At 67.6% G+C, this 55,201-nt stretch carries 55 protein-coding genes and 1 riboswitch (2 of these 56 running past the window's edge); of the genes, 32 read left to right on the top strand and 23 right to left on the bottom strand.

Translation table 11 applies throughout. From position 1 onward, the window contains the following. The 4 genes from ACP7AU_RS03515 to ACP7AU_RS03500 form a co-directional block, all read right to left on the bottom strand. A protein-coding gene (locus ACP7AU_RS03515) for a glutamate--cysteine ligase (protein WP_426037012.1) crosses the window boundary here: on the bottom strand, positions 1 to 319 show its beginning. The gene continues 1,037 nt to the left of window position 1, outside the view; the window shows 319 of its 1,356 coding nt (coding positions 1–319); the start codon lies at positions 317 to 319; its stop codon lies beyond the left edge, outside the window. A gap of 80 nt (positions 320 to 399) precedes the next feature. Next, the gene (locus ACP7AU_RS03510) at positions 400 to 840 is read right to left on the bottom strand and encodes an ion channel (RefSeq protein ID WP_426037014.1); all 441 of its coding nucleotides are present in this window, start codon (positions 838 to 840) and stop codon (positions 400 to 402) included. A 4-nt stretch (positions 841 to 844) separates the two neighbouring features. Beyond that, complete coding sequence (locus ACP7AU_RS03505) at positions 845 to 1,558, bottom strand: 16S rRNA (uracil(1498)-N(3))-methyltransferase (RefSeq protein ID WP_426050534.1); 714 nt, start codon at positions 1,556 to 1,558, stop codon at positions 845 to 847. Continuing rightward, complete coding sequence (locus ACP7AU_RS03500; RefSeq protein ID WP_426050533.1) at positions 1,555 to 1,953, bottom strand: hypothetical protein; 399 nt, start codon at positions 1,951 to 1,953, stop codon at positions 1,555 to 1,557. Before ACP7AU_RS03500 ends, ACP7AU_RS03505 begins: the two co-directional genes overlap by 4 nt. A 156-nt stretch (positions 1,954 to 2,109) precedes the next feature. Here ACP7AU_RS03500 and ACP7AU_RS03495 point away from each other — a divergent pair, with 156 nt between their 5' ends. After that, positions 2,110 to 2,445, top strand: coding sequence for a GIY-YIG nuclease family protein (locus ACP7AU_RS03495; RefSeq protein WP_426050532.1), 336 nt, complete (start codon positions 2,110 to 2,112; stop codon positions 2,443 to 2,445). Positions 2,446 to 2,508: 63 nt separating this feature from the next. On the opposite strand, the gene ACP7AU_RS03490 is transcribed toward ACP7AU_RS03495, so the two are convergent. The 3 genes from ACP7AU_RS03490 to ACP7AU_RS03480 all read right to left on the bottom strand — a co-directional run bounded on the left by ACP7AU_RS03490 (position 2,509) and on the right by ACP7AU_RS03480 (position 6,117). After that, positions 2,509 to 3,672 (bottom strand): acyl-CoA dehydrogenase family protein, encoded by a 1,164-nt coding sequence (locus ACP7AU_RS03490; RefSeq protein ID WP_426050531.1) that lies wholly within the window; start codon positions 3,670 to 3,672, stop codon positions 2,509 to 2,511. 173 nt (positions 3,673 to 3,845) lie between these two features. Next, positions 3,846 to 5,630, bottom strand: a complete 1,785-nt coding sequence (locus ACP7AU_RS03485; RefSeq protein ID WP_426037024.1) for an acyl-CoA dehydrogenase C-terminal domain-containing protein — start codon at positions 5,628 to 5,630, stop codon at positions 3,846 to 3,848. A gap of 4 nt (positions 5,631 to 5,634) precedes the next feature. Beyond that, positions 5,635 to 6,117: a MerR family transcriptional regulator gene (locus ACP7AU_RS03480; RefSeq protein WP_303696758.1), complete on the bottom strand. Its 483-nt coding sequence runs from the start codon at positions 6,115 to 6,117 to the stop codon at positions 5,635 to 5,637. Positions 6,118 to 6,170: 53 nt separating this feature from the next. Here ACP7AU_RS03480 and ACP7AU_RS03475 point away from each other — a divergent pair, with 53 nt between their 5' ends. Further along, positions 6,171 to 6,362: a DUF2256 domain-containing protein gene (locus ACP7AU_RS03475; RefSeq protein WP_426037026.1), complete on the top strand. Its 192-nt coding sequence runs from the start codon at positions 6,171 to 6,173 to the stop codon at positions 6,360 to 6,362. Here the strand turns inward: ACP7AU_RS03475 and ACP7AU_RS03470 are convergent. From ACP7AU_RS03470 to ACP7AU_RS03455, 4 genes are all read right to left on the bottom strand, one after another. After that, positions 6,331 to 6,771, bottom strand: coding sequence for a DoxX family protein (locus ACP7AU_RS03470; RefSeq protein WP_426037028.1), 441 nt, complete (start codon positions 6,769 to 6,771; stop codon positions 6,331 to 6,333). The genes ACP7AU_RS03475 and ACP7AU_RS03470 overlap by 32 nt on opposite strands. A 353-nt stretch (positions 6,772 to 7,124) precedes the next feature. Then, complete coding sequence (locus ACP7AU_RS03465; RefSeq protein WP_426037030.1) at positions 7,125 to 7,361, bottom strand: helix-turn-helix domain-containing protein; 237 nt, start codon at positions 7,359 to 7,361, stop codon at positions 7,125 to 7,127. Between the two features lie 7 nt (positions 7,362 to 7,368). Next, positions 7,369 to 7,890: a DUF2975 domain-containing protein gene (locus ACP7AU_RS03460; protein ID WP_426037032.1), complete on the bottom strand. Its 522-nt coding sequence runs from the start codon at positions 7,888 to 7,890 to the stop codon at positions 7,369 to 7,371. Between the two features lie 110 nt (positions 7,891 to 8,000). Further along, complete coding sequence (locus ACP7AU_RS03455; RefSeq protein ID WP_426050530.1) at positions 8,001 to 9,464, bottom strand: protein adenylyltransferase SelO family protein; 1,464 nt, start codon at positions 9,462 to 9,464, stop codon at positions 8,001 to 8,003. Between the two features lie 351 nt (positions 9,465 to 9,815). Between ACP7AU_RS03455 and nhaA the strand changes: the two genes are divergently transcribed. Further along, positions 9,816 to 11,027, top strand: coding sequence for a Na+/H+ antiporter NhaA (gene nhaA / locus ACP7AU_RS03450; protein WP_426050529.1), 1,212 nt, complete (start codon positions 9,816 to 9,818; stop codon positions 11,025 to 11,027). A 234-nt stretch (positions 11,028 to 11,261) separates the two neighbouring features. Next, positions 11,262 to 13,877, top strand: coding sequence for a TonB-dependent receptor (locus ACP7AU_RS03445; RefSeq protein WP_426050528.1), 2,616 nt, complete (start codon positions 11,262 to 11,264; stop codon positions 13,875 to 13,877). A 448-nt stretch (positions 13,878 to 14,325) separates the two neighbouring features. On the opposite strand, the gene ACP7AU_RS03440 is transcribed toward ACP7AU_RS03445, so the two are convergent. Then, positions 14,326 to 17,412, bottom strand: coding sequence for an efflux RND transporter permease subunit (locus tag ACP7AU_RS03440; protein ID WP_426050527.1), 3,087 nt, complete (start codon positions 17,410 to 17,412; stop codon positions 14,326 to 14,328). A gap of 9 nt (positions 17,413 to 17,421) precedes the next feature. Then, positions 17,422 to 18,573, bottom strand: a complete 1,152-nt coding sequence (locus ACP7AU_RS03435; RefSeq protein WP_426037042.1) for an efflux RND transporter periplasmic adaptor subunit — start codon at positions 18,571 to 18,573, stop codon at positions 17,422 to 17,424. A 224-nt stretch (positions 18,574 to 18,797) separates the two neighbouring features. Here ACP7AU_RS03435 and lepA point away from each other — a divergent pair, with 224 nt between their 5' ends. Continuing rightward, on the top strand, positions 18,798 to 20,606 hold the full coding sequence (gene lepA, locus ACP7AU_RS03430; protein ID WP_426037044.1) for a translation elongation factor 4: 1,809 nt from the start codon (positions 18,798 to 18,800) through the stop codon (positions 20,604 to 20,606). 72 nt (positions 20,607 to 20,678) lie between these two features. On the opposite strand, the gene ACP7AU_RS03425 is transcribed toward lepA, so the two are convergent. Beyond that, on the bottom strand, positions 20,679 to 20,957 hold the full coding sequence (locus tag ACP7AU_RS03425; RefSeq protein WP_426050555.1) for a DUF86 domain-containing protein: 279 nt from the start codon (positions 20,955 to 20,957) through the stop codon (positions 20,679 to 20,681). Between the two features lie 43 nt (positions 20,958 to 21,000). Then, positions 21,001 to 21,297: a nucleotidyltransferase family protein gene (locus ACP7AU_RS03420; RefSeq protein ID WP_303694241.1), complete on the bottom strand. Its 297-nt coding sequence runs from the start codon at positions 21,295 to 21,297 to the stop codon at positions 21,001 to 21,003. A 147-nt stretch (positions 21,298 to 21,444) separates the two neighbouring features. Here ACP7AU_RS03420 and ACP7AU_RS03415 point away from each other — a divergent pair, with 147 nt between their 5' ends. From ACP7AU_RS03415 to ACP7AU_RS03400, 4 genes are all read left to right on the top strand, one after another. After that, positions 21,445 to 21,678 carry a DUF2283 domain-containing protein gene (locus ACP7AU_RS03415; RefSeq protein WP_426050526.1) on the top strand — a complete coding sequence of 78 codons (234 nt, stop codon included), beginning with the start codon at positions 21,445 to 21,447 and terminating at the stop codon, positions 21,676 to 21,678. 42 nt (positions 21,679 to 21,720) lie between these two features. Next, a complete protein-coding gene (locus tag ACP7AU_RS03410) occupies positions 21,721 to 21,870 on the top strand; it encodes a hypothetical protein (protein WP_426050525.1) in 150 nt (49 codons plus the stop codon). Between the two features lie 120 nt (positions 21,871 to 21,990). Further along, positions 21,991 to 22,923 carry a hypothetical protein gene (locus tag ACP7AU_RS03405; RefSeq protein WP_426050524.1) on the top strand — a complete coding sequence of 311 codons (933 nt, stop codon included), beginning with the start codon at positions 21,991 to 21,993 and terminating at the stop codon, positions 22,921 to 22,923. Positions 22,924 to 22,930: 7 nt separating this feature from the next. Further along, positions 22,931 to 23,479: a fasciclin domain-containing protein gene (locus tag ACP7AU_RS03400; protein WP_426050523.1), complete on the top strand. Its 549-nt coding sequence runs from the start codon at positions 22,931 to 22,933 to the stop codon at positions 23,477 to 23,479. Between the two features lie 336 nt (positions 23,480 to 23,815). Here the strand turns inward: ACP7AU_RS03400 and ACP7AU_RS03395 are convergent, their stop codons facing one another. Beyond that, a complete protein-coding gene (locus ACP7AU_RS03395; RefSeq protein ID WP_426050522.1) occupies positions 23,816 to 24,775 on the bottom strand; it encodes an HNH endonuclease in 960 nt (319 codons plus the stop codon). A 236-nt stretch (positions 24,776 to 25,011) separates the two neighbouring features. Between ACP7AU_RS03395 and ACP7AU_RS03390 the strand changes: the two genes are divergently transcribed. The 7 genes from ACP7AU_RS03390 (at position 25,012) to ACP7AU_RS03360 (ending at position 33,753) form a co-directional block, all read left to right on the top strand. Continuing rightward, a complete protein-coding gene (locus ACP7AU_RS03390; RefSeq protein WP_426050521.1) occupies positions 25,012 to 25,719 on the top strand; it encodes a hypothetical protein in 708 nt (235 codons plus the stop codon). 1 nt (position 25,720) lies between these two features. Beyond that, entirely contained in the window at positions 25,721 to 26,446 is a 726-nt protein-coding gene (locus tag ACP7AU_RS03385) for a DUF305 domain-containing protein (RefSeq protein ID WP_426037055.1), read from the top strand. Between the two features lie 29 nt (positions 26,447 to 26,475). Then, positions 26,476 to 28,320, top strand: coding sequence for an LVIVD repeat-containing protein (locus ACP7AU_RS03380; RefSeq protein ID WP_426050520.1), 1,845 nt, complete (start codon positions 26,476 to 26,478; stop codon positions 28,318 to 28,320). Between the two features lie 166 nt (positions 28,321 to 28,486). Continuing rightward, positions 28,487 to 30,691 (top strand): catalase/peroxidase HPI, encoded by a 2,205-nt coding sequence (katG, locus tag ACP7AU_RS03375; RefSeq protein WP_426050554.1) that lies wholly within the window; start codon positions 28,487 to 28,489, stop codon positions 30,689 to 30,691. Between the two features lie 102 nt (positions 30,692 to 30,793). Further along, a complete protein-coding gene (locus tag ACP7AU_RS03370; RefSeq protein WP_426050519.1) occupies positions 30,794 to 32,500 on the top strand; it encodes an MFS transporter in 1,707 nt (568 codons plus the stop codon). Further along, complete coding sequence (locus ACP7AU_RS03365) at positions 32,470 to 32,976, top strand: hypothetical protein (RefSeq protein WP_426050518.1); 507 nt, start codon at positions 32,470 to 32,472, stop codon at positions 32,974 to 32,976. The genes ACP7AU_RS03370 and ACP7AU_RS03365 overlap by 31 nt, the downstream gene beginning before the upstream one ends. A 231-nt stretch (positions 32,977 to 33,207) precedes the next feature. Continuing rightward, positions 33,208 to 33,753: an OmpA family protein gene (locus ACP7AU_RS03360; RefSeq protein WP_426037722.1), complete on the top strand. Its 546-nt coding sequence runs from the start codon at positions 33,208 to 33,210 to the stop codon at positions 33,751 to 33,753. Positions 33,754 to 33,914: 161 nt separating this feature from the next. Here the strand turns inward: ACP7AU_RS03360 and ACP7AU_RS03355 are convergent, their stop codons facing one another. Next, complete coding sequence (locus ACP7AU_RS03355; RefSeq protein ID WP_426037063.1) at positions 33,915 to 34,589, bottom strand: bifunctional 4-hydroxy-2-oxoglutarate aldolase/2-dehydro-3-deoxy-phosphogluconate aldolase; 675 nt, start codon at positions 34,587 to 34,589, stop codon at positions 33,915 to 33,917. 67 nt (positions 34,590 to 34,656) lie between these two features. Beyond that, complete coding sequence (locus ACP7AU_RS03350; protein ID WP_426037065.1) at positions 34,657 to 35,223, bottom strand: hypothetical protein; 567 nt, start codon at positions 35,221 to 35,223, stop codon at positions 34,657 to 34,659. 372 nt (positions 35,224 to 35,595) lie between these two features. Between ACP7AU_RS03350 and ACP7AU_RS03345 the strand changes: the two genes are divergently transcribed. Next, entirely contained in the window at positions 35,596 to 35,937 is a 342-nt protein-coding gene (locus ACP7AU_RS03345) for an endonuclease domain-containing protein (protein WP_426050517.1), read from the top strand. Between the two features lie 715 nt (positions 35,938 to 36,652). On the opposite strand, the gene thiC is transcribed toward ACP7AU_RS03345, so the two are convergent. Beyond that, positions 36,653 to 38,482, bottom strand: coding sequence for a phosphomethylpyrimidine synthase ThiC (gene thiC, locus ACP7AU_RS03340; RefSeq protein ID WP_426050553.1), 1,830 nt, complete (start codon positions 38,480 to 38,482; stop codon positions 36,653 to 36,655). A gap of 142 nt (positions 38,483 to 38,624) precedes the next feature. Continuing rightward, positions 38,625 to 38,731: riboswitch (TPP riboswitch) on the bottom strand. 89 nt (positions 38,732 to 38,820) lie between these two features. On the opposite strand from thiC, the gene ACP7AU_RS03335 reads away from it, so the two are divergent. From ACP7AU_RS03335 to ACP7AU_RS03305, 7 genes are all read left to right on the top strand, one after another. Next, entirely contained in the window at positions 38,821 to 40,083 is a 1,263-nt protein-coding gene (locus ACP7AU_RS03335; protein ID WP_426050516.1) for an OsmC family protein, read from the top strand. 102 nt (positions 40,084 to 40,185) lie between these two features. Continuing rightward, positions 40,186 to 40,602 carry a BLUF domain-containing protein gene (locus tag ACP7AU_RS03330; RefSeq protein WP_426050515.1) on the top strand — a complete coding sequence of 139 codons (417 nt, stop codon included), beginning with the start codon at positions 40,186 to 40,188 and terminating at the stop codon, positions 40,600 to 40,602. A 57-nt stretch (positions 40,603 to 40,659) separates the two neighbouring features. Beyond that, positions 40,660 to 41,661, top strand: a complete 1,002-nt coding sequence (locus tag ACP7AU_RS03325) for a D-cysteine desulfhydrase (protein WP_426037073.1) — start codon at positions 40,660 to 40,662, stop codon at positions 41,659 to 41,661. After that, entirely contained in the window at positions 41,658 to 42,323 is a 666-nt protein-coding gene (locus tag ACP7AU_RS03320; protein WP_426037075.1) for an aspartate/glutamate racemase family protein, read from the top strand. The genes ACP7AU_RS03325 and ACP7AU_RS03320 overlap by 4 nt, the downstream gene beginning before the upstream one ends. Positions 42,324 to 42,466: 143 nt before the next feature. After that, on the top strand, positions 42,467 to 44,914 hold the full coding sequence (locus tag ACP7AU_RS03315; RefSeq protein WP_426050514.1) for an alkaline phosphatase PhoX: 2,448 nt from the start codon (positions 42,467 to 42,469) through the stop codon (positions 44,912 to 44,914). A gap of 107 nt (positions 44,915 to 45,021) precedes the next feature. Further along, positions 45,022 to 45,957: a nucleoside hydrolase gene (locus ACP7AU_RS03310; protein WP_426037079.1), complete on the top strand. Its 936-nt coding sequence runs from the start codon at positions 45,022 to 45,024 to the stop codon at positions 45,955 to 45,957. Further along, a complete protein-coding gene (locus ACP7AU_RS03305) occupies positions 45,954 to 46,802 on the top strand; it encodes a ribokinase (RefSeq protein ID WP_426050513.1) in 849 nt (282 codons plus the stop codon). Before ACP7AU_RS03310 ends, ACP7AU_RS03305 begins: the two co-directional genes overlap by 4 nt. Before the next feature lie 205 nt (positions 46,803 to 47,007). Here ACP7AU_RS03305 and ACP7AU_RS03300 read toward each other — a convergent pair whose 3' ends face one another. Next, positions 47,008 to 47,517, bottom strand: coding sequence for a DUF1993 domain-containing protein (locus ACP7AU_RS03300; RefSeq protein WP_426050512.1), 510 nt, complete (start codon positions 47,515 to 47,517; stop codon positions 47,008 to 47,010). A 131-nt stretch (positions 47,518 to 47,648) separates the two neighbouring features. Between ACP7AU_RS03300 and ACP7AU_RS03295 the strand changes: the two genes are divergently transcribed. Next, the gene (locus ACP7AU_RS03295; RefSeq protein ID WP_426037087.1) at positions 47,649 to 48,248 is read left to right on the top strand and encodes a hypothetical protein; all 600 of its coding nucleotides are present in this window, start codon (positions 47,649 to 47,651) and stop codon (positions 48,246 to 48,248) included. Here the strand turns inward: ACP7AU_RS03295 and ACP7AU_RS03290 are convergent. Further along, on the bottom strand, positions 48,245 to 49,378 hold the full coding sequence (locus ACP7AU_RS03290; RefSeq protein ID WP_426037089.1) for a zinc-dependent alcohol dehydrogenase family protein: 1,134 nt from the start codon (positions 49,376 to 49,378) through the stop codon (positions 48,245 to 48,247). The two genes, ACP7AU_RS03295 and ACP7AU_RS03290, sit on opposite strands and share 4 nt — an antisense overlap. Positions 49,379 to 49,498: 120 nt before the next feature. Between ACP7AU_RS03290 and ACP7AU_RS03285 the strand changes: the two genes are divergently transcribed. Continuing rightward, positions 49,499 to 49,933 (top strand): acyl-CoA thioesterase, encoded by a 435-nt coding sequence (locus ACP7AU_RS03285; protein WP_426037091.1) that lies wholly within the window; start codon positions 49,499 to 49,501, stop codon positions 49,931 to 49,933. Between the two features lie 125 nt (positions 49,934 to 50,058). Continuing rightward, positions 50,059 to 51,306: a chromate efflux transporter gene (chrA, locus tag ACP7AU_RS03280; protein ID WP_426050511.1), complete on the top strand. Its 1,248-nt coding sequence runs from the start codon at positions 50,059 to 50,061 to the stop codon at positions 51,304 to 51,306. On the opposite strand, the gene ACP7AU_RS03275 is transcribed toward chrA, so the two are convergent. Continuing rightward, positions 51,303 to 51,503, bottom strand: coding sequence for a hypothetical protein (locus tag ACP7AU_RS03275; protein WP_426037097.1), 201 nt, complete (start codon positions 51,501 to 51,503; stop codon positions 51,303 to 51,305). The genes chrA and ACP7AU_RS03275 overlap by 4 nt on opposite strands. A 224-nt stretch (positions 51,504 to 51,727) precedes the next feature. Between ACP7AU_RS03275 and ACP7AU_RS03270 the strand changes: the two genes are divergently transcribed. The 5 genes from ACP7AU_RS03270 (at position 51,728) to ACP7AU_RS03250 (ending at position 55,139) form a co-directional block, all read left to right on the top strand. Then, entirely contained in the window at positions 51,728 to 52,501 is a 774-nt protein-coding gene (locus tag ACP7AU_RS03270) for a YebC/PmpR family DNA-binding transcriptional regulator (protein WP_303694213.1), read from the top strand. A gap of 131 nt (positions 52,502 to 52,632) precedes the next feature. Next, on the top strand, positions 52,633 to 53,979 hold the full coding sequence (locus tag ACP7AU_RS03265) for a hypothetical protein (protein WP_426037099.1): 1,347 nt from the start codon (positions 52,633 to 52,635) through the stop codon (positions 53,977 to 53,979). A gap of 38 nt (positions 53,980 to 54,017) precedes the next feature. Then, positions 54,018 to 54,269 carry a CopG family ribbon-helix-helix protein gene (locus ACP7AU_RS03260; RefSeq protein WP_426037101.1) on the top strand — a complete coding sequence of 84 codons (252 nt, stop codon included), beginning with the start codon at positions 54,018 to 54,020 and terminating at the stop codon, positions 54,267 to 54,269. Next, positions 54,251 to 54,541, top strand: coding sequence for a type II toxin-antitoxin system RelE/ParE family toxin (locus ACP7AU_RS03255; protein ID WP_426037103.1), 291 nt, complete (start codon positions 54,251 to 54,253; stop codon positions 54,539 to 54,541). The genes ACP7AU_RS03260 and ACP7AU_RS03255 overlap by 19 nt, the downstream gene beginning before the upstream one ends. 79 nt (positions 54,542 to 54,620) lie before the next feature. Next, entirely contained in the window at positions 54,621 to 55,139 is a 519-nt protein-coding gene (locus ACP7AU_RS03250; protein WP_426037105.1) for a hemerythrin domain-containing protein, read from the top strand. A 6-nt stretch (positions 55,140 to 55,145) separates the two neighbouring features. On the opposite strand, the gene ACP7AU_RS03245 is transcribed toward ACP7AU_RS03250, so the two are convergent. After that, positions 55,146 to 55,201, bottom strand: the 3' end of a protein-coding gene (locus ACP7AU_RS03245; RefSeq protein WP_426050510.1) for a M20/M25/M40 family metallo-hydrolase. Its footprint extends 1,621 nt past the window's final position; the window shows 56 of its 1,677 coding nt (coding positions 1,622–1,677); the start codon falls outside the window, past its right edge — the gene reads right to left on this strand; its stop codon occupies positions 55,146 to 55,148.

The raw sequence follows: 55,201 nt of genomic DNA, 5'->3' as shown, positions 1-55,201 counted from the left end.
CGTGGATGGTCTGGAGCGGGGCGCCCGACAGTTCGAACTGGCCGCCGGGCTCCAGGCTGATCGAGGCGGCGTAGCCTTCGGCGTTCCTGCGTTCCAGGGCGATGACATGGCCAGCTTCCTCGACCGGGGACCAGCCGAACCGCTGCAGGCCCGTCAGCATGGCCAGGATGCCGTTCGGGCCGTCATAGGCCGGGCGGCGCAGCGTTGACTTGTCGAAGCCGAACTTCTCGTGCTCGGCGCCGACGCGCCATTCGGACTTGGGCTTGGCGCCCCTGGCCATGACGCCGACCAGGTCGTCGAAGGTGAGCGGATCGGTCATGCAGTCCCCGGATCGGGCAACAGCCCGTTGCGGCTAGATGGGCGAGATTGCGGTCGGTCTCAAGGGGTTGGGCCGGACGATCAGCCGTCGTGCCTGCGCGCGGGCAGGAAGCGGGTCATCAGGGTGACGAAGAAGGCCACCGACCAGCCGAGCAGAAGCGCGCCGTTGATGCCTTCCAGCGCACCCAGCAGTTTCCATTCCGGAGCCATGGCGGCGTCCGAGAAGCCGATCGAGGCATAGGCGATGGTCGAGAAATAGACCGCCTCGCGCACGGTCTCCACCGCGCCGATGACCCGATACAGAAGGGCGTAGAGCCAGATCTCCACCCCATGCAGGACGAGCAGGCCGAGCGCGGCAAGGACCGCGACGATGGCGCCCTCGATCGACATGGGGCTGACGCGGGTCTTGCCGATCGAGTGTTCACGCATCTCCATCAGGTGCCCGACCGCGAGCAGGCCGCCCCCGTGCAGGATGACGGTGACCAGCACCATCACCGTCGCGATGGCCAGTTCCGCCAGCATGTCCCTAGCGCTCCCAGTCGCCGACGGCGGCCTGCCACAGGGTCATGGCGGCGATGGCGGCGGTGTCGGCGCGCAGGATGCGCGGACCCAGAGACACGGCCGTGGTGAAGGGCAGGGCGCGCAGACGCTCGCGCTCCTCGGGCGAGAAGCCGCCTTCAGGACCGATCAGGATGGCCCAGGGATCGGGCTCGGTAACGGCGGCGGCGACCGGCGCGCCCCCTGTCTCGTCGCAGAACATCAGCCGGCGCGCGCCGTCCCAGCCGTCGAGGATGGCGGCGAGTTTTTCGGGATCGTCGACGGTCGGCACGTCGAGCCGACCGGTCTGTTCGGCGGCTTCGATGGCGATCGCGTCGAGGCGGTCGAGGCGGACGTGCTCGACATTGGTGCGCTGGGTGACCGTCAGGCGGACGCGGCGGGCGCCGAGTTCGGCGGCCTTCTCGACGATGGTCTCGACGCGCGATTTCTTGACCACGGCGACGATCAGTTCGAGGTCGGGGCCGAGAGTCTGGGGGCGGACCTGTTCCCCGGCGCGCAGGACGACACCCTTCTTGAGTATTTCAGCGATGGTGGCGCGCCACTCGCCGTCACGACCGTTGAAGACCAGCAGATCGTCGCCGAGCTTCAGCCGCATGACCTGGGTCAGATAGCGCGACTGGTCGAGCGTCGGGGCGACCGCGGCGCCGGCGGACAGGTCCGGAATGACGCGAAGGCGGATCATGATGCGGTCTTCGGCGGCGTGTCGGGCAGTCTGGCGCCGAACGTCCGTGCAACGACGGGGAAGATGGCGTCGGCCTCGGCTTCGGTGGCGCCGAACGGGGCGCGCAGATCGAGCCAGTAGGCGCGAAACTCCTGGCCGTCCGATAAGGCGAGGACGGTCAGGGCGGCCCGGATGCGCCCCTGGGTCTCACGCGTCAGTTCGCCGAAGGGACCGGCGATGTCGGACTTGAGCGCGCGCGAAACGTCGGCGGCGTTCAGAGGGTCGACCGGGCCGAGGCGGTCGAGGGTCGCGGCATTGCTCGCCTGACCGATCCACGCGTCGAACAGGCTGTCGAGCAGTTCCGAGCGGGCCCGGGCCTCGCGTTCGGCCAGTCGTTGAGGGGCGGTCTTGCGCATGTCGCCTCATAGCCGCTGCGCCGGCATGGGGCCATCCTTGGCGACAGGCGAGGCGAGCTTGTCATCCCCGACGAAGCGAAGCGGAGATCGGGGACCGAAGCGCACAACCTTGACCGCTCCCGGACAACCCACAAGGGTTGAGCCGGGTGGCCGGCTATGCAGAAGCAATTCTATGTTTATCTACTCGCGAACGGACCCTGTGGCTGGCTTTACGTCGGCGTGACCAACGACCTGGTGCGGCGGGTGGCCGAGCATAAGGAAGGTCTGATCCCGGCACACACCGCCGAGCACGGGATCGATCAACTCGTCTGGTACGAGGCCCATCAGTACATCGACAAGGCGATCATTCGCGAGAAGCGGATCAAGCGCTGGCTGCGTGAATGGAAGTTCGCGCTGGTGGAGAAGGACAATCCGAGGTGGCTGGATTTGTATGGCGAGGTGAGGCTCAGGCACGGGCCCGGTTCGGCGGAGCCGACCGGGCCTGCGGGTTAGGCACGTCCCCGTCCCCGATCTTCGCTGCGCTTCGTCGGGGATGACAAGGCGGCGGTGTTGGAGTCAAAGACTCCGCGCGATCAGAACCTTCATGATCTCGTTGGTGCCGCCGTAGATGCGCTGGACGCGGGCGTCCTTGTAGAGCTGGGCGATGGGATATTCGTTCATATAGCCGTAGCCGCCGTGCAGCTGGAGCATCTCGTCGAGGGTCTCGCCCTGGATGTCGGTGACCCAGTATTTGGCCATGGAGGCGGTCACGGCGTCGAGCTGGCCCTTCAGGTGCAGGCCGATGCAGTGGTCGACGAAGACCTTGGCGACGGTCAGCTTGGTCTTGACCTCGGCCAGTTTGAACTGGGTGTTCTGGAATTCCAGGATCGCCTTGCCGAAGGCCTTGCGGCCCTTCACATACTCCAGCGTCTCGTGCAGGCCGCGCTCGCAGGCGGCCAGACCCTGAACAGCGATGTTCAGCCGCTCCTGGGGGAGCTGCTGCATCAGCTGGATGAAGCCCCGGCCTTCCTCGCCGCCGATGATGTTGTCGCCGGGGACCTGGACGTCGTTGAAGAAGAGCTCGGAGGTGTCGTTGCCCTCCATGCCGATCTTGTGGAGGTTGCGGCCGCGCTCGAAGCCGCCCGCGCCGTCGGTCTCGACCACGATCAGAGAGGTGCCCTTGGAGCCCTGGGTCGGGTCGGTCTTGGCGACGACGATGATGAAGTTGGCCAGCTGGCCGTTGGTGATGAAGGTCTTCGAGCCGTTCACCACATAGCCGTTGCCGGACTTGATGGCGGTGGTCTTGACGCGCTGCAGGTCGGAGCCGGCGCCCGGCTCGGTCATGGCGATGGCACCGACCAGTTCGCCGGTGGCCAGACGCGGCAGCCAGCGCGTCTTCTGCTCCTCGGTGCCGTAGTGCCAGATGTAGGGCATGACGATCGCGTTGTGCAGCGAGATGCCGAAGTGGTCGGAGCCCTTCCAGCCGAGCTGACGCATCAGCACGACCTCGTGGCGATAGTCTCCGCCCATGCCGCCATCTTCCTCGGGCATCGACAGGCCCAGCAGTCCCGCCTCGCCGGCGTCGTTCCACAGCTGCCGCGGGACGCTGGAGTTGGCGATCCACGACTGGACCGCCTCGGGCGCGGCGTGCTCGTCGATCCATTTGCCGACGCTGTCGGAGAAGAGGGTGATCTCCTCGTCCTGCATGAAATCGGGTTCGGGGACGTTGAGGACGTTCATGGTCTCACTCGATCATCTCCCTCCCCCTGTGGGGGAGGGTGGCCGCGCAGCGGCCGGGTGGGGGCGTCATGGCGAAGTGGACACCGGCGTGTGGATCGCCCGGCCCTCCCCACCCGGTCGTCGCTACGCGCCGACCTCCCTCCCCTTCGGGGGAGGAAGAGGCTGGTGCGTCCTCAGAACGCCTCGGCGGGCATGGCCATCAGGACGTCGGAACCCGTCTTCAGCTTGGCCAGGTGGGCGTGGGCGTCCGGCAGTATCCGCTCGACGAAGTAACGGCCCGTCTGAAGCTTGGTGACATAGAAGGGGTCGGTCGATCCGGCGTCCACCTGTTTCTGGGCGGCGACCGCCATCTGGGCCCACAGATAGGCGAGCGCCGTCAGGCCGAAGATGTGCAGATAGTCTGTCGAGGCGGCGGCGGCGTTGTCCGGGTTCTGCATACCGTTCTGCATCAGCCACATGGTGCCGTCCTGCAGCTTCTTCTTGGCGTCGGCGAGGCCGTCGACGAAGGGCTTGATCGGGCCCTCGCCGCCATTCTCGGCCACGAAGGCGTCGATGTCGGCGAACCAGCTCATGATCGCGCGACCGCCGTTGGCGGGAAGCTTGCGGCCCACCAGATCCAGGGCCTGGATGCCATTGGCGCCCTCGTAGATCATGGTGATGCGGGCATCGCGCAGATACTGCGACGCCGCGAAATGCTCCGTGTACCCCGAACCACCGTGCACCTGCATCGCCAGCGAGGCGACGTGGAAGCCCTTGTCGGTCAGATAGGCTTTCAGAACCGGGGTGATCAGACCCATATAGTCATGGGCCTTCTGCGCCTCGGCGGCATCGTCCGAATGCTGAAGATCAGCCTGGAGCGCGGTCCACAGGGTGAAGGCCTGGCCGCCCTCGACGAAGGCCTTGGCCTCCAGCAGCATGCGGCGCACGTCGGGGTGGACCATGATGGAGTCGGCCGGCAGTTCGGGGCTCTTCGGTCCGGTCAGGGACCGGCCCTGCAGGCGATCATGGGCGAATTCCACGGCGGCCTGATAGGCGGCGGTGCCGATCGACAGGCCCTGCAGGCCGGTGCCGAGGCGGGCCTCGTTCATCATCACGAACATGGCGGCCATGCCCTTGTTCTCGGTCCCGACCAGCCAGCCCCTGGCGTTCTCATAGGCCATGACGCAGGTGGCGTTTCCGTGGATGCCCATCTTGTGCTCGAGGCCGGCGCAGGCGGCGCCGACGTTGCGCTCGCCCAGCGAGCCGTCATCATTGACGAAGACCTTGGGCACGACGAACAGGCTGATGCCCTTGATCCCCTCCGGCGCGCCCTCGATGCGGGCCAGCACCAGATGGATGATGTTGTCGGTGAAGTCGTGCTCGCCCGAGCTGATCCAGATCTTCTGGCCGGTGATGTTGAAACTGCCGTCACCGTTCGGGACCGCCTTGGTGCGGATCAGGCCCAGGTCCGTGCCGCACTGGGGCTCGGTCAGGTTCATGGTGCCGCCCCATTCGCCGGACGCCATTTTCGGCAGATACATGGCCTTCTGCTCAGGCGATCCGTTGGCGTTCAGCCCCCAGTAGGCGCCCGCCGTCAGGCCCGGATACATCGAGAAGGCGGCGGAGGCTGCGGCCGTGAACTGGCCGAACGCCATGGCCACGACCGAGGGCATGCCCTGGCCGCCATGCTCGGGCAGGGCCGAGAGGGCGGGCCAGCCGGCCTCGACCATCGCGTGATAAGCTTCCTTCCAGCCGGCCGGGCCGGTGACCTTGCCGTCGACCCATTTGCAGCCTTGCTGATCGCCGATCCGGTTGATGGGGGCGATGACCTCCTCGGCGAATTTCGCCCCCTCCTCGAGAATCTGCTGGACCAGATCGGAGGAGACATCCTTGAAGCCGGGCGAGTTCGAGTAACGGTCGATCTCCAGAACCTCGTTCAGGACGAAGGTCAGGTCGCGGACAGGCGCCTTGTAGGCCATGGGGTCAGGCTCTCAGCTTGAACGGATGATGGGCGTGTTGGTCGAGGTGCTGGCGCAGCACCGAGGCGTATTCCTCGGCGCCGGGCAGAAGGTCGGGGCGCTGTTCGGACAGGCGGGATTCCATCGCCGCGCAGGCTGCCTCGGCCATCTCAATGGCGGCGTCGAGGTCATCGCGTTGCTGCTTCAATGCCTCGATCTGCGCGCGGTGGCGGGCGAGGGCGATGGCCATCTGATGGGTGTTGCCGTCGTTGCGGTCGTACAGATCCAGCATTTCCTGGATCTCGGTCAGGGTGAAGCCGATACGGCGGCCGCGCAGGATCAACTTCAAGCGAGCGCGGTCGCGGGCATCATAGACCCGGGTCTGGCCCTTGCGGGCCGGGGTCAGCAGGCCCTTGTCCTCATAGAAGCGCAGGGCGCGCGCGGTCGCCCCGAACTCCCGGCAGAGCTGGCGGATCGAATATGTGCGATGATCGTCGGCAGTCGCCATACGCCGACATAACCCAAACTTGACGCGCACGTAAAGGGAAGCTTTTAAGGCGCATGGCGCGCAAACACGTCAACAGGGGCGTTGCGCCCGACAAGCGCGATTTGCCGCAGAAGACGTGCGTCTCCTGCGGCAAACCTTTTGCGTGGAGAGCCAAGTGGGCCCGCGACTGGGAGCATGTGAAATTCTGTTCCGAACGCTGCCGGCGTGTGAGGGTCAGCGGCGCCCCAGCAGCACCGGGATCGTGATCGCAAGCAGCGCCACGTTGGTCAGGGCCAGGCCGATATCCAGACCGGCGGCGTGAACTGACAGCATGACGACTTCCAGTGCGGTCAGGCCGGCGGCCGAGATCAGCAAGGGCCAGCGGCCGAGCTTCCAGGACACCAGTGGAGCCAGCATGCCGAGCGCCAGGACGATCTCGACGATGCCGACACCGCGCACCAGGTTTTCGCTGACCAGCGCCGGCCAGTTCATCAAGGCGACCAGATTGTCGAGCGGTTCGGTCAGCTTGGCGTAGCCGGCCGCGAAGAAGAACATCGCCGCCCATCCCTGGAGGGTCCAGAGCGCGAGATTGCGGTACCCGGCGACCGCGCGAGCGCGGGCGGCGGAAACGGGGGCGCGGCCGGTGGTGGGGGAGGGGGTGAAGGTCGTGGACATGGCGTTTTCGATTTCGTCGGGGAGGACGGGTGAATTGGTAACAGTGTCTAGATCAGATCGGGCATCGGCTTCCGCAAGAGGTCCCAAGCCACACCGTAACCGAAGGTAATGAAGAAGCTGTGCCGCAGCTACGGGGCCGTAGGGTGGCGGTATGCATACAAGTCGGTAATCCCGGAGGGCCGCCGCCTTGAGGACAGATATGGCAGAGCTGACCAAAAAGTCATCAGCCGTAGACATCAATTGATGACATCAACTGATGACTTAATGTTTCGCGTGGCCAAAATGCCGCTATGACGGGGTTCTGAGCCCGCTAAATCGCGTCGCCCCGGCGCGAAGAGCCAGAGCGATCCTGGTCACTCTTCGCCAGCCTCTGCGGTCGGTTGCGGGCCCGGCGTGTTGGCCAGCAACTGGCCCGGCTGACAGCCCAGTTCGCGGCACAGGGCGTCCAGGGTGGAGAAGCGGATGGCGCGCGCCTTGCCCGTCTTCAGGATGGACAGGTTGGCGATGGTGACCCCGACCCGGTCGCTGAGCTCCGTCAGCGACATGCGGCGTTCGACGAGCATCTGGTCGAGCAGAACAATGATGGCCATGGCGCCCTCAGACCGTCATCTGCTGATCGTCGCGCATGGCCGCGCCCTGGCGGAAGACCTCCGCGAGCATGAAGACGATCAGGATGCCCAGCCAGGCGCCGAGATCGACCGAATAGTCGAGGTTGTCGATGACCCCCTCCGGCACAGTCCAGGCCAGGATGAAGGCGCTGATCTGCACGCCGATCAGACCGAAGCCGACCCCCTGCAGGCGTCCGACATTGGCGCGTTCGAAGGCGTCGCCCTGGTTCACGGCCAGGAACATCCGGCGCAGGCGGTTGAGGACCCACCAGGTGCTCAGGGTGGCGACAAAGGCGGCGAGGAAGGTGGCGCGCTCGTTGAGCATCAAGGGGCGCCAGCCGGCCTCGTTGTCCGCGAGGCTATCGATGAAGCCGGCGCCGAAGTCCGGCACGACCAGGGACGCCGCAAGCATCAGGCCCGTAGCGATCACGGCAAAGGCCACGGCTATGTTCACGAGCCCCAGGACCCAGCGCAGGACGCCGGCGACGGAACGACGACCGATGAGCTTCACTTGACGACCTCCACGCCGCGACAGGTGCGGCCATGTTGATAGTCGATATGAGTTTATTGATTATCGATCAAGAATATTCTCGATAAACGATATGAAGCTTTCGTAAGATTTCAGGCGCGGGCGGCGCGGGTCGCTTCCAGCCGGGCCAGCTTGTCGTGCAGGGGCGACCAGTCGTCGGCGGTGTCGATCGCGGACCAGAGCGTTTCGACCTCGTCGATCAGCATCTCTTCAGGATCGGGGTTGGCGAAGATGGAGTGCTCCAGACGTTCGGGCCGGTCGGGCTCGTGCTCGAACAGGGCGAAGCGGAAGGCGTCGAAGGCCTCGCCCTGCCATTCGCTCGCGCGCGGACCGGCGAGGGCGCGGGCCGAGGAGGAGAAGCCGGCGAACCAGTCGTGGAACAGGGGCTCCCAACGGATCGCCTCCCCCTTTTCGCGCAGCAGGGCCAGGGTCGTATCGAGCAGGCGCTGATCCGCAGCCTCGCCGAGGCTCTTCACGCCGAGCCGGTCGAGGAAGGCGACGCGCAGCTCGCGGATATAGGCCGGACCGAAGCCGTTCAGGGCCTCGGTCAATGCCAGAACCTGGGGCTCGGCGTCGGCGACCAGCTTCAGACAGCCGGCCAGCTGGGTCAGGTTCCAGAACACCGCCTCCGGCTGGCGCGCGAAGGCGTAGAGGCCGGTGGAGTCGAAATAGGCGGCGGTGAAGCCGGGCTCGTAGGACGGCAGCAACCGCCACGGGCCGTAGTCGAAGCTCTCGCCCGTGACGTTAAGATTATCGGTGTTGAGCACGCCGTGGACGAAGCCGGCGGCGATCAAGCGGGCCGTCAACCGGGCCGAGGCGGCGACGATGGCGGCGAGCAGGCCGGGCGCGTCTCCGGGGGCGACGGCGGGGTGATAGAGGGCGCGGACATGCTCGACCAGGGTCTCGATCTGGTCGGCGCGGCCGAAGAAGGCGGCGCGCTGGAAGGTTCCGAAGCGGACGTGGCTATGTTGAAGACGGACGAGCACGGCCGAGCGGGTGGGGGAGGGTTCGTCGCCGCGTTCCAGATGTTCACCGGTCTCGATCAGCGACAGGGCGCGACTGGTCGGAACGCCTTGCGCTTCCAGCATGGCCGCGGCCAGAACCTCGCGGACGCCGCCCTTCAGCGTCAGCCGGCCGTCGCCGGAGCGGGACCAGGGGGTCGTGCCGGAGCCTTTTGTTCCCAGATCGAGAAGACGACCTGGAAGCGCGCTACCGCTCGCGACGCGGTCGTTCGCTGCTTGAGCGCGGATTGTTTCTCGCATCTGCGCCGCCAAGAAGCCGCGCCCGTCGCCAAGGTCGGGGTTGTAGGTGCGGAACTGGTGCCCGTGATAACGCATGGCGACCGGGCCGGGCTGGCCGGGCAGGGGCTGGAACCGTCCGAAATGGGCGATCCATTCGGCGTCAGTGAGACTATCGAGCCCCACGGTCGCTGCAGCCCGGTCGTTGCGGACGCGCAGGATCGTCTCGGGAAAGTCGGCGGGCCCAACGGCGTCGCCATACTCCTCGCCCAGATCGAAGAAACGGGGTTCGGGACGATAGGCGGGACCAGCGGGCATGGGCTGCAAATGGACGTCCGTCGTCTCGGCTGCAATGGCGGACGGCGTTGGCGGGGTTCGCGGTTCCGGCCTCGAAAGGTTTGCGGTTCGAGAACGTCGTGACGGCGCCGGGGCCCCGACCAGCCGAAGGTGGTCAATGCGGCCCGGAGCGATCGCTGGAAAGACAGCCCAGGACGACAATCGCCCTCTGGCGGCGAGATCGGATTGAACTCACGAGGCTTGACTGTATTCTAACATCAGAGATCAGGCCTGCACGGCCAGGCTGGCGTCGTCTCCGGATGACGAACCCGGTCCGGCGTCCGTCGATAACCGGACGCCACGGAACACACCCTTCCAGATCCGGAGGCCGCCGTGGCGCACAAACTGACACTCGATTTCCTCAAGACCGAGGCCGCCTCGGGCGCTGTGCTGGGGCTGGCGGCCATCGCCGCCCTCGTCGTCGCCAACTCGCCTCTGTCCGAGGCCTATTTCTACTGGCTCAAGAGCGAGCATCTGTTCCAGGCGGGGCCGCTGCAGCTTGAACTGTCCGTCTCGGAGTGGATCAAGGAGGGCCTGATGGCCGTCTTCTTCCTCGTGGTCGGGCTGGAGATCAAGTACGAGATCCTTAAAGGCGAGCTGAGCGACCCGAAGAAGCTGGTGACCCCCATCGTCGCAGCGCTGGGGGGGATGCTGGCACCCGCAGGCCTGTATCTGCTGGTTTCCGGCGTCCTCGGGGGGCCGCACGACGGCTGGCCCATTCCACTGGCCACCGACATCGCCTTCGCACTCGCCGTCTTCGCTCTGGTGGGCAAGGGACTGCCGTCGTCGTTGAGGGTTTTCCTGTTGACCCTGGCCATCGTCGACGACCTCGGCGCGATCGCCCTGATTGCCGTTCTGTTCAGCACCGGCGTGGACTGGATGCTTGTGGGCGCGGCTAGCTTGCTGCTGCTCGTCGGTTCGGTGATGTCGTTGCGCCGGATCATTGCGCCGGTCTGGGTGCTCGGTTTCGCCCTGGTCTGGTGGCTGAGTGTCAAGGCGGGGCTGAGCACCTCACTGGCCGCCGTCGCCTTCGCCGCCATCGTGCCGGTGTCCCCGCGAGCCGACGACAAGCAGAGTCCCCTGAAGGAAGCGATGCACGACCTGCATCCCTATGTCGCCTATCTGGTTCTGCCGCTGTTCGCCTTCGCCAAGGCCGGGGTGTCGTTCGCGGGCCTGTCGATCGACCAGATGTTCGCGCCGCTGGTTCTCGGCGTCGCCGCCGGCCTGTTCATAGGCAAGCAGATCGGCGTCATGGGCGCCGCCTGGCTGGTTTCGGCCCTGAAACTCGGAGCTCGCCCCAGTGGCGCCAGTTGGCTTCAAATCTACGGCGTTTCTCTTCTTTGCGGCGTCGGCTTCACCATGAGCCTGTTCATCGGCGCCCTGGCCTTTCCCGGAGCGGTGGACTCGCCGGAACAGGTCGAAGTCAAGCTGGGCGTGATCCTGGGATCGGTGCTTTCGGCGACTCTGGGCGGGATCGTTCTGTCGGTCGCGTCAAACCGGAAGCGAGCCTCGAGGGCTTCCTCGAAGCCGATTACTGAATCTTGAGGCGCGAATATTGACCTAAGGTCATCACGTTCTGTCGCTTTCGCGTCACACAGGGCGCTATCCCAAGGCTGAAACATGGCGTGAGCACAGCGTTGTCCTTGTCGCACTGTGCGGCTTGCACTACGAAAAACTCACGAGAATCCGACGCTCCGTAAGAAGAGCGCGGGTTGGGAATCAGGAAACGCCGCGATGCGCTCCGAGAGGAGGCGTCGGGCCATGAGCCGGGAGCCATCCATGCGTCTTACTCAAATTCTTCGTTGCACGGCATCCGCCGCCGTCGTCGGCGCGGTGGCCTTCGGCTTCGCCGGGGTCGCCTCGGCCCAGGACGGCCAGGCCTCATCGGTCGACGACATTATCGTCACCGCCCAGAAGCGCGAGCAGAGCCTGCAGGACGTGCCGATCGTGGTCACCTCCCTGTCGGCCGAGGCGCTCGAAGACGCCGGCGTCAAGGACATCAAGGATCTGCAGATCCTGACCCCCGGTCTGACCGTCACTTCGACGACGTCGGAAGCCTCGACCACAGCCCGCATCCGCGGCGTCGGCACCGTGGGTGACAACCCCGGTCTGGAAAGCTCGGTCGGCGTGGTGATCGACGGCGTCTATCGCTCGCGCAATGGCGTCGGCTTCGGCGACATCGGCGAACTGAGCCGCATCGAAGTGCTGAAGGGACCGCAAGGCACCCTGTTCGGCAAGAACACCTCGGCCGGCGTCATCAACATCATCACCGAAGCCCCGTCCTTCACGCCGGGCTACAGCGCCGAATTCACCGCCGGCAACTACGGCGACCTGGGCGCCTCCGGCTCGATCACCGGCCCGATCAGCGACCAGGTCGCGATGCGCCTGTACGCCGCCCGCCGTGTGCGCGACGGCTTCTACAACGTCGACACGGGCGATGGCCCGCGCACCGAGACCGACGACGCGAACCGCGATTTCTACACGGTGCGCGGCCAGCTGCTGATCCTGCCAAATGACTCGTCGTCGATCCGCCTCATCGGTGACTACACCAGCCGCGACGAATATTGCTGCACCGGCGTTCAGGTCCGCACCGGCCCGACCTATCCGTTCATCGACGGCGCATCGAACGGCACCGGCCAGCGTCCCCCGGCCGCCGGCTTCGGCTTCCTGCCCTTCTCGCGCGACGCCTTCACCAACCGGTCCACGGCGCAGCAGATCGAAGACAAGGGACTGTCGGCGGAAGCCAACATCGACATCGATCAGTGGAACGCCACCTTCACCTCGATCTCCTCGTTCCGCGACTGGAAGGTCCAGAACGGTCAAGACGCCGACTTCACCGGCGCCGACATCGCCTACCGCGTCAACGACGGCCAGTTCGGCGCCAGCGTCCGCAACATCACACAGGAATTCCGCCTGGCGGGCGCCACGGACAGCCTCGACTGGCTGGTCGGATTGTTCGCCACCCGTGAGCAGGTCAACCGTCACGACAGCTTCTACCTCGGCGCCGACTACGCTCCGGTCTTGTCGCTGCAGCTGACGGCGCCGTTCGCCGGCCTGGGCATTCCGACCAGCGGCAACTCGATCGGTTGCTTCACCCGCGCCGGTCAGACGGTGACCCAGATGACGCAGTGCCTCGGCACCGGCGGCGCCGTGTTCGGTACGGGCCCGACGCCCGTCGCCGGTCAGGCCCTGCGCGACGAATACCAGCAGCAGTCGGACTCGCTGGCCATCTTCACCAACAACAGCTGGCACGTCACCGACCAGTTCGATGTGACCCTGGGCCTGCGCTACACCTACGACAAGAAGACGCTGGAAGGCCTGCAGACCAACGTCGGCACGTCCTCGGCCACCTGCGCCGGCGCCCTGGGCAACTTCACCACCCTCGCCACCCTGGTCGGCGGCGGCAACCCGGCCGCTGGTCAGGCCAGCGCCGGCGCCATCACCGCACGCCTGTGCCTGCCCTGGACCAACCCGTTCTTCGCCAACCGCGGCATCCGTGAGAGCGCCAACGACGGCACCCTCAGCGGCACGGTCAAGGCGGCCTATCGCCTGAACGACTCGGTGCTGGTCTATGGTTCGTATGCCCGGGGTTACAAGAGCTTCGGCTACAACCAAGATCGCGTGCAGGGAACGGTTCCGCCGACCCCGCAGGCGTCGCTGTTCTTCCCTTCGGAAGACGTCAACAGCTACGAACTGGGCATCAAGACCACCCTGTTCGATCGCTCCATGCTGCTGAACGCCACCTACTTCGACCAGACGTTCGAGAACTTCCAGCTCAACACCTTCCTCGGCACCGCCTTCGTGGTTGAGTCGATCCCGGAGCTGACCTCGCGCGGCGTCGACGCCGACTTCCTGTGGTTCACCCCGGTGGAAGGCCTGAGCTTCAGCGGCGGCGTCACCTACACCAAGGCCGAGTACGCCAGCTTCACCGCTGCTGACCTGGCCAACCCGGCCAACTTCCCGGGCTTGTCGCTTCTGCCAGGCGCCACACCGTCGTTCGCGCCGGAATGGTCCTATGTCGCCGCCGTCAACTTCAACCGGTCGATCGGCAATGGCCTGACTGCAGGCTTCAGCCTGCAGGGCAAGTACATGACCGAGTACAACACCGGATCCGACCTGCTGCCCTTCAAGATGCAGGACGGCTTTGGGACCGTGAATGGCCGCATCACCATCGGTTCGGAAGACGAGCGCTGGACGCTGGAAGCCTGGGCCCAGAACCTGACGGACGAAGAGTATGTCCAGGTCGCCTATAACGGCTTCCTGCAAGGCAGCGGCTTCCAGACCACGGTCCAGCCGAACGGCACCTTCTACAACCCGGCCGGCGACACCCAGACCATCGACGCCTTCCTGGGAGCCCCGCGCACCTTCGGCGCGACCCTCCGCCTCAAGTACTGAGCCCGGCGAAAGCCGGAAAGACCGAGCCGGCCGGGGGCGACCCCGGCCGGCTTTTTCTTGTGCTCGATCCTACACACGCCATGAGGTGTTGAACGCGCTCCGCGACTGTGATCGCGGGGGGCGAGCGATCATCCACGCCGGCGGCCCTCTGGCCGAGCACTCGCCTCATCGATCGACGACCGGCTGAAGGTCGTGAAACGCAGGCCGGATGCGACCGATCAGTGGCGGGCCCGACAGATGCAGATCGCGGTCTAGGCCTCAGGGACCCGGGCCTTTGTACGGCCCCAGCCGTCGCGGGGCCTCCGCCTCGCTCCCGAACAGACGACCCGCCGGCTGTTCACCCTGTCGCAGGCGACGACGGAGATCGACATCCCCGAACACCGATGAGGCTTCGGAATCTCGATTCCACGCCCTGTTCGAACCGGGCTGACTCCGACCGCGCGCCCGTTCACTCGGCGGGCGCGGTCTCGCCTGCCTGGGTGTGGTGCTGGCCGGCGAACATCCCGCCCAGTCGACGCCGGATCCAGCCCGAGATGTCGTCCACGATGGTGAAGATCGGCGGGATGAACAGCAGCGACAGGAAGGTCGAGGAGATCAGTCCGCCCACGACCGCGATGGCCATCGGTTGACGGAACTCGACGTCGGCGCCCCAGCCCACGGCGACCGGGATCATGCCTGCTCCCATGGCGAAGGTGGTCATCAGGATCGGCCGCGCCCGCTTGTGCGCCGCGTCCATGATTGCGTCGATCCGCTTCATGCCCCCCTGCTCGGCGATGACGATGTAGTCGACCAGCAGGATGGAGTTCTTGGCCGCGATCCCCATCAGCATCAGCACCCCGATCAGGGACGAGATCGAGAAGCTGGACCCGCCGATCATCAGGGCCACGAAAGCCCCGCCGATGGCCAGCGGCAACGAAGCCATGATGGTGATCGGATAGGCGAAGCTGCGGAACAGCAGCACCAGGACGGCGTACATCAGCAGGATCCCGGTCAGGAAGGCGACCGCAAAACCGCTGATCATCTCCTGGATGAACTCCTGGTCGCCGGCCGGGACCTGACGGACGCCGTCCGGAAGGTTCTGGACCGAGGGCAGTTTCTGGACCAGCACGCCGGCTTCACCCGAACGGATGCCATCGAGTTCGGCCGTGATCGAGGCGATGCGCGACCGATCCTGACGCAGCACCTGTGAGGGACCGGCGCCGAACTGGATGTCCGCTACGGCGCTCAGCGGCACCGCGCCGCCATTTGCGGTCGGGACGCGCAGGTTCTCGATCACCGACAGGTCCTCGCGGGCGTCGCGGGTCAGGCGCAGACGGATCGGCACCTGACGGTCGCCGAGGTTGTATTTAGGCAGGTTCTGGTCGACGTCGCCGATGGTGGCGACGCGGACGGCCTGGGAGATGGCGCTTGTCGAGACGCCCATCAGGGCGGCCTGATCCGGACGCGGCGTGACCAGAATCTCGGGCCGCGCGATCGAGGCGGTGTTGACGACGTTGGCCAGGCCGGGGACCGTGCGCATCTCGGCCTCGACGGCACGAGCTGCGGCCACCAGGGCCTCGCCGCTATCCGACAGGATCGAGAAGGTATAGCTGGTGCCGTCCGAAGGGCCGCCGCCCTGGTTGGCGATGCCGGCGCCGATGCGGGCGCCCGGAATGTCCTTCCAGCTGTCGACCATGGTGCGGGCGAACTCTTGCTGGCTCAGGTCGCGATCACCTTTGGGCAGCAGGTCGGCATAGACGTTGGCCTGGTTGACCTCTTGTCCGCCGATGGCGGCGAAGACAGATGTGACCTCGTTTTGCGCGCGCAGGTCGCCGGTCAGGCGCTGAACGACCGCGTCGGTCTGGGCCAGGGTCGCGCCTGGCGGCAGTTCAACCGAGAAGCCGGCCCGAGCCACGTCACCCGAGGGCTGGAACTCGAACGGCACGCGAGGCGCGACCAGCAAGGACGTGGCGAGGAACAGCGCAGTGCCTATGGCGAAGACCTTCCAGCGGTTCCTGAGGCTCCAGCTCAGCGACTTCAGATAGCCCGCCATCCAGAACGGGTCCCTGTCCTCATGCTTCTGGTGCTTCAGCAGATAGGCCGCCATCAGCGGCGTCAGGGTTCGCGCCACGACCAGCGAGAACGCCACGGAGACGCAGGCCGCCAGGGCGAAGGCTTTGAAGAACTGGCCGATGATGCCCGGCATGAAGCCGACCGGCGCGAAGACGGCGATGATGGTTGCGGTGGTGGCGACGACGGCCAGGCCGATCTCGTCGGCGGCCTCCATCGAGGCGTTGTAGGGCGATTTTCCGTCCCGCATGTGCCGGACGATGTTCTCGATCTCAACGATGGCGTCATCGACGAGAATGCCGATGGTCAGGGACAGGGCCAGCAGGCTGACCACGTTCAAGGACTGACCCATCGGTCCCAGCACGGCGAAGGCGGGGATCAGCGACAACGGCATGGCCATGGCTGTGATGAAGGTGGCCCGCCAGTCGCGCAGGAAGATGAACACGACGATGACCGCCAGGACCGCGCCCAGAAGCAGGGCCTCCAGCGAGGCGATGTAACTTTCCTCGATCTGTTCGACGCTGGCCGTGACCTGCTGGATCTCCAGCTGGGGGTTGTCTTCGTCAATCTTCGCGACGGCCTCGCGGACCTTTTCGGCGATCTTGACTTCGGAGGCGGTGCGCGAGCGCAGGAAGTTGAAGGTAATGGCTTCCTGGCCGTTGTAGCGGGCCAGACGCCGCGGTTCGGACCAGTGGTCCTCCACCGTTCCGAGATCGCCCAGACGCACGGTGCGGCCGCCGCTCAGCGGGACCAGGGTTTCGCGCAGGCCTTCGATCGAGGTCGCGGCGCCCAAGGTGCGGATGGACCGTTCCGACCCCGAGATGGTGACCCGGCCGCCCGGCTGGTCGGAGTTGACCCCGGTCAGGGCCTGGCTGACCGCCGCCGCCGTCAAGCCATATGAGGCCAGGCGATCGGGATCCAGTTCGACGGCGATCTCGCGATCCACGCCGCCTGAGCGGTTGACCTCTCCCACGCCCTTGATGGCCAGAAGGGTACGGCTGATGTTGTTATCGACGAACCAGCTGATTTCTTCCGGCGTCATGGTCGAGGAGCGGACGACCCACGTGATCAGGGCGTCGCCGGTGATGTCGATGCGCTGAACACCGGGTTCCTGCATGTCCTGGGGCAGGTCGGCGCGCAGGCCGCTCATGGCGTTGCGCACGTCATTGGTGGCGCGTTCGGTGTCGGTGCCCAGTTCGAACTCGATCGTCGTCGAGGAGACACCGTCCATGACCTGGGAGTTGATGTGGCGCACGCCCGACAGGCCGGAGAGGGAGTCTTCGATCAGCCGGGTGACCTGGACCTCCATCTCACTGGGGGCCGCGCCCGGCCGCACGGCCGTGACCGCCACCAGCGGGAAGTCGATGTCCGGATTGTTGTTGATCCGCATGTTATTGAAGCTGAGCAGACCAGCGATGGTCAGCAGCGTGAACAGCAGGATGATCGGGATCGGGTTCTTGATTGACCAGGAGGAGATGTTCTTCATGGTCAGGCCCTAGCGCGCGGCCGGAGCGGCGGCAGGCACGGTCGCGGGAGCAGTAGAAGCACTCGCCGCAACGACGTTGACGCGGTCGCCGTCGCCGAGGAAGCCGGCGCCGTCGACCACGACCTGGGCCCCGGCGTTCAGACCGGTGACCGAGGTGCGCGCCTCGGAACGGGACAGGACCGTCACCGGCTGGAAGCGGACGTGGTTATTCGTCATCAGGACGTACACGCCCGAGCGGTTCTCGCGATACAGGACGGCGGCCGTGGGCACGGTGATGGTCGGCTGGGCGCCAACGTCGATCTCGGCCCTGGCGAACATTCCAGGGCGGAAGCCGCCGCCGGCCAGGGCGATGCGCGCGACTCCCAGGCGGCTCTGTGGGTTCACCTCCGGCGTGACGATGCGGACGCGGCCGGTGGTCTGGCCGACCTGATCAGAAGAGATGGTGGCGGTGTGGCCCGCGCGGATGAGGGCCAGTTCGGTCTCGGGCACCTGGGCATCGAGTTCCAGCCGGCCATCGCGGACCATGCGGAACATCTCGGCCCCGGCCTGGACGATCTGGCCCCGGGTGACGTTGCGGCTGATGATAAGGCCGGCGACCGGCGCACGCAGGGTCGCCTGCGAAAGCCGGGTCTGGGTCTCGGACAGCGACGCCCGCGCCGAGGCCAGGTTTGCGGTCGAGGCGCGCTGATTGGCCAGAGCCGTATCCAGCGACGCCTGACTGAGGAAGCCGCGTTCCTTCAGTTCCTGCGAACGGGCCAAGGCGGCCTCGTCGCGGGCCAGGTTGGCCTCGGCGGTCTGTACGCCCGCTTGCTGCTGGCGCAACTGGGCGCGCAGCAGGGCGTCGTTGAGCTGGACCAGGGGCTGGCCCTGGCGGACATAGGAGCCTTCGTCGACGTAGACGGCGGTTGCGACCAGACCGCCGGTCTCGGCGCCGACCGGCACCTCCTCCCAGGCCGTGACGCTGCCGGATGCGGTGATGATGCGCGGCTGGCTGGTCACCGCGGCGGACACCACCGTGACGGTCGGGCCGGAAGCCGCCGCAGCGCCGGACTTTTCACCCTTCTCCTCGCCGCCCCCGCCGCAGGCGGCGACGGTCAGGCCCAGGCCGAGGACAAGCACCAGTGTCGAGGCGCGGAGAAGGCGGGAGGGCGTGGGGGCCACGGAGCGATCCTGTTGTCTGGGCGGGCGAGGGAGCCGCAGGGGGAGGCGCTGGTCGGGAGAAGACGCGTCCGGCAAGCCGGGTCTCATACCGCGTTCGGGCCCCGCCCTCAAACCGCAAGCGTCGCCATTACGACGATGTAATCCGGACCGAATCCGCTCGCTGAAGGCGTTCATCAAGACCCGCGTTGGCGCTGTGGGCCCGGTCATGCTAACCGCCCGGCACAATGAAGACGCCGCCCATCGACCGAATCCGCAATTTCTCCGTCGTCGCCCACATCGATCACGGCAAATCCACCCTGTCCGACCGGCTGATTCAATTCACCGGGGGCCTGACCGCGCGCGAAATGTCGGCGCAAGTCCTTGATTCGATGGACATCGAGAAGGAGCGGGGGATCACGATCAAGGCGCAGACCGTGCGCCTGAACTATACGGCGAAGGACGGACTCGACTATGTCCTGAACCTGATGGACACGCCGGGGCATGTGGACTTCGCCTATGAGGTCAGCCGGTCGCTGGCGGCGTGCGAGGGTTCGCTGCTGGTCGTCGATGCGTCGCAGGGGGTCGAGGCCCAGACCCTGGCCAACGTCTATCAGGCCATTGATAACAATCACGAAATTGTTCCAGTTCTGAACAAGATCGACCTGCCGGCGGCGGAGCCGGAGCGGGTCAGGCAGCAGATCGAGGACGTCATCGGCATCGACGCCTCGGACGCCGTCCTGTGCAGCGCCAAGTCCGGCATCGGCATCGAGGACGTGCTGGAGGCCATCGTCACCCGGCTGCCGGCGCCGAAGGGCGACCCCGACGCCCCGCTGAAGGCCCTGCTGGTCGACGCCTGGTACGACCCCTATCTGGGCGTCGTCGTCCTGGTCCGTGTGTTCGACGGCGTGCTGAAGGCCGGGATGCGGGTCAAGATGATGCAGAACGGCTCGACCCACCTGATCGACCGGGTCGGCGTCTTCCTGCCCAAGAACACCCCCGTGGACCAGCTCGGCCCCGGCGAGGTCGGCTTCATCACCGCCCAGATCAAGGAGGTCGCCGACGCGGCCGTCGGCGACACCATCACCGACGAACGCAAACCCACCGCCGAGGCCCTGAAAGGCTTCAAGGACGTGCAGTCGGTGGTCTTCTGCGGCCTGTTCCCCGTCGACGCCGCCGATTTCGAGGACCTGCGCGCCGCCATCGGCCGGCTGCGGCTGAACGACGCCTCCTTCACCTTCGAGATGGAATCCAGCGCCGCCCTCGGCTTCGGCTTCCGCTGCGGCTTCCTCGGTCTGCTGCATCTGGAGATCATCCAGGAGCGCCTCTCCCGCGAGTTCAACCTCGACCTGATCGCGACGGCGCCCTCGGTGGTCTACAAGATCGGCCTGCGCGACGGGCGCGAGATCGACCTGCACAACCCGGCGGACCTGCCCGACGTGATGCAGATCGAGACCATCTCCGAGCCGTGGATCAAGGCCACCATCCTGACGCCCGACGAATACCTCGGCAGCGTCATCAAGCTGTGTCAGGACCGGCGCGGCTCACAGGTCGAACTGTCCTACGTCGGGTCCCGGGCGCTGGTGGTCTATGAGCTGCCGCTGAACGAGGTGGTGTTCGACTTCTACGACCGGCTGAAGTCGATCTCGAAGGGCTATGCCTCGTTCGACTACGAGATCACCGACTACAAGGTCGGCGACCTGGTCAAGATGAGCATCCTGGTCAATGCCGAGCCGGTCGACGCCCTGTCGATGCTGGTCCACCGCGCGAGGGCCGAGACGCGCGGCCGGGGCATGGTCGAGAAGATGAAGGAGCTGATCCCGCCCCATATGTTCGTCATCCCGATCCAGGCCGCCATCGGCGGCAAGATCATCGCGCGGGAAACCGTGCGGGCCCTGCGCAAGGACGTGACGTCGAAATGCTACGGCGGCGATGCGACCCGGAAGAAAAAGCTGCTCGAGAAGCAGAAGGCCGGCAAGAAGCGCATGCGCCAGTTCGGCAAGGTCGAAATCCCGCAGGAGGCGTTCATCGCGGCGCTGAAGATGGATGAGGATTGACCGCAGTTTGAGGGCGCTAGCGCTCGGCGCGCGGCGCCTCGCTGCTTGAGCGCGGATCGGGGCGTTAGGGCTTCAGCGCGCGAGCGAGGCCTCAGCGGCGGCGATCAGGGCCGGTAGATCGGCGATCGCGGTATAGCGGACGCGGGTCGGCGTGATCTGGTGATAGGCGTGGCGATAGGCGTTGCCGCTGTCCATGATCGCGCGCCACGGCAGGTCGGCCGATCGTTCATCTGGCGACAGCCGGCGGGCGGCCTCCGAAACGATCTCAAGACAGCGGACAGTCGCGTGGTAGCGCATGGGGTCGGCCGCGAAGACAGCGGCCTCGACTTCGGCGGCCCAGCGATGGGCCAGCGCCGCATGAGCGGCGATCTAGTCCCACGCCTGTCGATCCGCCTCAGAAGGCATGGACCGCGTCACGCTCGGCGCTGGGCCGGACGTGGGGCCTGAGCGCCTTGCGTTCCGAGACGTCGACCTTGATGGGGAACAGATCACTGATGAAATGCGTGATGCCCACATAGTCCCAAAGACCGACCTCGGCCGCCGGGTCGAGCTCGACCATGATGTCGATGTCGCTGTCGGGGCCGGCCTCGCCGCGGGAGAGGGATCCGAACAGCGCCGCGTGGGCCACGCCTTTCAGGCGCAGCGCCGCCTCATTGGCGCGCAGGACGGCGATGACAGCGTCGCGGGTCATGGGCCGAGGATAGTGCGGAATGGTCCGGGTGGCGAGCGGGCCGCTGTCTGCTGCAAGATCATCGCCCGCGAGACGGTGCATGCGTCGACGAAAGCGATCATATTCGCGTCTTGTCGGCCCACCCCGACCGAGACGCGAGACCGCCCGATGGCGATTGAAATCACCTATGATGCCGAAGCCGACGCGCTCTACATCAAGCTGTCCGACGAGCGCGCCGTTGAGGGCGCCGACGCCGGACCCTTGGTGCTCGACTATGCGGCAGGCGGCAAGGTGACCGGCATCGAGGTGCTGTCGGCCAGTACGGTCCTGGCGCCCGGAGACTGGATCAAGGCGCTGTCTCCCAAGCTCGGCAAGGACGGCCAGGCGTGCGCGGCCGAATAGACGCTGATCGTATTGACGGTCTAAGGATCACGCTCAGAAGGCATGAACAGCGTCGCGCTCGGCGGCGGGCCTGACATGAGCCTTCAGACTAGCGCCTCGAACGCTAAATGGCTGGCCGCGATCGAGGCGAACGGGTCGACCCTCCACCAGCGGCTGGAGGCCGGCGAGCGTCTGGTGGAGTTGCGGTCCTGAGACCCCTTCGGCGGCAGGATCATCGCCGCGCTGAAGATGGATGAGGATTGATCCGCCTGCGGATCTTCGGAACACCCGTGATCCGGTAACGTTGTCATTGGCTGGACGAGGAGTCTTCCGATGAAGCGACTGATCCCGCTGACAAGCGCCCTGGCCCTGACGCTGGTCGTATCCGGCGTTGCCATGGCGCAGGACGGAAAGGGCCACGACAGTGGAAACGGCAATGGCAATGGAAATAGCGGAGACGCCCACGGCCGACAGGAGCCGGGCGGCGACCATGAACGCGGCAACGGCCGTGGCGAGCGCGGCGGCAACGGCCGCAATGATCGTCAGGCCGAGGTGCGCGTTCCCGAGGTGGTGCGCGAGGTCTCCCGCGCCGAGAGGCGGAGCGTGGAGCGGGACGTCCGCCGCGAGGTTGAACAACGGGTCACGGTCGACAATGGCGTGGTGGTCCTGCGCCGGGACGTGAACCGGGGCATGCTGAACGGGTGCCCGCCGGGGCTGGCCAAAAAGGACAACGGCTGTCTGCCGCCGGGACAGGCGCGTCAGATCGAGCGGGCCCGGGATCCCTATAATCGCTACAACTATGTGTGGCGCACCCTGGGCGGCGACGGCGACTACCAGTATCGCGACGGCTATGTGTACCGCACGACGCCCCAGGGCGGCCTGATGGGATATCTGCCCGTGCTGGGCGGCATCCTGTCGCCGGGCAACACCTGGCCCAGTCAGTACGCCTATCAGCAGCCGCCGCAGTCGCGCTCGCAGTACTACGGCCTGACCGACGGGGCCCAGTATCGGTATGCCGACGGCGTGCTGTACCGCGTCGATCCGCAGACCTCGTCGATCGGCCAGGTCGCGGCCCTGCTGACGGGTCAGCAGTTCAACGTCGGCCAGCGTCTGCCGGCCGGCTACGATGTCTACAACGTGCCCTATGCCTATCGGAACCAGTACGCTGACAGCGCTCAGAGCCAGTACCGGTACAACGACGGCTCCGTGTATCAGGTCGACCCCACCACACAGCTGGTGCAGGCCGTCATCCAGCTTTTGACCTGAGGGACCGATGAGCAATCAAAGACTCTGGGCGCTCGCGCCCCTGATGGTCCTGTGCCTCGCGGGGTGCGGGCGGGACGCGGACAAGGCCGGGCCCGACGGCGTCGCGGCGCCCTCGAACCAGACGCTGGCGGCGGCCATCGCCGACGAGGGTGATCTCGACACCCTGGAGGGGGTCGTCAGCAACGGCGGCCTGTCCGAGGTGCTGGAAGGCAAGGGGCCCTATACCGTCTTCGCCCCCGTCAACGCCGCGCTCGGAACCGCGGGGTCCGAGCTGGCGGGCGAGGCCATGAAGGCCCAGAGCGCGGCCCTGTTGCGCGCCCACATCGTGCCCGGCGCCCTGACGCGGGCCGACATCGAGGCCGCGCTGGCGCGCGGCGGCGCCGACGGCGTGCAGATGCGCACCATGTCCGACGGCCTGCTGACCTTCTCGAAGGACGGCGACGTCATCGTGGTGACCGCAGCGGACGGCGCGACGGCCCGTCTGACCGGGGCGGAAACGGTGGTGTCGAACGGGGTGGTTCAGCCGGTGGACGGGGTGTTGGTGAAGGCGGAGTAGGGGCTTGCGGGGCGACTGAGGGGCGGCGAAGCGTTGCTTGACGCACTCTGGCCTTCGCCGACGAGACGGCGGGCTTGCCTCAATGCAAGCCCGCTGCTTGGCGCGGATGCCGAAATCGGCTCAATCTTGGACGCAGCGAGGGAACGCCATGAATAAGATGCGTTGGGTCCAGACCGTTGACCGCTTGATGATGAGAGATTGGTGCATCGACACAGCCGATGCGGGCTTAGACGATGCTGAGCTGTCGCGGTATTGGCAAGAAGGCGAAGAGCCTGAGGCATTCGTAGCGTGGTTTGCCGAGAAGTATGACCTCATCCGCTACGAGCGGCGGGCCGTCTAAGTAAGGCTTGGCTTTAGCTGTTCGCTGCGTTGGATAAGGCGACCTCTGAAGGTCTCAGCTGAGACACCCTCCGCCAAGCGAACTTCTTGCCCTGCAAAGACTCTGTAGGGGCCATGCTGGAGGCTTGTCGCCAAGACGATGCGTCGGCTGTCCGGGTCGATGTGAAGCATTTCTCGATCGAACAGGGTGTGCAGGTCGGCCCGGAGCAGGAGGGCGTTGTCCGCCTGGTCCGTCTGAGGTCCCCTGTAGGGTACTATGTGCGCAGCCTCTAAGACGGTTTCGACGTCCCATCCGGAAATGGCGCAGCGGCCGTTGAAGGTCTTCAAGGCTTGTTTGCGGAACTTAGCACCGCCTTGGCGGACGACAATTTGAGCCTCTATGCGCTTTCGCGCGTCTTCCGAGTTTAACGGCGGGCCCGGTTCGGCCACTCCGCCGTAGGCGGATGTGGGCGGTTCGTAGACGAGGTCAGGCTCATTGACGGGAGGACTTTGCGTCTCACCGGCGGCATCATAACCTCGCAAGGTGAAGTGGCCTTCGTGCCAGCCGACCACCTTGGCGAGGCCCCACACGCGATACTGGACCTTGGGTCGTCCCTTCTCCTGAATAAGCACGGCGACCGGAACATCATCGAGCGCGCACGCCATCAGGCCGCGATTGGTCGCATAGCTGTCCCGCTCGGCCGGATCCTGGCCCTCTTGAAAATACTGATAGGTCCAAACGCCATCCATCTGTCCGACGGGCGGTCGGTCGGCATAGGGGCCTGTGAGTGACTGCCGGACGCTGAGCGTGTGGGTCCAGCCCTTGGGCTTATGAATGCCCTTCGGGCGGTTGACCAAGAACAGGCCTTCAAGCGGTTTGGGCCAGCCAATCAGCTCGCCGCGCCGATCCCAGAACCACTGGAGCGCGCGGCGATGCTCTTCGGTGAGAGTCTGAAGCCGATCCTGAAGCGCGGTCACAGGCGATGCGTCTCGTGAGAGATCGATCCGGCGCGAGTTCCTAGCTGTGGTTGGTGCTGCACGCCTGATTCCTACTTAAGGTAGGAGTGCCAGTTGTACGGGTTTTAGGCTAGCGGCGACTGTGATCCGGCCCATACCCATCAACGGATCGTCCGATTTCGCCGTACGGATCAAGGTCCGGCATTATTTAGAGCCTTTATCCGCGCATGCCCTCCCGGCGGCCGCACACTGTCGGCATGGCCAAAGCTCCTCCCGAAGCCCCTGCGACCTATTTCCGGCTCTCGGACGAGACCTGGGCCCTGATCGTCGAGGAGTACGCCAACGGCGCCACGGCGAAACAACTGGGCGCGAAGTGGAAGGTGGCGCCCAACTCCGTCTATCGCCACGTCAGCGCGGCGAAGATGACCAAGCGGGACTGCGGCGACCAACGGGCGCGGGCGCACGCCAGGTCGGTCACGCTGGCGGCGAAGGCGCGGGACGCGAAGCTGGGGCCCCGGGGGGAGACGGTCGAGCCGGCCCTGACCACCCTGTTCGCCCCGCCGCCGGACGACGACCCCGATGCGACCAGCGCGATCGCCCTGGCGCGGCTGGCGACGCTGGCGTCCGGGCGGGCGATGAAGTCACGGCTGTGGATCGAGGCCAAGGCTCTGGCCGGGCTGGCGGAAGCCTATGCGAGGCTGGGCGCGGCGGGGGCCGATGACTGGGCCGGGAACAGGCCGTCGCCGCAGGACGAGGCGGCGCTGGCCTATGTGCTGGAGCGGCTGGAGGCGGAGGATCGCGACGCCGAACGCCTGCGCGAGATCGAACGGGGGGGGGTGGTCGGAGGCCGGATGACGGGGGTTGCGACCGCCGGCCGTGACGATGTCGGCAAGCGGCTTGCCCTTTGGCGCGGCCAGCGCCTAGTCTGGATTGTGGCCGAAACGTGCGGCGCGGGAGTGGTGTAGCGTGCGCGGCGAGTTTGGCATTCTTCTGGCGCTGGCGATCTCTCTGGCGGGAGCTCCGGCCTCCGCCCGGTCCGTGCCGGCCCAGTCGGCGCCAGCCCAGTCCGTGCCGATCTTCCAGCCGGGCGCGCCGGGACAGGCCTCGCGGATCGTCACGCCCGAGGCGGCGCGGGCCCTGGGGCGCACGACCTTCACTGCAGACGACGTCCGCTTCATGCAGCATATGATCGTCCACCACGCCCAGGCGGTGGAGATGGTCGAACTGCTGCAGACGCACGGGACTGATCCGACGGTGGGGCTGATGGGCCGCCGCATCGCCCTGAGCCAGGAGGCCGAGATCGCGCTGATGCGCGGCTGGCTGGCCGAGCGGGGGCAGGCCGAGGCCATGACCGACATGGCGGGGATGCACGCCGGTCACGGCGGCATGGATCACTCCGCCCACATGAACCCCGCGGCCGCCGCCCCGGATCCGGACGACGTCGCACCGATGGCCGGCATGCTGACGCCGCGCCAGATGCGGACCCTGGCCGGGGCGCGGAGGACCGCGTTCGACCGCCTGTTCCTGACCGGCATGATCCAGCACCATCAGGGCGCGCTCGACATGGTCGACGACCTGATGACCCGGCCCGACGCGGCGAACGATACGATGCTGTCCGACTTCGCCGCCGCCGTCGTCGCCGACCAGCAGGCGGAGATCCTGCGCATGCAGTCCCTGCTGTCCGACCTTTGAACCCCGAACTCCAGACCCGAGAGATGTCCATGATCCTGCGCAAGACACTGCTTTCCACCGTCGCCGCCCTGGGCGTTCTGCTGGGGGCCGCCGCCGCGGCGGCGCAGCAATCGTCGGGACCGGGCGAGCTTCAGGTCATCACCGCCGACGTGCGCTCGAGCCTGTCGGCCGGATACGACGACGCCGGACAGGCGGCGCTCGGCATGGCGCTGGAAAGCCACACGCCGCACGCGCCGGGCTTCGGCACATCGGAGACCATGTTCTCGCCGCCGAAGACCGACGAGGAGCGCGCCGCCATGCGGGCCGCGGCCGAGGGCAACAACGCCTTCAGCGTCCTGGGCATGGCGAACTCGGACATGGCGATGTCGAACGGCCGGCTGTTCGTCGGCAACTTCAACGGCTTCAACGCCTATGACGTGTCGAACGGCGCGCCCCGGCTGGTGATGTCGGTGGTCTGCCCCGGCGGCCAGGGCGATGTGTCGGTGCACGGCGACCTGCTGTTCATGTCGGTCGAGGAGAACCGCGGCCGTCTGGACTGCAGCGGCGGCGGCAACGAGGGCGAGGTCAGCGCCGAACGCTTCCGCGGCGTGCGCGTCTTCGACATCTCGGACCTCAACGCCCCGCGCCAGATTGCGGCGGTCCAGACCTGCCGCGGCTCGCACACCCACACCCTGTTGCCGCACCCGACGGATCCCAACGTGCTGTACGTCTACGGCCAGGGCACATCGAGCGTGCGCAAGGCGGGCGAGCTGGACATCTGCACGGACGGCCAGCCGGATACGAACCCCGAGACGGCCCTGTTCTCGATCGACGTGATCAAGGTGCCGTTGGACCATCCGGAGAACGCCGCCCTGGTGAACCGTCCGCGCATCTTCGCCGACAGCACGACGGGCCGGGTCGCGGGCCTGTGGCGCGGCGGGCGCGCCGGCATCGCCAGCCAGAACACCGCCCAGACCAACCAGTGCCACGACATTACCGTCTATCCGGAGATCGGCCTGGCGGGCGGCGCGTGCAGCGGCAACGGCATCCTGCTGGACATTTCGGACCCGGAGAACCCGGCGCGGACGTCGGACATGTTCGATCCCGACATGGCCTACTGGCACTCGGCGACCTTCAACAACGCCGGCGACAAGGTGGTCTTCACCGACGAGTGGGGCGGCGGCATCGGCGCGCGTTGCACGGCCGAGGATCCGGCGACCTGGGGCGCCAACATGATCGCCACGATCGCCGACCGGACCCTGACCGGCCGCAGCTTCCACAAGCTGCCGTCGGCGCAGGGCGCGACCGAGAACTGCGTGGCCCACAACGGCAACATCATTCCGGTCCCCGGCCGCGACCTGATGGTCCAGTCCTGGTACCAGGGCGGCATCTCGATCATGGACTTCACCGATGCGATGAAGCCGGTCGAGATCGCCTTCTTCGACCGCGGTCCGCTGAGCGCCGAACGGCTGTACGTCGGCGGGTCGTGGTCGGCCTACTGGCTCAACGGCCGGATCTATTCCAGCGAGATCGCGCGTGGTCTGGATGTGCTCAAACTGCTTCCCAGCGATGATCTGTCGGCGGCCGAGATCGCGGCGGCCGAGGCCATCATGAGCGTCGAGATCAACCCGCAGACCCAGACGAAGATCGAGTGGGTCGACAGCCCCGACGTTGCGGCCTCCTACGTCGATCAACTCGCGCGCACCGACGCGATCGAGGACGGCGTCGAGGCGCGGGTGCGTGCGGTGATTGCCGGCTGGCGCTCGGGCTCGGCCGACAAGGCTGCTGCGGGTGAGCTGGCGACCGCTCTCGCGACGGCCCCCGAAGACGCCAGCGCGGCGACCAAGGCGCGCATGACGGCGCTGTCGGGCTTGCTGCAGCGGCTCGCGGCGTAAGCGCTCGATCCTTGAAGGCGGAGGGCGGTGGGAGCGATCCCGCCGCCCTTTTTCGTGCCATAACCTCCATCGATCCTGACCATCAGTTTAATCGACTTAAGTTTTCGACCGAGGTCTGTTACTCATTCGCCCCCAACTCGGACCCGACCGGAGAAGAACCATGCCCATGGACGGAAGCGACCTCGTCGAGCCCACCACCAAATGCCCGCTGCGCCATGGCGTGCAGTTCCACACCAGCTTCGGCGGACGCTCGAACCGCGACTGGTGGCCGAACCAGTTGAACCTGAAAATCCTGTCCCAGCATTCGTCGCTGACCAGCCCGTTCGCGCCGACTTTCAAATACCGGGATGAGTTCGCGAAGCTGGACATCGAGGCGCTGAAGGCCGACCTGCGGGCCCTCCAGACCGACAGCCAGGACTGGTGGCCCGCGGACTATGGTCACTATGGGCCGTTCTTCGTGCGCATGGCCTGGCACTCGGCCGGGACCTATCGCACCGGCGACGGGCGCGGCGGATCGGGGTCCGGGACGCAACGGTTCGCGCCGCTGAACTCCTGGCCGGACAACGGCAACCTCGACAAGGCGCGCCGCCTGCTGTGGCCGACCAAGCAGAAATACGGCAACCGGGTCAGCTGGGCCGACCTGATGATCCTGTCAGCCGACGTCGGGATGGAGACGATGGGCTTCAAGACCTTCGGCTTCGGCTTCGGCCGCGAGGACGTGTGGGAGCCGTCGGAGGACATCCACTGGGGCGCCGAGGACACGTGGCTGGCCGACGACCGCTACCAGGGCGAGCGCGAGCTGGATAAGCCGCTGGCCGCCGTCCAGATGGGTCTGATCTACGTCAATCCGGAAGGTCCGAACGGCAAGCCGGATCCGCTGGCCTCGGCCAGGGACATCCGCGAGACCTTCGCCCGCATGGCCATGAACGACGAGGAGACGGTCGCGCTGATCGCCGGCGGCCACACCTTCGGCAAGGCGCACGGCGCCGGCGATGCCAAGCATGTCGGGGTCGAACCCGAGGGCGCCGGCATTCTGGAACAGGGCTTAGGCTGGAAGAACAGCTGGGAAAGCGGAAAGGGCAAGCACGCCATCACCTCTGGCCTCGAGGGCGCCTGGACGGCCCACCCGACGACCTGGGACAACGGCTATTTCGACCTGCTGTTCAAGTATGACTGGGAGCTGACCAAGAGCCCGGCCGGCGCCTATCAATGGACGCCGAAGGACATCGCCGACGCCGACCTGGCGCCCGACGCCCATGAAGCCGGCAAGCGGGTCAAGCCGATGATGCTGACCACCGACCTGGCCCTGATCAAGGACCCGATCTATGCGCCGATCTCCAGGCGTTTCCACGACAACCCGGCCCTGCTGACCGAGGCCTTCGCCCGCGCCTGGTTCAAACTGACCCACCGCGACATGGGGCCGAAGGACCGCTACCTCGGCCCGCTGGTGCCGCAAGAGGAACTGCTGTGGCAGGATCCCATCCCGGCGGTCGATGGGCCGCTGATCGATGCTACGAATGTCGGGGCGCTGAAGGCCCGGATCATGTCGTCGGGCCTCAGTGTGACGGAACTGGTGGCCACGGCCTGGGCCTCGGCCTCGACCTTCCGCGGATCGGACAAGCGGGGCGGCGCCAACGGCGCGCGCATCCGGCTGGAGCCGCAACGCAACTGGCCGGTCAACCAGCCGGCCCAGCTGTCGAAGGTCCTGGGCGTGCTGGAAGGAATTCAGCGCGACTTCAACGCCGGCGGCAAGACGGTGTCCCTGGCCGACCTGATCGTGCTGGCCGGCTCGGTCGGGGTGCAGCAGGCGGCCCGGGCAGCCGGCCATGATGTCGAGGTTCCCTTCATCCCCGGCCGCGCTGACGCCTCCCAGGCCCAGACCGACATCGAGTCCTTCTCGGTGCTGGAGCCGGAGGCTGACGCCTTCCGCAACTATCAGCGGGGCCAGTTCAGCCTGACGGCAGAGGAGATGATGATCGACCGGGCGCAGCTGCTGACCCTGACGGCGCCCGAGATGACGGTGCTGTGGGGTGGGCTTCGCGCGCTGAACGCCAACACCGACGGCGTCCAGCATGGGGTCTTCACCAACCGCCCCGGACAGCTGACCAACGACGTCTTCGTCAACCTGCTGGACATGGCCACGGTGTGGACCGCGACCTCGGACGAGGAGATCGAGTTCGAGGGCCGCGACCGTGCGACCGGCCAACCGAAGTGGACGGCGACCCGGGTCGATCTGGTGTTCGGGTCGAACTCCCAGCTGCGGGCCCTGGCCGAGGTCTATGCCCAGTCGGACAGCGCCGGGAAGTTGGTGGAAGACTTCGTGGCGGCCTGGACCAAGGTGATGAACGCGGACCGCTTCGACCTGGCTTGAGGTTAACGTGAGATGACCGGGCGCGGCCGGACACGGCCGCGCCCGGTTTCAATTCCGGCGCAAGTCCGGGCCACGGTGGTTCGTGAGCACCGGGGGCTGCGGATGACGGACACGGACGATCTCGACCACCAGCCCATGACCAAACGGTCGATGGCCATCGCGGCCTTTTCGACCGTGGTCGAGTGGTATGATTTCACCCTCTATCTCTATCTGGCCACCGTTCTCTCGCGGGTCTTCTTCGGCGGCGGGGAGGCGTCGCTGCTGATCACGCTCGGCGGGTTCGCCGTGGCCTATCTGATGCGGCCGATCGGCGCGGTGATGTTCGGCCATATCGGCGACCGGTTCGGGCGGCGTCATACGATGCTGCTCTCAGTCGCCCTGATGACGGCGGCGATGATCGTCACGGCCGCCCTGCCCACCTACAGCCTGATCGGACCGGCGGCCGGCGTCGCCCTTCTGCTGGTCCGCTGCGTCATGGGGTTCTCGGTCGGCGGGGAATACACGGGCGTGGTCGCCTATCTGCTGGAAGGCGCGCCGCGTCACCGGCGCGGGCTGATCGCATCCTCGGCCTCGGCGGCGAGCGAGATCGGGGCGCTGCTGGCGGTGGGGGTGTGCGCGGTCACCGCACACCTGCTGAGCCCGGCAGACCTGGACAGTTGGGGCTGGCGGATCCCGTTTGTGGTCGGGGCGCTGCTGGCCGGGAGCGTCTGGCTGGCCCGGTCGACGATGCAGGAATCGCCGGACCTCGAGCGGCAGAAGAAGGCAGGGACCGTGCCGGCCAGTCCCCTGCTGCACACCCTGAGGCATCACCGGAAGGGGATCGCGCGCGCCTTCGCCATCTCGGCACTGGGGTCGATCACCTACTATGTCGGCATCACCTATGTGCCGGTCTTCCTGACCTCGACGGGCGGGTTGGGGGAGACGGTGTCCTTGTGGCTGGCGACGATCGGGGCGGTGGTGGTCATCCTGATTACGCCCCTGACCGGGATGCTGTCGGACCGCTGGGGCAGGAAGCCGGTGCTGATCGCCCTGGCCCTGTGCGCCGCCGCCATGCCCGCCGCCATGTTCTCGCTGATGGCTGTGGGCGGACAGAACGGGGCGCTGCTGGGCGCGGTGGTTCTGGCCTGCGTCGCGGGCGGGGTGAGCGCGGTCGGGGCTGTGGCGACGGCGGAGCAGTTCCCGGGCGAGGGTCGTTTGACGGGGCTGGCGCTCGGGGCGACCTCGGCGACGGCTGTGTTTGGAGGCTTTACCCCTTGGCTGGCGCAGTGGCTGATCGAGGTGACGGGGGCGAACTGGGTCCCTGGGGCGATGATTGCGATCGTGGCCTTGGTGGTGCTGCCGGTGTTCTGGCAGGCGCCTGAGACCGCACCGCTCAGCGCGCGCCGGTGTGGTCCGACCAGCGCCACTGACCCTGACCCAGCGCCAGACGCGGCGCATCGGAGCCGTCGGCGAGGGTCAGCAGGACCAGACCGCTCATCGACTGGCGGCGACACTGCGCGGGGGCGAAGGCGATGGCGACGGCGATGGCCTGACGCAGGCCCGCGAGGCCGCGGCCTTCCTCGCCCGGATTCATCACCCAGTCTCCGTCCCAGACCAGCAGAGCGCGCCGGGAGGCGGGCAGGGCGTGATGGGCGCGGCCGGCGGCGGCGACCACGCCGGGGTTGTCTCGCAGGGCGTCCTGCACCCGCCGGATCATGTCGCAACGGCCCGCTCCGGTCCCCGAGCCGCCCCCGCCACCGGCCTCTCCAGATCCTCCGCCGCCCGAGCCGGACCCCGCCGTGGCCGCGCCGGCGAGCTGGGCCTGGGTGAGGCCGGCGGGAGGAGGGGCCGGCGCCGGGCCCGGCGGGGCGGGGGCGACAGACAGGGGCTCGACCTCGGGCGGGGCCGGGCGCGGGGGGCGCGGCGCGGGGGGCGGCCGGGGCCTCGGCGGGGTCGGGGCGAGGGCGGCCGGAGCGGGCGGTTCGGCCGCCTGTGAGGGCACGGCGGCGCCCGGCGGGGGGTCGGGTTCCGCGACGGCCAGGGGCGGTGGGGGAGGGGTCAGGGAGACGATGATCGGTTCGGGCGGCGGCTCCACGGAAAAAATCTTCGGGGTCGGGGCGACGGTCAGGAAGGCCAGCAGCACCGTCGCATGGGCGATCAGACTGACCGCCACCCCGGGCCCCCAGGCGCGGCGCGAGCGCCGCCTGGGGGCAGGGCCCGAAGGCCGTTTTCCCGTTTCGCTTTCGACGCTTGGCGGCACAGACAGGCCCGTGGAGGCGACGCATCACACGCCCGATCGCCTGTGAGAGACCACCCCCTCGCGTCAGGATCGTGACCGCCCTGAGGCCTGCCTTGGCCCCAATCCTTACGGCCAAGGTGCCGGAATCATGCCGCATGCCGGTCATGCCTGGGCCTTTCGGCGCCACCCTGATCACAACTGCGCGACGTTCGGAAGTGGCGCACCGGCCCCTCAGGAGATCCCCTTGATCCAGTCCCAGACCCTCGCATTCCCCCACGCCAACCTGCGCCCCGTCCTGATGACCGGCGTCGTCCTCGCCGCCGGCCTGATCCTCAGCGGCTGTGTCGCCACGCGCGGCTTCGTGCGTGAGGAGGTCGCCGTGGTCGACAGCCGCGTCAACGCCACCGACGCCCGGGTGACCGAGGTCGCGGGCACCGCCAACGACGCCCTGCAGCGCGCCACCGCGGCCCAGCAGCTGGCCGAGGGCAAATTCATGTACGAGGTCGTCCTGTCGGATGACTCCGTCAAATTCCCGTCGGACCGCGACGCCCTGTCGCCCGAGGCCGAGGCCCGTCTGACCGAGCTGGCGACCCGGCTGAAGGCCGAGAACGTCAACGTCTACCTGGAGATCCAGGGCCATACCGACGCCGCCGGACCCGAGGCCTACAACGACCAGCTGGGCGCCGCCCGGGCCGAGGCCGTGCGTCGCTCGCTGAGCCGCCAGGGCATCGCCCTGAACCGGATGGCGACCATCTCCTATGGCGAGGAGGCGCCGGTCGCCGACAACACCACCGCCGAGGGCCGCGCCCAGAACCGGCGCGTGGCCATCGTGGTGCTGAGCTAGGCCGAACCTTCTCCCTCCCCCTGCGGGGGAGGGTGGTCGCGCAGCGACCGGGTGGGGGCGGCAAGGCGAAACAACGCAGGATTTGCGCCACCTCGCCTGGTCGTCCCCACCCCGCCGATGCTCCGCATCGCCGACCCTCCCCCGAGGGGGAGGGAGAAGGATTATCGACCCGCCCGGAACGCCGCCACCGCGTCGACGGCGCCCCGGACCGAGGTCTCGATCCCGGCCCAGTCGCCCGCCTTGACCGCCGCGTCGGTGACGAGCTTTGAGCCCATGCCCGCCGCCACGATCCCGGCGCCGAACCATTTAGCGATGGAGGCGGCGTCGGGGTCGACGCCGCCGGTCGGCATGATCCTGGTCCACGGCATGGGCCCCATGACCGCCTTGACGAAGTCCGGCCCGCCGACGCTGGCGCCCGGGAAGAGCTTGATGATGTCGCAGCCCAAAGCGTGGGCCTCGGTGATGTCGCGCACCGAGCCGCAGCCGGGGAAATAGGCCACCATCCGGCGATTGCAGACCGTCGCCACCTCGGGCACGAGCGCCGGAGAGACCACGAACCGCGCCGCCCGGTTCAGATACATCGCCGCCGTCCCCGCATCGAGCACCGAGCCGATGCCCAGGACGATGTCCGGATCCGTCCGGGCCAGCTCCTTCGCGATCTCGGCGAACAGGTCGACGGCGAAGTCGCCCCGGTTGGTGAACTCGATCACCGGCGCCCCGCCGCGCGCACAGGCCCGGATCACGTTCAGCGCGACCTCGGGGTCGGGATTGTAGAAGACCGGGCAGACGCCCTGGGCTTCGAGGGCTTTCAGGACGGAAACGCGGTCGATGGGCATGATGGGGCTCCGGGCTCTGGCTTGGGGATCGCGGATCGAGGACCCCTGCGTCAAGTCAGTTCGGGTTTCAGAGGTCGTCGTCCTCAGGGCGCGACTCCAAAACAGACTCGACAGAGTCGACAGAGTCGCGCGCCTCCTGAGCCAGGGCCTCGGCCTCGTCCTCGGCCGCGAGCCGGGCGTCGCGGTCCGCCTCCCATTCGGCCCGGCGCTGGCGCAGGTCCTCCGTCTCGATCCAGCGACGCAGGTCGTCGTCGTCCTCCTGAACCAGGTGATGCACCCGGTGCCAGCGCAGGGCCCCGACCGCGTCGCCGCGCAGGATCGCCCGCGCCATCCGCGACGAGGCGACATGGGGCAGGTCGCCGAAGTCGATCATGTTCATGTCGCCGCCGATCTTGTCTTCGAGCTCCATCCCCTCGTCCCACGGGTCCAGGGTGTGGGGCGGCCGCCACGGCTGATCCGCCCGCCGCCATCCATGCCGCGACGCCCGCGCCCGCAGCGCCGCCAGCGTCACCCCGTGCCGTCGGCAACAGTCGGGCCCTGACATCCCGGCCAGATAGTCGTCCCGAACCGCATCCCACACGTCGGGCGGCGCCGCGCGCAGGCCTGTGGGGGTGGAGTGTTCGTCCTCGGTCATGGTTGTGGCTCCCGTTGAAGGGGCAACAGTGTGAGGCCGTTTTCAGGGGTGATGGGTAAAACGGCTCTCATTAGAGCCGGGCGTTGATTTCAAAGGCGGATTCAGACGATCCGTTGATGGGTATGGGGGGATTCCCTCTCCCGGCGGGAGAGGGCTTGAGGCTCGCGGAGCGTAGCGATGCGCCAGCCGAAAGGGTGAGGGGCTGGCGTTTGAAGTCGGCGTGAGCCGTGTCTTCGTCGGTGCGGCGGCTTGCGCCGACGGACAGGCCAACCCCTCATCCGTCCGCTACGCGGCCACCTTCTCCCGCCGGGAGAAGGGAAGGAACGTAGTTTCCGCTTCCCGTGCATCGAGAGAGCGTTGCAATCTCCGGTCATGTCGCGAGCCCCTGCTCTCCGCCAATCCGCCGGCCTGGCCGAACAGCGCGTCTGGTCGCGGCTGAGGGGCGGTGCGGTCGACGGGATCAAGGTCCGGCGCCAGCACGACATCGGCCGCTATACGGTGGACTTCGCCTGCGTGGCCTTGCGCCCGGTGATCGAGATCGACGGCGGCGTCCACGAGCGCGACGATGTCGTGTTGCGCGATTACGTCCGCCAGACCGAGATCGAGGCGCTGGGCTGGACGGTCGTGCGCTTCACGAATGAGACCGCCTTGGCCGAACCGTGGCGCATCGACGACGCGATCCGGGACAGGGCGAGGGTGTTGGGTTTGTTGTGACCCTCTCAATCCTTACCCCTCTCCCGGCGGGAGAGGGAGGATCAACGGCGACCCTCTCCCGGCGGGAGAGGGCTTGAGGCTCCCAGAGCGGAGCGATGCGCCAGCCGAAAGGGTGAGGGGCATCCGTTGAAGTCGGCGCAAGCAGTGCCCGTGCGACGGCTCACGCCGACTGACCCGCCAACCCCTCACCCTTTCGCGCAAGTCTGATCGCTGGCGCTCTCAGGCGCTCAAGCCCGTCGTCGGATCGCATGCGATCCTCCTCCACCCGCCGGGAGAGGGAGGATCAACGGCGACCCTCTCCCGGCGGGAGAGGGCTTGAGGCTGGGCAAGCGAAGCGCGCCGCAAGCCGAAAGGGTGAGGGGCTACTGCCTGAAGTTGGGTCGCCGTCCGTGCGACGGCTCACGCCGACGGACCCGCCAACCCCTCACCCTTTTGCGCAAGTCTGATCGCCTGACGGCTCTCAGGCGCTCAAGCCCTCTCCCGCCGGGAGAGGGAGACCGCGTCCGGGTTCACAGACCGGAACGCCTCCGCCCTCTGACCCAGGAAGCCGTTGATGAAGGGGGTCTTCCCGGCCACGTTCGGACTGGCGAGGAGGAGGAGAGTGGGCATAGGCTTCAGTGCTCTTCGTGCATGGATCGAAAATGACTATGGCGATGGAACGGTAACCTCCAGCTGGCGCACCCATTCTGCAATACCGGCGTGAAGGCTTGAGCCCTCACACCTTCACCTCCACCACACTCCCCCCCGCCCGGAACTTCGCCGACATCTCCGCCATCCCGGCCTCCGCCTCCGCCAGCGAACCCCCGGCGTCGTTCTGCGCCGCCGCGTCCCGGCGGATGTCCTGGCTGATCTTCATCGAGCAGAATTTCGGGCCGCACATGGAGCAGAAATGGGCAGTCTTGTGGGCCTCCTTGGGCAGGGTGGCGTCGTGGTATTTGCGGGCGGTTTCGGGGTCGAGGCCGAGGTTGAACTGGTCTTCCCAGCGGAACTCGAACCGGGCGCGCGACAGGGCGTCGTCGTGCAGCCGGGCGGCGGGGTGGCCCTTGGCGAGGTCGGCGGCGTGGGCGGCGATCTTGTAGGTGATGACGCCGTCCTTGACGTCCTGACGGTCGGGCAGGCCCAGATGCTCCTTGGGCGTGACGTAGCAGAGCATGGCCGTGCCGAACCAGCCGATCATGGCCGCACCGATGGCTGAGGTGATGTGGTCGTAGCCGGGGGCGATGTCGGTGGTCAGGGGCCCGAGCGTGTAGAAGGGCGCCTCGTGGCAGTGTTTCAGCTGCTCATCCATGTTCGCCTTGATCTTGTGCATCGGCACATGGCCGGGGCCCTCGATCATGACCTGGCAACCCTTGGCCCAGGCGATCTTGGTGAGCTCGCCGAGGGTGCGCAGCTCGGCGAACTGGGCCTCATCGTTCGCGTCGGCGATGGAGCCGGGGCGCAGGCCGTCGCCGAGGCTGAACGACACATCATAGGCCCGCATGATGTCGCAGATGTCCTCGAAATGCTCGTAGAGGAAGGACTCGCGGTGATGCGACAGGCACCATTTGGCCATGATGGAGCCGCCGCGTGAGACGATGCCGGTGACGCGTTTGGCGGTCATCGGCACGAAGGGCAGGCGGACGCCGGCGTGGATGGTGAAATAGTCGACGCCCTGTTCGGCCTGTTCGATCAGGGTGTCGCGGAACACCTCCCAGTTCAGGTCCTCGGCCACGCCGTTGACCTTCTCCAGGGCCTGATAGATCGGGACGGTGCCGATGGGGACGCTGGAGCTGCGGATGATCCAGTCGCGGATGTTGTGGATGTTGCGGCCCGTCGACAGGTCCATGACGTTGTCGGCGCCCCAGCGGGTGGCCCAGACCAACTTATCCACTTCATCGTCGACGGAGGACAGGACGGCCGAGTTGCCGATGTTGGCGTTGATCTTCACCAGGAAGTTGCGGCCGATGATCATCGGCTCGACCTCGGGGTGGTTGATGTTGTGCGGGATGATGGCGCGGCCGCGCGCGATCTCCTGACGCACGAACTCGGGCGTGACGAAGTCGGGGATGGAGGCGCCGAAATCCTCGCCATCGCGGATGCAGGGGGCGGACTGTTCGCGGCGCAGGTTCTCGCGGATGGCGACGTATTCCATCTCGGGGGTGATGATGCCGGCGTTGGCGTATTCGTACTGGGTGACCGGGCGGCCCTCGACGCCCTTGAAGACCTTGTGGTGGCTGGTGTCGAAGCGGGGGGCGAGGTGTTTGCCCTCGGCGTGGCCGTTGTCCTCGGGCTTGACCTCGCGCGGCTCGGCGACGGGGGCGATGTCGCCGCGGTCGAGCTGCCAGCTTGATTTGACGAGGGGCAGGCCGCGCTTGATGTCGATGGTCACCGTCGGGTCGGTGTAGGGGCCCGAGGAGTCATAGATGGTCAGCGGCGGCTCATTGGCCGAGGGGTGCAGGGCCACCTCGCGGAAGGGCACGCGGATGTCGGGGTAGAGCTCGCCCGAGGCATAGACCTTGTGCGACCCGGCGCGCTCGCCGGTCGGGATGGTCCCGGTCTCGCGCATGACCTCGTCGCGTGCGTCTTTAAGCGCCAGATCGATATTGGGCTCTTCGGGGAGCGACGGCGGTGTGACGAGAATGTTCATGGCGGCCTCTGTGCTTGCAGAGGGTCGCGCCGGCTCGGGCGAGATTGGTCCTGTGGCGTGTGGACCGAAGCGTACTCATCCCTTCGCCGGCATGACCCGGATCAGGTTCGGCCGGTCAGGCGCTTACGCCTATCTCAGCGGCTCGAGCGCCGCCCCCGGGAGAACGCGCGGACGATAGGCCTGCCATTGCGAGGTGTCCATTCCTCCCCCGACGGGGGAGGAATGCTATGGCTGGCGCCGCAGCCCGGAGAACCATTATGCGCACCGAACCCTTCGACTTCGACTGTGCCGACGGACGGCGCGTACGGGCGGTGCTGGACCGGCCGGACGGGCAGGCGCGGGCGTTCGCGCTGTTCGCCCACTGTTTCACCTGCGGGAAGGACAATCTGGCGGCGACGCGGATCAGCCGGGCACTGGCGGCCGAGGGGGTGGGGACGCTGCGGCTGGACTTCGCCGGGATCGGAGAACTGGGCATGGCGGCCATGCCGGCGGGTTTCACCGTCGACGTCGAGGATCTGGTCGCGGCGGGGGCCCATATGGTCGCGCATGGCTGCGCGCCGGGCCTGTTGATCGGCCACAGCCTCGGCGGGGCGGCGGCGATCGCTGCGGCGGGACGGATGGAGACGATCAAGGCCGTGGCGACCATCGGCGCGCCGTTCGACGTGGCCCATGTGCTGAAGCTGCTCGGCCCCGAGGCCGAGGGACTTAGGCACGGCGAGACCCATTGCGTGACCCTGGCCGGCAAGGCGATCACGGTCGGGCCGGGCTTCGCCGAGAGTCTGAAGACCCAGGACCAGGCGGCGCGGTTGAAGGCCCTGAAGCGGGCGCTGCTGATCCTGCATTCGCCGGTCGATCAGATCGTCGGCATCGACGAGTCGACGGGCCTCTATCTGGCGGCGAAACACCCCAAGAGCTTCGTCTCGCTGGACACGGCGGACCACCTTCTGTCGAAACCCAAGGATGCGGCCTATGCGGCCAGCGTGATCGCGGCCTGGGCGTCTCGCTACATCGACGGGATGACCACGCCCCTGCCGGTCCCGGCCGCCGACGGGGTGGTGCGGGTGTCCGAGACGGGGGCGGGAAAGTTCCAGGCGCGGGTCGAGGCGGGCGGCGCCATGCTGATGGCCGACGAGCCGGTCTCGGTCGGCGGACTGGCCTCGGGTTCGATGCCCTATGAGCTGGTGGCGGCGGGGCTGGGGGCCTGCACGGTGATGACGCTGCGGCTCTATGCCGACCTGAAGGGCATCCCGCTGGAGCGCGGCTCGGTCGAGGTGCGCCACGAGAAGCGGAGCGGCGAGACGCCGCCCGACGTGTTCGAACGGACCCTGATCCTGGACGGGGCGCTGAGCGAGGCGCAGCGCGGCAGGCTGTTCGCCATCGCCGACAAATGTCCGGTCCACCGCACGCTGGAGGCCGGCGCCCGGGTGATCACCCGCGCCACGCCGGCGATGGCGGCGCCGGAGGAGGAGGAGCATTTCGCCGAGCTGCAGGCCGTCTGCGAAACGGAGGCGCCATCCTAGACCCCTATGTCGGTTATTCGACATTACCCTTACGTTGCAACTGTTTACCGAACGGATACCGTTACGGGAGCAGAACGGACTCCTACCCTTTTGGAGCGCGACATGACCGGCCTTGAACGAATCCTCTATGCCAGTACGGCGACGGGGCGGACGGACAGTCTTCTGAACATGGCGACGATCCTCGGCGAATCGCAGCGGAACAATGACCGGGACGGACTGACCGGCGCGCTGGGCGCGCACGACGGCCGCTTTATCCAGGTCATCGAGGGACCGTCGGCCGTTCTGGACGGCCTGCTGCGCCGCCTCGCCGGGGATCCGCGCCACCGCGACATCGTCATCCTGGACCGCAGGCCGATCACGCAAAGGCAGTTCCCGGGCTGGAGCATGGCGAGCTCGCGCCTGGGGCCAGAGTCGGCGACCGCTCTGGATCGGCTCATGGCGACGCCCGACACCTCCGCCCTCGAGATCATCGCCCTGCTGCGCGAAACGCTCGAGGTTGAACCGGTGCGCGCCGCCTGAGGCTTCGCACACGACGCGGGGCGCTATAGGAGAGGCACAAACCGAAAGGCCGTCCCCATGCATCTCGCCCGTTTCCCTCGTGTGCGCCTCGCCCATCTGCCGACGCCGCTGGAGCCCGCGCCGGGCCTGTCGCAGGCGCTGGGCATCGACCTGTGGATCAAGCGGGACGACTGCACGGGGCTGGCCGGCGGGGGCAACAAGACGAGGAAGCTGGAGTTCCTGCTGGGCGATGCGTTCGAGCAGGACGCCGACACCCTGGTGACCCAGGGCGCGGTGCAGTCGAACCATGTGCGTCAGACGGCGGCGGCCGCAGCCGTCATGGGTCTGAAGTGCGAGGTCATCCTGGAGGAGCGGACCGGGTCGAAAGCCGTCGACTATGTCCATAACGGCAATGTCCTGATGGATCGGCTGTTCGGCGCGGTCATTCGCTCCGTGCCCGGAGGATCGGACATGCCGGCCGAGCTGGAGAAGACGGCGGCGGAGATCCGGGCCCGCGGCGGCAAGCCCTATGTCATTCCCGGCGGCGGCTCGAACGCGATCGGAGCGCTCGGCTATGTCGACTGTGCGCGCGAGATCGTGGTGCAGGCCGACGAGCTGGATCTGGCCATCGACCTGATCGTGACGGCGACCGGCAGCGCGGGGACTCACGCCGGTCTGGTCGCCGGTCTGGCGGTGCTGGGCGCCGACATTCCGGTGCTGGGCATCGGGGTGCGGGCGCCGAAGGACAGGCAGGAAGCCAATGTCCTGAAGCTGGCGAAGGAGACGGCGGCCCTGCTGGGGCATCCGGATCGGGTGAAGGACGAGATGGTAGTGGCCGACTGCGACTATGTCGGCGCGGGCTACGGCCTGATCGATCAGGCCGTCGTCGACGCCCTGGTACTGGCGGCGCGGACCGACGCGATCCTGCTGGACCCGGTCTATACCGGCAAGGCGATGAAGGGGCTGATCGCCCTGGCCAGGGCCGGGACGTTCGAGGGGCAGCGGGTGGTGTTCCTGCACACCGGCGGCGCGCAGGGCCTGGCCGGCTATCAGGGCGAACTGGACTCGATGCTCGGATGAGCAAGGTTCTGGGGGTTCTCGGCGGCATGGGGCCGGCGGCGACGGTGGCGTTCCTCGCACGGGTGCAGGCGCTGACGCCGGCGCAGGGCGACGCAGATCACATCCGGGTAGTGATGGACCTGAACCCCCAGGTGCCGGACCGGAACACGCGACCGGGGGATGCCGAGGCGGAACTGGGCCGGATGGCGGAACGGCTGAAGGCGGCAGGGGCGCAGGTTCTGGCCATGCCGTGCAACACGGCCCATGCGCAGAAGCCGGGCATCTTGGCGGCTGGACTGCCGTTCATCGACATGATCGCGGCGACGGTGGCGGAAGCGAAGGGATATGACGCCCGCTCCATCGGCATTCTGGCGACGCCGGGCGGCGAGGCTCTGTACGTCGCGGCGCTGATGGCGGCCGGGGTGAAGCCGGTGGTTCTGCAGGGCGACGACCGCGCCGCCTTCATGGCCTGCGTCTATGGGGTGAAGCGCGGCGACGTGGGTGTGGACAATCGTGCGGCCATGGTGCGGCTGGCCGAGGCGCTCAACGTCGCGGGCGCCGATGCGGTGATTGCGGGGTGTACGGAGGTTCCCCTGTTGCTCGACGCGTCCGATGTGTCTGTTCCGCTTGTCGATTCTGCAGAAGTCCTGGCCAAAGCCTGCGTCAGGGCCTGCGTCGACTGATCGGACGCATGATCCGGTCGCGGATCAACTGTAACTGTGTTGTATTGTCCGGCTTGTTCGTAATATAAAACGGAAATATTTCGGACACGAACTTCACAAACACGAACGCTACCGCTGGTCCCCAGACATTCCGGGGAGCAACCATGTCCGAAATCCACCTGACCGGCAGCCATGACGACGGCGACGTCGAACTGAACACCTCGTCCAACCCGACCTTCGGCTCGATCATCGAGGAGCGCCAGTCGCGCCGCACGATCATGGGCGGCATGGCCTCGGTCGCCGCCCTGTTCGGCCTGGCCGGCTGCAACGACGACAGCGAGCAGCCGAAGTCGGACGCCACGGTCTCGGCCGGCTCCAACGGCGCCACGACCTCGGGCAAGACGGTGACCCTGACGGGGACCTCGACCGGTTCGACCGGCGTGCTGTGGACCCAGGTCTCGGGTCCGACGGTCGTCCTGACGAACGCCAACGCCAGCAACGCCACCTTCACGGCGCCGAGCGTGACCGCAGCGACGCCGCTGGTCTTCTCGTTCAACGCCTCCGGCTCGAACAGCATCATCGCCTCGGCCAACACGACGGTGACGGTCAGCCCGGCGGTGCTGGGCTTCAACGCCGTCGCGAAGAACCTGCTGGACGTCGTCACCGTCCCGGCCGGCTACTCGGTCTCGGTCCTGTATCGCCTGGGCGACCCGATCAACGCCGCCACGCCTGCCTATGCCAACAACGGCACGGACACGAACTTCGCTTCGCGCGCCGGCGACCACCACGACGCCCTGTATTTCTTCGGCCTCGGCGCGACGACCGGCCTGCGCGACGACAACGCGTCGGCCCGCGGCCTGCTGGCCATGAACCACGAGAACATCTCGGCCGCCTATCTGCACCCGAACGGCCCCACCTCGGTCGGCGGCGTCCGCCCGGAAGCCGAGGCCATCAAGGAGATCGAGGCCCACGGCGTGGCCGTGATCGAGGTCCTGAAGGGCACGAGCGGCTGGAACTACGTCCAGAACTCCACCTTCAACCGCCGCATTACCCCGAACACGCCCATGGACATCCGCGGTCCGGCGCGCGGCGACGTCCAGGTTCGCACCGCCTTCTCGCCGACAGGCGTCGCCGGTCGCGGCACCGTCAACAACTGCGCCAACGGCTATACGCCCTGGGGCTCCTACCTGACCTGCGAAGAGAACTGGGCCGGCTATTTCCGCCGCTCGTCGACGGACAACGCCGCCCGCACGGCGAAGGAAGTCGTCGCCCTGAGCCGCTACGGCGTGAGCCAGGGCGCGGGCGGCGCCAATGGCTGGGCCTCGGTGGTTCCGACGGTTCCGGGTTCGACGATATTCGCCAAGTGGAACGCCTCCGCCACCGGCTCTGACGCGACCGCGGACTTCCGCAACGAGCCGAACCAGTACGGCTGGGTCGTCGAGATCGACCCCTATGACGCCGCCTCGATCCCGAGGAAGCGCACGGCGCTCGGTCGCATGGGCCACGAGGGCGCCTGGCCGGCCAACTTCGTCGCCGGCCGCCGTCCGGTCTTCTACATGGGCGACGATTCGCGCGGCGAGTATTTCTACAAGTTCGTCTCGGCCACCCCCTGGGTCGCCGCCGACGCCCAGAGCGCCGACCGCCTGTCGATCGGCGACAAATATCTGGACAGCGGCACCCTCTATGTCGCCCGCTATGACGCGACCGGAAACGGCGTGTGGCTGCCGCTGGTGTTCGGCACGGGTGCGGTCACGGCCGCCAACCCGGCCTATGCCTTCGCCAGCCAGGCCGATGTCCTGATCAACGCCCGTCTGGCCGCCGACGCCGTTGGCGCCACCAAGATGGACCGTCCGGAGTGGGCGGCGGTCAACCCGGTGACCGGCGAGGTCTATCTGACCCTGACCAACAACTCTGCGGCGCAGCGGCCGCTGACCGGGACCGATGCCGCCAACCCGCGCCACTACAACGACCCGCGCGGCGCGACGAACACGGCCCAGTTCGGCAACCCGAACGGCCACATCATCCGTCTGCGCGAGACGGGCGACAACCCCGAGGCGACCACCTTCCGCTGGGACATCTACGCCTTCGGCGCCGACTCGGACCTGAACGCGGCCAACATCAGCCTGTCGGGCCTGGACGCGACCAATGACTTCTCGTCGCCGGACGGCCTGTGGTTCGGCCGCCCGCAGAATGCCTCGGGCCTGGTCAATCCGCTGCTGTGGATCCAGACCGACGACGGCGCCTTCACCGACAAGACCAACTGCATGATGCTGGTGGCCCAGCCGGGCAATGTCGGCGACGGCGGTGCGCTCACCATCACCAACACCGACTCCACCGGCGCGACCCGCACCCAATCGACCTTCGTCGGCAAGGCGCCGGGCATGACCCTGCGCCGCTTCCTGGTCGGGCCGAAGGAGTGCGAAATTACCGGCATCGACTCGACGCCGGACGGCAAGACCATCTTCGTCAACATCCAGCACCCGGGCGAGAACGGCTCTGCCGCGACGCCGTCCTCGTTCTGGCCCGCCAGCCAGACGGGCGGCACGGGCGCTCGCCCGCGCTCGGCGACGATCGTGATCACCAAGGACGACGGCGGGGTGGTGGGCCTGTAGGACCCGCCTTCATCGCCTGAGACAGGGGGCGCGCCGGAGACGGCGCGCCCTTTTTCGTTGCGGCGACGGGCGACCCGCCGCATTCAGGGCGAGTGAGAAGACAGAGTTTGATCATCGACTGCGACCCGGGCGTGGACGACGCCGTGGGGTTGTTGCTGGCCTTCGCCTCGCCGGAGCTGGACCTCAGGGCGATCACCACGGTGGGCGGGAACGTGCCGGTCAGGACCACGACTCGGAATGCGCGGATCATCCGTCAGGTCGCCGGGCGGGAGGATGTGCCGGTGTTCGCCGGCGCGGCGCGGCCTTTGAGGCGCGAACCGGCCGGGGCGGGCGAGTTCCACGGGGCCGAGGGGCTGGGCGATCTCGAAGCCGTCGAGCCCGATGCTCCGGCGGCGGAGGGTTCGGCCGTGGAGGCCATGGTGCGGATCGTGATGGCGGCCGAGCCGAAATCGGTGGCGCTGGCGGTCATGGGGCCGATGACCAATGTGGCGCTGGCGCTGAGGGCCGAACCCCGACTGGCCGAACGGCTGGGGCCGGTGGTGGTCATGGGCGGGGCGCGGTCCGAGGGCGGCAACATCACCCCGTCCGCCGAGTTCAATATCTGGGCCGATCCGGACGCGGCGGCGGAGGTCTTCGCCAGTGCGTGCGAGATGGTGGTGTTCGGACTCGACGCGACGCATCAGGTGCGGGGGACCGAGGGCCGGATCCAGGCGCTGGAGGCGGTGGGCAAGGGGCCGGCCCTGACGGCGGCGATGATGGTTCGGTTCTCGCAACGAATCGAGCGGGACATCGTCGGCTGGCCCACTCCGGACTGGGGCGCGCCCCTGCATGATCCGTGTACGGTGGCCTGGCTGCTGAAGCCCGGGCTGTTCCGGCTGAAGCCCTGCCGGATCGAGGTCGAGACCGACAGCGATCTGACGCGCGGCCATACGGCGGTGGAGTTCCGCGTCGATCCGGCGAGCGCCCGGCATCTGTGGGCGGTCGAGGCGGACGGGCAGGGGGTGTTCGACCTGATCACCCAGCGGTTGGGGGCGGTCGGATGAACATCACCGTGGTCGGATCGATCAACCTGGACCTGGTGGCGTCTGCGCCGTCGCTGCCGGCGGCGGGGGAGACGGTGACGGGGGCGACCCTCGCGCGGCATCCGGGCGGCAAGGGCGCGAACCAGGCGCTGGCCGCCGAGAAGCTTGGAGCAGAAGCAAGCCTGATCGGCCGGGTCGGCGACGACGCCATGGCGCAGGAGGCGCTGGCGTTGATGGAGAGCTTCGGCGTCGATCTGTCGGGGGTGGCGGTCGATATCGCGGCCGCGACGGGGGTGGCCCTGATCGCGGTCGATCCGTCGGGCGAAAACCAGATCGTGGTGGCGGCGGGGGCGAACCATCTGGTGACGCCGGAACAGCTGCCGGCGCGGATCGAAAGCCCGCTGATCGTGCAGCTGGAGCTGCCGATCGAGACGGTCGAGGCGGCGGTGGGTCGGGCGGTCGGGTTCGTCTGCGCCAACCTGGCGCCTGCCGCGCCGGTGTCGGAGGCGCTGCTGAAACGCTGCGACCTGATCGTCGTCAACGAGGGGGAGGCGGCGTTCTACGCCGACCTGCTGCACCGGGGCGGGGGTCGGGTGGTGATCACCCAGGGGGCCCGGGGGGCCGAGATGTATCACCGGGGCGTCAAGATGGCCTGGGCCACGCCGCCCGAGGTCGTCGCCGTAGACGCCACGGGGGCGGGCGACGCCTTCGTGGGCGCGATCGTTGTGGCCCTGCTGGACGGGCTGGAGCCGACGGACGCGCTGACGTTCGCCTGCGCCGCCGGGGCCCTGGCCGCGACACGGCCGGGGGCTCAACCCTCGCTGCCGACGCGGGCCGAGGTCGAGGCCCTGCTGGGCCGCGTCTAGCGCTTCTTCAGGCCTCTGAAGAACCACGCCATATAGAGGCGGAACAGCCAGCCGCCCGGGCGTGACCGGTCGTTGACGCTGACTGTGGCGTGCCGGCCCCGACCCTTAGACTGTTTGACGACCACGCGACACCAACTCTTCCGCAAACTGACGGTGTCGAAAGAGCCGGTGACCGCAAAGGTTCCTTTGTACGCAAGCGGACGGATCAGGTCGGGGCGCCCATGTAGTCGCGCTTGCCGAGCGGGACGCCGGCGCCGCGCAGCAGGTCGTAGGCCGTGGTCAGGTGGAAGTAGAAGTTCGGCATGGCGAAGCCGGTGACATAGGGCTGGCCGAGGAATTTCATCTCGCCGCCGGGGAAGGTCAGGGTGACTTCCTTGCCTTCCTGGCCATCGACCTTGTCGCGCGGCACCGAGGCCAGATAGGCCAGGGTGTCGGCGATGCGCTGCTGCAGTTCGGCGATAGTGGTTTCGGAGTCGTCGTTAACCGGGGCGGCGACGCCGGACAGGCGGGCAAGGCAGAGCTTGGGGCTGTCGCAGGCGGTCTGGACCTGTTTCACCAGGGGGTTCATGTCGTCGATGATGCGCAGCGACAGCCAGGAGTCCGGATCGACGCCCGTTTCCTTCCCATGCGCAACGGCCTTGTCGAGCAGGCCGGACAGGGCGCGCAGACCGCGCGAGAATGGCGGAACGGTCAGGTCGTAGAGTTCGGTCGCCATTTGTGAGTTTCCTTTGAGAACTTTGTGTCGCTCAGCCCTGCCTTAGACGATTGTGACGCCCTTGGCGAAGCGCCCATCGCAGGACTAGGGTTGGATTGCCGTCGGGGGGACGGTGATCGAGAGAGGACCCTATGATCCGCATCGTTTCCGCCGCCGCCATCGCGCTCGCGCTCGCCGCCTGTCAGCCTGCCGGTCGCGGAGAAGGCGAGCCGACGGCCGGTCAGGTGACCCTGCCTTCGGGCGACGCCGTGCCGGCGACCTATGACTGGCATTTCGTGGCGCACGGCGGGTCGGGCGACCTGGACTTCGGCGACGGCGACTGGGCCGAGGGGGTCAGCGTCTTCGGCATGTCCTGCCTGCCGCAGTCGAAAACCGTCGCACTGACCTGGGGCTATGAGGAGGAGGCGGTGCTGACGTCGGGCACCGCGACGGGCACCTTCCAGCCAGGTGCGAGCGCGCCGACCGACCACCCGGTGATCACCGCCCTGAAGGCCAGCGGCGCCATCGACGTGGGCCTCAGCGGCGCGGACATGCGGCTGGTCGCCAAGGAGTCAGGCAAGGGCGCGATCGCCGCCTTCTTCGACTATTGCGACACGGGCAAGGACCCGACCTATTCCGTCGAGGAGGCCGAGGCCGAGGATGAGGCCAGGGCGGCGGCAGCAGCCACGGCGCCCGCCGCGGAAGCGGATCCTGCGGCCGAGGCTGCTGCGATCGAAGCGCCGAAGACCTAGAAGGTCACCACCAGCCGGACGACCTCGCCGGCGTGCAGCCGGTCGAAGCCCGCGTTGATGTCGTCGAGCGCGATGGTTCCGCTCATCAGCCGGTCCACGGGCAGGCGGCCCTGGCGGTAGAGGGCGACGTAGCGGGGGATGTCGCGGCCGGGCACGCAGGTCCCGATGTAGGAGCCTTTCAGCGTGCGCTCCTCCCCTACGAGTGAGACGACATTGACCGGCAGGGCGGCGTCGGGCGGGGGCAGGCCGGCGGTGATCGTGGTACCGCCGCGCCGGGTCATCTTCCAGGCGGCTTCGAGGGCGCGGACCGAACCGGCCATCTCGAACACGAAGTCGGCGCCGCCGTTGGTCAGGGCGCGGACCTGATCTACCGCGTCGGGATCGGCGGCATTGACGGTCTGGACCGGACCGAGGGTGCGGGCGAGGGTCAGCTTGTCCTCGGACAGGTCCACCGCGATCACGGGCGTGGCGCCTGAGGCCAGGGCGCCGAGCACGCTGGCGAGGCCGACGCCGCCGAGGCCGACGACGACCGCGCTCTGGCCCGCCCTGAGCCGGGCCGTGTTCACGACCGCGCCGACGCCGGTCAGGACCGCACAGCCGAACAGGGCCGCCTCGGCGAAGGAGAGGGCCGGGTCGATCTTCACCAGCGAGCGGCGCGAGACCACGGCGCGCTCGGCGAAGGCGGAACAGCCGAGGTGGTGGTTGAGGGTTTCGTCGTGGTGATGGATGCGTTTGCCGCCGGTCAGGAGCTCGCCCTTGCCATTGGCGGCGGCCCCGGGCTCGCAAAGGGCGGGGCGACCCTCTGCGCACGGATTGCAGTGACCGCACGACGGCATGAAGACCATGACGACGTGGTCGCCGACGACCAGGTCGGTGACGCCTTCGCCGAGCGCCTCGACCACGCCCGCCGCTTCGTGACCCAGGGCCATGGGCATGGGGCGGGGGCGGTCGCCGTTAATGACGGAAAGGTCGGAGTGGCACAGGCCCGCGGCCTTGATGGCGACGAGGACCTCCCCCGGGCCGGGCGGGTCGAGGGTCACGGTCTCGATCGAGAGCGGACGGCTGTCGGCATAGGGGCGAGCGGCGCCCATGGCGCGCAGGACGGCGGCGCGGGTGGTGGTCCGGGTCATGAGCAGCCTCGTCGGAAACGCGCGGTTCACCTTCGATAGGCGCTTGACGCGACGGAGGCCAAGCCCGAGCGTTGCACGAGGATCGGCGATCAAGCCGGCGCTGCGTGGGACGAAAACAGAATGCCGAAACGCGACGAGGGGCCGCTGGCCGACCGGGCGACCTACAAGGCCTATCATACGGTCTCGACGCGCTGGGCGGACAACGACCAGTACGGCCACATCAACAACGCCAAATTCTACGAGTTCGTGGACTCGGCGGTGAACGCCCACCTGATCATCGGCGGGGGGCTGAAGGAATCGATCGGCCTCGTGGTCGATTCGGGCTGCCGCTACACCTCGTCGCTGGCGTTCCCGGATGTCATCGAGGTCGGGATCAAGGTCGACCATATCGGCACGTCGAGCGTCAAATACGGCTTCGCCGTCTTCCGTCGTGGCGTGGCCGAGCCCGCCGCCATCGGCCATTTCGTGCACGTCTATGTCGACGCCGAAACGCGCCGGCCCAAGCCGCTGCCGGCGGTGCTGCGGAGCGTGGTCGAGAACCTGAGGGCGGGGTGAGGCCTTTACCCCCGCGTCGCGGTCCAGCTAGGTTGATCGTCCGGGCCTGATCGCGGGCGCCCGGATACAGGCGATGTCCGCTTAAGACCCGCTCCCGTCCGCCTGACCGGCGGCAAGGAGCGCCCATGGCCTCGTCCATCCCCGTTCCGCCCACGCCGGGGGATTCAGAGGCCAGGCCGCCGCGTCTGAGCCTGTTCGAGCTGTTCGCGAAATTCCTCGGCTTCGGCCTGCTGGCCTTCGGCGGGCCAGCGGCGCAGATCGCCATGCTGAAGCGCGAACTGGTGGAAGGCGAGGGCTGGATCTCGCCGCAGAGGTTCAATCGGTTGCTGGCGGTGATGCAGGTGTTGCCGGGACCGGAGGCGCACGAGCTCTGCGTGCATCTGGGCATGCGGGCGCGTGGCCGGTGGGGCGGACTGCTCGCCGGACTGGGGTTCATGCTGCCCGGTTTCGTGTTGATGATGGCGCTGGCCTGGCTCTATTTCCGCATCGATTTCGACCGGGGCTGGCTGGCGGCCGCCCTGTTCGGGGTGCAGGCGGCGGTGATCGCCCTGATCGTGCAGGCGGTCGAGAAGATCGGCCGGCACGCGTTGACGGACATCTGGTTGTGGGGGATCGGCGCGGCCTGCGCGGCGGCGGCCCTGTCGGGCGTTCCGTTCTGGATCACCTTGCCGGCGGCGGGGCTGGTCTATGCGGCGGCACGAGGCGGGCGGATCTGGTGGGCGGCAGGTAGCGCGGTGCTGGCGCTCGCTGCGGGCGTCTGGGCCGCTCAGGTCGCGGGCGGGACGCCGCCGCCGGCCTTCACCGGCGGCGCGCCGGACGCGCCGGGCGAGGTGGCCGTACTGTTGCTGTTTCTCAGCGGGCTGAAGGCCGGACTGCTGACCTTCGGCGGCGCCTATACGGCCATTCCGTTCCTGAGGACCGATATGGTGGGCCGCGGCTGGCTGGGCGACGGGGCCTTCCTGGACGGGCTCGCGCTGTCGGGGGTGCTGCCGGCGCCCCTGATAATCTTCTCGACCTTCGTTGGCTATGTCGCCGGGGGTCCGCTCGGCGCGCTGGCGATCACGGCCGGGATCTTCCTGCCCGCTTTCGCCTTCTCGATGATCTTCTACGACCGGCTGGAGACGGTGGTCGACGACGAGCGTCTCAAGTCGGCGCTCGAAGGCGTCGCGGCCGGGGTCACCGGCCTGATCGCCGTGACGGCGGCGCAACTGGGCTGGGGCCTGCTGTCGAGCGTGGATCCGACGTGGAGCGGTCGGGGGTTGGGGATCGCCATCGGCATGGCGAGCCTGGTCGTTTTCTTCCGCTGGAAGAGCCCGTTCGCCGCCCCGGTGGTGCTGGCGGCGGCCGGCGCGCTCGCGGTTCTGGCGACCTAGTTGTCGTCCATGTAGCCCATCAGGGCCAGGGCCCCGACGGCGGTGAGGACGCCGATGGCGAAGGCCGCGACGATGGAGCCTGTGGCGACGGCGGTCGACACCGTCACGGGACGGCCCTCGTACCATTCGACGATCTCGGCGTCGTCGAGATCGTCCTCGAGATAGGCGTCGGCGTCGTGCAGGGGATTGTCGGACATGGTCAAGCTCCGTCGGTGGCTGCCTTAATCCCCCGCAGGGTCGCCGGTTCCAGCGACCGATTGGTGACAGAACAGCGCGGGCGGGCTAGACGGCCCCAACCAACGCACGGAACGCGCTCAAGCAGCGAGATCCGGGCTCAAGTAGCAAGACGTAGCTTGTCCTCCGGCCGATCGCAGATCGGACCGGGGGGCGCGTCGAGCGATAGCGCACTGAAGAGATAACAATGGCCGGCCATTCCAAGTTCAAGAACATCATGCACCGCAAGGGACGCGCCGATGCGTCCCGCTCCAAACTGTTCTCCAAGCTGTCGCGCGACATCACCGTGGCGGCCAAATCGGGGATGCCCGACGTCGCCCTGAACCCGCGACTGCGCCTTGCGGTCAACAACGCCAAGGCCGAGAGCCTGCCCAAGGACGTGATCCAGCGGGCCATCAACAAGGCGTCCGGCGGCGACGTCGATACGATGGAGGAGGTCCGCTATGAGGGCCGGGGTCCCGGCGGGGTCGGCATCATCGTCGAGGCTCTGACTGACAACCGCAACCGCGCCAACTCCAACATCGGCACGGCGTTCAAGAAGAACGGCGGGGCGCTGGGCGAGATGAACTCGGTCGCCTTCATGTGGGACAAGGTCGGCAAGATCACCTACGCCGCCGAGGCCGGGAGCGAGGACGCCGTCATGGAGGCCGCCATCGAGGCAGGCGCCCAGGACGTCGAATCCGACCTGGTGAAGCCCGACATCTACGAGGACGCGCCGGGTCACACGATCTGGACCGCCTTCGAGGATCTGAACGAGGTCGCCGAGGCCATGTCCAAGATCCTGGGCGACGCAAAGTCCACCGCCATCGTCTGGAAGCCCCAGACCGAGGTGCCCGTGACCGGCGAGCATGTCGGGACGCTGATGCGGCTGCTCGACGCTCTGGACGCCGAGGACGATGTCTCGATGGTCTATTCCAACGAGGACATCTCCGACGAAGAGATGGCGAAGTTCGCGGGCTGACTGTCCACAGCCGTACAGGATCGCCGGTATCGACACTCCTGACGCTGACCGTTAATCATTCCTTAACGGGAGGGGGCGGCTCGATTCGAGACGCCTGCATCAGGCGTCATCCGCCCGTCAACGGGGGCGTTATGACGATGTTGTCCAGGATTGATCGCGTTCTGTCACGGACCGGCAAGAGCGCCCAGGGCGTCGCGCCGTCCATCGACGAGCGGGAGAGCGGCGGCGACGCCGCCGGCGTGATCGGCGAACGGTTCGAGACCATTCAGGACAGCCTCGACCAGTTGTCGGACATGGCGCGCCGGTTCGGGACCTTCGAGAGCCTGCTGGCGCAGCTGCGGGATCCGCTGGAGGCGGAGTTTCGGTCGCGGCGCGACGGCCACGTCGAACTGATCAACCTGCGCGCTGCCAGTATCGACAACGGAGCCCGCCTGGAGGCTGCGACCGTCGAGGTGCGCAAGCTGGCCGACGCCCTGGCCGAGAGCGAGGCGCGGGCGGAAGACCTGGCGGCGCGGCTCGGCGAACAGACCGCGGCTTCGCAGGAAGCCCGGGTCGAGGCCGATCGTCTGCGCAGCGAACTGTCGCTGGCGACCGGCAAGATCGAGGCGCTCGAGACGGGTGAACGCGTCTCCGGTCAGCGGATCAAGGAACTTGAACAGGACCAGGAGGCTCTGCGCACCCAGTTGAAGCAGGCCGAGACCCTGCGCACCGACTCCGAGGCCGGCCGGGCGCAGATCCAGCGCGATCATGCCCTGGCCTCCGAAGAGAACACCGTCCTTCGTCGTCGCGTGGACGAGGTCTCGGCCGAGATCGCCGCCCTGGCCCGATCGTCCGCCGCCAGCGAAGGCCAGCTGGCCACCGAACGCGCCCGCTCGGCCTCCGAGCAGAGCGAAGCCGCCCGCGCCCTGCGCACGCTGGAGAATCAGACCGAGGCCGCACGGGCCGAGATCGCCTCCCTGTCGTCGCGGCTCGATACGGCCACGGCCCGCGCCAACGGGCTGGAAGTCCTGAACACCGAACAGGCGTCGCGTCTGAGCGAGCTGCAGACCGGCTCGCACGGGACTGAACGCAAGGCCGAACAGCTGCAGGTCAGCCTGGACCGCGCCATGGAGCGCATCCGCGGCCTGGAGGCCGAGACCGAAGAGACCCGCCAGCGCCTGGCCGGGATGGAGGTGGCCCGCCTCGCCGCCGTCGACCGCGCCGAGACCCTGGCCAAGGCCGCGACCACCCACGAGAAGGCCATTGCCCGCGCCGAGGACCGGATGCTGAAGATCCAGGCCAAGCTTGCGGCGGCGCAGGACGAGCACCACGCCAAGGCTCAGGCCATGATCCAGCAGGCCGCCGCCCTGCGCGCGGAGCTGGAAGGCGCCCGGGCTGAGGCCGCGATGTCGTCGGCCGCGCTGGACGCCGCCCGTCGCGAACGCGGCGGCCGGCCCGCTCCGGTCGAAAGCGGATCAGTTCAGCCCATCGTGGCCTGAGTTTGGCGGCGGTCGGGGGTGGTGGTAATCTCCACGCCATGACCGTGCATGTGACCATCGAGATGGATGAGGCCGTGAAGGCCAAGCTGGATGCGTTCTCCAGCGCCAGAGGCCGAGCAGCCGGGGAACTGCTGGTGGAAGCGGCGGAGCTTATTGCTCGCGAGCATGATGCTCTGGAGGCCGCGATCGTCGAAGCGGAAGCCTCTCTGGCGGCGGGCAAAGGCATCCCGCATGAGGAGGTCGTTGCCCGGCTGCACGCACGGCGAGCCCGATGGACGCACGCCGCTTGAGGCTGATCTGGACGCCGGAAGCGGAAGCTGATCTGGAAGAGGGCGTCAACTACATCGCGCGAGACAATGTCTCGGCCGCCATCGCGACAGAAGATCGAGTTCTGGAAGCAGCGGATGGGCTGCGTGATTTCCCCAGCAAGGGGCGGGGTCGTCCCGACGGCAGACGGGAATTGGTGGTCGCCGCCACGCCCTTTCTGCTCGTCTACCGGACGGAGCTCGACTGTGTTCTTGTTCTGCGCGTCTGGCACACGAGCCGCGAACCGTTCAGCTGACCGGCGCGAGTCGTTCGCACGGAACCGGCGCCCTGCGGCGGGCGTATCGGGGCTTCACTGTTCGCGCCGGAGCCGCCCCATGGACATCACCCAGCTGATCCTCGACGACCACGCCGAGCAACGGCGGCTGTTCTCGATCCTCGAACAGATCGATCCGAAGGACATCGAGGCGCTGACGGCGGTCTGGTCGCGGCTGAAGGCGTTCCTGGATGTCCACGCCGAGGCCGAGGAGCGGTTCTTCTATCCCGAGCTGCTTAAACTGGGCGAGGGGGCGAACGACGCCGAGGACGGGACGGTCGAGGGCGAGACCGAGGACGCCATCGAGGACCACAACAAGCTGCGCGACGCGGTCAAGGCGGTCGAGACCTATCCCGTCGGCACCGGCGCCTGGATCGAGGCGGTGGGCAAGGCGAACGTCGTCAACTCCAAACATATGGGCGAGGAGGAGCGCCAAGGCCTGACAGATTTCCGCCGCCATGCCTCGATGCAGACGCGCCACGATCTGGCGGTACAGTTCGCTGCCTTCGAGGCGGATCACATCACGGGCGTGAAGGCGGTGAACAAGGACCCCGAGGCCTATATCGAGGCCAAAGGCTGAGCCGCCTCAGTCCTGCATGCCGTAGCGCTTCACGATCTCGAACAGGAAGTCGCGGCCCTCGT

The sequence above is a fragment of the Brevundimonas sp. SL161 genome (assembly GCF_049896985.1).
GTDB lineage: Bacteria > Pseudomonadota > Alphaproteobacteria > Caulobacterales > Caulobacteraceae > Brevundimonas.
Note: the sequence above shows the minus strand (reverse complement) of the source record. Positions and strands in the feature narration are given on the sequence as shown.

Bases quoted from the DNA above. Each gene is read 5' to 3' on its own strand.
- ACP7AU_RS03510 (WP_426037014.1), bottom strand. From the start codon at position 840: ATGCTGGCGGAACTGGCCATCGCGACGGTGATGGTGCTGGTCACCGTC.
- ACP7AU_RS03505 (WP_426050534.1), bottom strand. From the start codon at position 1,558: ATGATCCGCCTTCGCGTCATTCCGGACCTGTCCGCCGGCGCCGCGGTC.
- ACP7AU_RS03500 (WP_426050533.1), bottom strand. From the start codon at position 1,953: ATGCGCAAGACCGCCCCTCAACGACTGGCCGAACGCGAGGCCCGGGCC.
- ACP7AU_RS03495 (WP_426050532.1), top strand. From the start codon at position 2,110: ATGCAGAAGCAATTCTATGTTTATCTACTCGCGAACGGACCCTGTGGC.
- ACP7AU_RS03490 (WP_426050531.1), bottom strand. From the start codon at position 3,672: ATGAACGTCCTCAACGTCCCCGAACCCGATTTCATGCAGGACGAGGAG.
- ACP7AU_RS03485 (WP_426037024.1), bottom strand. From the start codon at position 5,630: ATGGCCTACAAGGCGCCTGTCCGCGACCTGACCTTCGTCCTGAACGAG.
- ACP7AU_RS03480 (WP_303696758.1), bottom strand. From the start codon at position 6,117: ATGGCGACTGCCGACGATCATCGCACATATTCGATCCGCCAGCTCTGC.
- ACP7AU_RS03475 (WP_426037026.1), top strand. From the start codon at position 6,171: ATGGCGCGCAAACACGTCAACAGGGGCGTTGCGCCCGACAAGCGCGAT.
- ACP7AU_RS03470 (WP_426037028.1), bottom strand. From the start codon at position 6,771: ATGTCCACGACCTTCACCCCCTCCCCCACCACCGGCCGCGCCCCCGTT.
- ACP7AU_RS03465 (WP_426037030.1), bottom strand. From the start codon at position 7,361: ATGGCCATCATTGTTCTGCTCGACCAGATGCTCGTCGAACGCCGCATG.
- ACP7AU_RS03455 (WP_426050530.1), bottom strand. From the start codon at position 9,464: ATGCCCGCTGGTCCCGCCTATCGTCCCGAACCCCGTTTCTTCGATCTG.
- ACP7AU_RS03445 (WP_426050528.1), top strand. From the start codon at position 11,262: ATGCGTCTTACTCAAATTCTTCGTTGCACGGCATCCGCCGCCGTCGTC.
- ACP7AU_RS03440 (WP_426050527.1), bottom strand. From the start codon at position 17,412: ATGAAGAACATCTCCTCCTGGTCAATCAAGAACCCGATCCCGATCATC.
- lepA (WP_426037044.1), top strand. From the start codon at position 18,798: ATGAAGACGCCGCCCATCGACCGAATCCGCAATTTCTCCGTCGTCGCC.
- ACP7AU_RS03420 (WP_303694241.1), bottom strand. From the start codon at position 21,297: ATGACCCGCGACGCTGTCATCGCCGTCCTGCGCGCCAATGAGGCGGCG.
- ACP7AU_RS03415 (WP_426050526.1), top strand. From the start codon at position 21,445: ATGGCGATTGAAATCACCTATGATGCCGAAGCCGACGCGCTCTACATC.
- ACP7AU_RS03410 (WP_426050525.1), top strand. From the start codon at position 21,721: ATGAACAGCGTCGCGCTCGGCGGCGGGCCTGACATGAGCCTTCAGACT.
- ACP7AU_RS03405 (WP_426050524.1), top strand. From the start codon at position 21,991: ATGAAGCGACTGATCCCGCTGACAAGCGCCCTGGCCCTGACGCTGGTC.
- ACP7AU_RS03400 (WP_426050523.1), top strand. From the start codon at position 22,931: ATGAGCAATCAAAGACTCTGGGCGCTCGCGCCCCTGATGGTCCTGTGC.
- ACP7AU_RS03390 (WP_426050521.1), top strand. From the start codon at position 25,012: ATGGCCAAAGCTCCTCCCGAAGCCCCTGCGACCTATTTCCGGCTCTCG.
- ACP7AU_RS03380 (WP_426050520.1), top strand. From the start codon at position 26,476: ATGATCCTGCGCAAGACACTGCTTTCCACCGTCGCCGCCCTGGGCGTT.
- katG (WP_426050554.1), top strand. From the start codon at position 28,487: ATGGACGGAAGCGACCTCGTCGAGCCCACCACCAAATGCCCGCTGCGC.
- ACP7AU_RS03370 (WP_426050519.1), top strand. From the start codon at position 30,794: ATGACGGACACGGACGATCTCGACCACCAGCCCATGACCAAACGGTCG.
- ACP7AU_RS03360 (WP_426037722.1), top strand. From the start codon at position 33,208: ATGACCGGCGTCGTCCTCGCCGCCGGCCTGATCCTCAGCGGCTGTGTC.
- ACP7AU_RS03355 (WP_426037063.1), bottom strand. From the start codon at position 34,589: ATGCCCATCGACCGCGTTTCCGTCCTGAAAGCCCTCGAAGCCCAGGGC.
- ACP7AU_RS03350 (WP_426037065.1), bottom strand. From the start codon at position 35,223: ATGACCGAGGACGAACACTCCACCCCCACAGGCCTGCGCGCGGCGCCG.
- ACP7AU_RS03345 (WP_426050517.1), top strand. From the start codon at position 35,596: ATGTCGCGAGCCCCTGCTCTCCGCCAATCCGCCGGCCTGGCCGAACAG.
- thiC (WP_426050553.1), bottom strand. From the start codon at position 38,482: ATGCGCGAGACCGGGACCATCCCGACCGGCGAGCGCGCCGGGTCGCAC.
- ACP7AU_RS03335 (WP_426050516.1), top strand. From the start codon at position 38,821: ATGCGCACCGAACCCTTCGACTTCGACTGTGCCGACGGACGGCGCGTA.
- ACP7AU_RS03330 (WP_426050515.1), top strand. From the start codon at position 40,186: ATGACCGGCCTTGAACGAATCCTCTATGCCAGTACGGCGACGGGGCGG.
- ACP7AU_RS03325 (WP_426037073.1), top strand. From the start codon at position 40,660: ATGCATCTCGCCCGTTTCCCTCGTGTGCGCCTCGCCCATCTGCCGACG.
- ACP7AU_RS03320 (WP_426037075.1), top strand. From the start codon at position 41,658: ATGAGCAAGGTTCTGGGGGTTCTCGGCGGCATGGGGCCGGCGGCGACG.
- ACP7AU_RS03315 (WP_426050514.1), top strand. From the start codon at position 42,467: ATGTCCGAAATCCACCTGACCGGCAGCCATGACGACGGCGACGTCGAA.
- ACP7AU_RS03305 (WP_426050513.1), top strand. From the start codon at position 45,954: ATGAACATCACCGTGGTCGGATCGATCAACCTGGACCTGGTGGCGTCT.
- ACP7AU_RS03300 (WP_426050512.1), bottom strand. From the start codon at position 47,517: ATGGCGACCGAACTCTACGACCTGACCGTTCCGCCATTCTCGCGCGGT.
- ACP7AU_RS03295 (WP_426037087.1), top strand. From the start codon at position 47,649: ATGATCCGCATCGTTTCCGCCGCCGCCATCGCGCTCGCGCTCGCCGCC.
- ACP7AU_RS03290 (WP_426037089.1), bottom strand. From the start codon at position 49,378: ATGACCCGGACCACCACCCGCGCCGCCGTCCTGCGCGCCATGGGCGCC.
- ACP7AU_RS03285 (WP_426037091.1), top strand. From the start codon at position 49,499: ATGCCGAAACGCGACGAGGGGCCGCTGGCCGACCGGGCGACCTACAAG.
- chrA (WP_426050511.1), top strand. From the start codon at position 50,059: ATGGCCTCGTCCATCCCCGTTCCGCCCACGCCGGGGGATTCAGAGGCC.
- ACP7AU_RS03275 (WP_426037097.1), bottom strand. From the start codon at position 51,503: ATGTCCGACAATCCCCTGCACGACGCCGACGCCTATCTCGAGGACGAT.
- ACP7AU_RS03270 (WP_303694213.1), top strand. From the start codon at position 51,728: ATGGCCGGCCATTCCAAGTTCAAGAACATCATGCACCGCAAGGGACGC.
- ACP7AU_RS03265 (WP_426037099.1), top strand. From the start codon at position 52,633: ATGACGATGTTGTCCAGGATTGATCGCGTTCTGTCACGGACCGGCAAG.
- ACP7AU_RS03260 (WP_426037101.1), top strand. From the start codon at position 54,018: ATGACCGTGCATGTGACCATCGAGATGGATGAGGCCGTGAAGGCCAAG.
- ACP7AU_RS03255 (WP_426037103.1), top strand. From the start codon at position 54,251: ATGGACGCACGCCGCTTGAGGCTGATCTGGACGCCGGAAGCGGAAGCT.
- ACP7AU_RS03250 (WP_426037105.1), top strand. From the start codon at position 54,621: ATGGACATCACCCAGCTGATCCTCGACGACCACGCCGAGCAACGGCGG.